The following is a 42,563-nucleotide window of genomic DNA, read 5'->3' as shown; positions in this document are numbered from 1 at the left end:
GGGCACCCTCACCCTCTATGCGGGCGACACGGGCATCGAGCGGGTGGTGATCGGCACCGGCACGGCCGCGGCGGCCGTGACCATCGCCACCACGGCGCTGAGCGTGAATGCGGCGGCGGTGGGCAACGGCCTGACCCTGATCGGCAACGCCGGGCAGAACACCCTCACCGGCACCGCATTCGACGATATCCTCGACGGGCTCGCCGGTGCCGACACCCTGGTCGGCGGCACCGGCAACGACATCTACGTCATCGACAACGCGCTCGACGTCGTGACCGAAGCCTTCGGCGGCGGCACCGACCTCGTCCGCGTCGCCATCGCCACCGCCGGCGGCACCTATACCCTCGCCGCCAACGTCGAGAACGCCACCCTCGTCTCCACCGTCGCCTTCAACCTCACCGGCAACGATCTGGACAACGTCCTCACCGGCAACGCCGCCGCCAACACCCTCAACGGCGGCATCGGCAACGACACCCTTATCGGCGGCGCCGGCAACGACACCCTCGTCGGTGGTGCCGGCAACGACATCTACGTCATCGATTCCCTCGCCGACATCGTCACCGAGGCTCCCGGCGCCGGCACCGACCTGGTCCAGGTCAATGTCGCCACCGCCGGCGGCACCTACGTCCTCGCCACCAACGTCGAGAACGCCACCCTCGTCTCCACCGTCGCCTTCAACCTCACCGGCAACACCGGCGACAACACCCTCACCGGCAACGCCGCCGCCAACGTCCTCAACGGCGGTGCCGGCAACGACGTCCTGATCGGCGGCGGAGGCTCCGACACGCTCACCGGCGGCCTCGGAAACGACATCTTCGTCGTCAATCAGGTCGCGACGCTCGTCGCAAGAATTTCCGACTTCATGACGGGCCAGGATCGTGTCGCGTTGGGACAGGCGACGTTTGGCGGACTTTTCGACGGGAGCGGATCACTGCAGGCCGGCGTCTTCGACATCGACGAAACCGACAGCTTCTCGAGCGACAGCCAGCGGCTGCTCTACAACGTGTTGACCGGCACGCTCAAGTACGATCCCGACGGTCGGCTAGGCTCGTCCGCCGCCGTGCCGATCGCATCCTTCGGCAGCGTCGGTATGAGGCCGAGCCTGAGCGACGCCGACTTCATGATGCTTGCCTCGTAGGCACGGACGCGGCGTCACGGCAGGGCGACTCAAACCGATTTGAGCCGCCCCGCCGGAATGCGCGGGATTACTTCACTCCCACTCGATGGTGCCCGGCGGCTTGCCGGTAATGTCGTAGGTGACGCGGTTGATGCCGCGCACTTCGTTGACGATGCGGTTGGCGACGCGCCCCAGCAGTTCGTAGGGCAGTTGCGCCCAGCGCGCGGTCATGAAGTCCTGGGTCTCGACGGCACGCAGCGCGACGACGTAGTCGTAGGTGCGACCGTCGCCCATCACGCCGACGGATTTCACCGGCAGGAACACCGCGAACGCCTGGCTGGTCTTCTCGTACCAGTCGGCGGCGCGCAGTTCGTCGATGAAAATCGCGTCGGCGCGGCGCAGCAGATCGGCGTATTCCTGCTTGACCTCGCCGAGGATGCGCACGCCGAGGCCCGGGCCGGGGAAGGGGTGGCGATAGACCATCTCGTGCGGCAGGCCCAGTGCGATGCCGAGCTCGCGCACCTCGTCCTTGAACAGCTCGCGCAACGGCTCGCACAGCTTGAGGTTGAGCGTCTCGGGAAGGCCGCCGACGTTGTGGTGGCTCTTGATGGTGTGGGCCTTCTTGGTCTTGGCGCCGGCCGACTCGATCACGTCGGGGTAGATGGTGCCCTGCGCCAGCCAGCGCGCCTTGGGCAACTTCTGCGCCTCCGCCTGGAACACCTCGACGAACTCGCGACCGATGATGCGGCGCTTCTGCTCGGGATCGGTGACGCCGGCCAGGTGGCCCATGAACTGCGCCGAGGCATCGACGTGGATGACCTTGACGCCGAGGTTGCGGGCGAAGGTCTGCATCACCTGCTCGGCCTCGTTGAGGCGCAGCAGGCCGTTGTCGACGAAGACGCAGGTGAGCTGGTCGCCGATGGCCTTGTGCAGCAGCGCCGCGACAACAGAAGAGTCGACGCCGCCCGAGAGGCCGAGGATCACCTCGTCCTTGCCAACCTGGGCGCGCACCTTCTCGATCGCCTCGGTCACGTAATCGGGCATGTTCCAGTCGCCGCGGCAGCCGCAGATGTCGCGCACGAAACGCACGAACAGGTCGCGGCCCCTGACGGTGTGCGTCACCTCGGGGTGGAACTGCACGCCGTAGAAGCGACGCGCGTCGTCACCCATGCCGGCGATCGGCGTGGCATCGTTGGCGGCGATGACCTTGAAGCCGGTCGGCAGCTCGGTGACCTTGTCGCCATGCGACATCCAGACGTCGAGCAGGCCGTGGCCCTCGGCGTTGACGCTGTCCTGGATGCCGTCGAGCAGCTTCGAGTGGCCGCGGGCGCGCACCTCGGCGTAGCCGAACTCGCGCTTGTGGGCGTTCTCGACCTTGCCGCCGAGCTGTGCGGCCATGGTCTGCATGCCGTAGCAGATGCCGAGCACCGGCACGCCGAGGTCGAACACCACTTGCGGTGCGCGCGGCGTCTCTTCCTCATACACCGAGTTCGGTCCGCCCGAAAGGATGATGCCCTGCGGATTGAATTCGCGGATGAAGTCCGCGGAGACGTCGTTTGGGTGCAATTCGCAATAGACCTGCTGCTCGCGCACGCGGCGGGCAATCAGCTGGGTGTACTGGGAACCGAAATCGAGGATGAGGATTTTCTGGTGGGACATGGCAAACCCCTGAAACAAGAAAGGCGGCCGCAGCCGCCTTTCGGGTTGAAACGCAAATTAGTCGGCGTGGTAGTTCGGCGCTTCCTTGGTGATCTGCACATCGTGGACATGCGACTCGCGGATGCCGGCCGAGGTGATCTCGACGAACTCGGCCTTCGCGCGCATCTCGTCGATGGTCTTGCAGCCGACGTAGCCCATCGAGGAACGCAAGCCGCCCATCAACTGGTGGATCACCGCGGTGACCGGGCCCTTGTATGGAACGCGGCCCTCGATGCCTTCGGGCACCAGTTTCTCGACGTTGGCGTCGGAATCCTGGAAGTAGCGATCGGCCGCGCCGTCCTTCATCGCACCGAGCGAGCCCATGCCACGGTAGGACTTGTAGGAGCGGCCCTGATAGAGCACCGTCTCGCCCGGCGCCTCCTCGGTGCCGGCGAAGAGGCCGCCGAGCATCACGCAATTCGCGCCGGCGGCGATGGCCTTGGAGATATCGCCCGAATAGCGGATGCCGCCGTCGGCGATCAGCGGGACGTTCAGGGACGCCAGCGCGTTGGCGACATTGTCGACCGCGGTGATCTGCGGCACGCCGACGCCGGCGACGATGCGGGTGGTACAGATCGAGCCGGGGCCGATGCCGACCTTGACGGCGTCGGCGCCGTGATCGACCAGCGCCTTGGCGGCGGAGCCGGTGGCGATGTTGCCGCCGATGACCTCGACCTGCGGGAAGTTCTTCTTGACCCACTGCACGCGCTTGAGCACACCTTCGGAGTGGCCGTGGGCAGTGTCGACGACGACGACATCGACGCCGGCCTCGGCCAGCGCCTCGACGCGCTCCTCGGTGCCCTCGCCGGTACCGACGGCGGCGCCGACCAGCAGGCGGCCGAAGCTGTCCTTGGCGGCGAACGGGTACTCGGAGGACTTGAGAATGTCCTTCACGGTCATGAGGCCGCGCAGTTCGAAGGCATCGTTGATCACCAGCACGCGCTCGAGGCGGTGCTTGTGCATCAGCGCCTTGGCCTGTTCCGTGGTGGCGCCTTCCTTGACGGTGATGAGGCGCTCGCGCGGCGTCATGATGTTGCCGACGGTTTCGTCGAGACGGGACTCGAAACGCAAGTCGCGGTTGGTGACGATGCCGACCACCTTGCCGGCGTCGACCACGGGCAGGCCGGAAATCCGGTGAGTGCGGGTCAGGGCCAGCACTTCGCGCACCGTCATGGTCGGCGGAATGATGATCGGGTCCTTGAGCACGCCGGACTCGTAGCGCTTGACCTTGGCGACTTCGGCCGCCTGGGCCTTGGGATTGAGGTTCTTGTGGACGATGCCGATGCCGCCTTCCTGTGCCAGGGCGATCGCGAGGCGAGCCTCCGTCACCGTGTCCATGGCCGCGGAGACGAGGGGCAGGTTCAGGTTGATTTTGCGCGTGAGGCGGGTCGCCAGGGAAACGTCGCGCGGCAGGATCGCCGAGTGGGCGGGAACCAGGAGGACGTCGTCAAACGTCAGCGCCTTCTGGATTAGTCTCATGCTTTTATCCTCGGTGCCAAAAACGTATTATACGGGCGTCGCCCAAGCTCAGGCAAACCGAGGACACCCGCATGCGCACGCCGACCCTGATTTCCCTGGCAACACTGCTCGTCCTGCCGCTGGCCGCCAGCGCGCAGATCTACAGCTGGAAGGACGCCAGCGGCAAGACCATCTATTCCGACAAGCCGCCGCTGGAAAAAAAGGTGCAAACGCGCGAAGTGGCGGTTGGATCCAAGGGCGGCAGCGAGCCCGCGGCACCGGCCACCGCGCCGGCCAAGCCCGCCGAGGGACCCGCCAATGGGGCTCCGCCGGCCAAGAGCGAGGCGCAGCTGAAAGCGGAAAACGAAGCCCGCCAGAAATTGTGCGACAACGCCCGCATGCGACTGATTCAGCTCGAGTCGACGGACAAGACGCTCGTCACCAAGGACGAAAAGGGTCAGCCCGTGCCCCTCGTCGGCGAGGCCAGAAAAACTCAGACCGACAATGCCCGCAAGGACGTCGAGCAATGGTGCAAGTAGGCGCTACTCCTCGCCAGTCCCGCCGCCCTTTTTCATGACCTTGCCCTCGGCGGCGCGCTGCTTTCGCACCTCCTTGGGATCGGCGATCAGCGGACGGTAGATCTCGACGCGGTCGCGGTCGCGCAGGACGGTGTCGGGCTTGGCCAGCTTGCTGTAGATGCCGAACCTGCCCTTGGCCGGATCGATCTCCGGGTGTTTCTGCGGCAGGCCGGAAACCTCGATCGCCTGCTGCAGGGTCGCCCCCTGCGGCAGCTTCAAATGAATGAGCTCCTGCCGCGCCGGCAGGGCATAGACAACCTCGACGTTGATCGATGCGGGTGCTGAATCAGCCATAGATCTGGTTTGCCCGTTTGACGAAGGATTCGACGAAGGTCTCGGTGATGCGGTGGAACACCGGTCCCAGCGCCTTTTCCAGCAGTTTGCTCGAAAACTCGTAGTGCAACCTGAACTCCACCTTGCAGGCCGTATCCCCCAGCGGGGTGAATTTCCAGCCGCCGTCCATGTGCTTGAACGGCCCCTCGGTCAGGCGGATATTCATCCAGCGCGGCATTTCCTTGTCGTTGCTGGTGGCAAAGTGGGCCTTGATGCCATGGTAGTTGATGTGGATGCGCGCCGCCGTCCGCTGCGCCGTGCGCTCGAGCAGTTCGCTGCCGCCGCACCAGGGCAGGAACTTCGGATAGTCCTCGACGCCGTCGACCAGCTCGAACATCTGCTGGGCGGTGCGCTCGATCAGCACGGATTTCTCGACAACGGCCATGGCAGGTGGCTACGATAGAATTTGCCGATTCTACCGCGCGCGCCGCCCCCCAGCCTCTTCCCCATGAGCATCATCGACAACAAGAAGGCCTTCCACGATTACTTCATCGAGGAACGCTTCGAGGCCGGCCTCGCCCTCGAGGGCTGGGAGGTCAAGTCCATCCGCGCCGGCCGCGTCCAGCTCAAGGAAGCCTACGTCGTGCTGAAAAGCGGCGAGGTCTGGCTGATCGGCTGCCATATCAGCCCCATGACCACCGCATCGACCCACGTCCGGGCCGACCCGACGCGGACCCGCAAGCTGCTGCTCCACGCCGAGGAGATCAAGAAGCTCATCGGCAAGGTCGAGCGCGCCGGCTACGCCCTGGTGCCGCTGGACATGCACTACACCAAGGGCCGCATCAAGCTGGCCATCGGCCTCGCCAAGGGCAAGAAGGATTACGACAAGCGCGAGACCGAGAAGAAGCGGGACTGGGAGAAGGAGAAGGCCCAGCTGATGCGCAACAAGCGCGGCTGAGCACCCGCTCGTGTCGCCGACGACCCTGCTCCTGCTGATCACCGGCTGCCTTATGCTGCAGCCGCTGTCGACCGACCTCTACCTCGCCTCGCTGCCGCACCTGACCGGCTATTTCGACGCCACGCCGGCGGCGGTGCAGCAGACGCTGTCGCTGTTCGTCGTCGGCTTCGGCGTCGCGCAGCTCGCCAGCGGCCCCCTCTCCGACCGCTACGGCCGGCGCCCGGTCCTGCTGGCGGGACTGGGCATCTACATCGCGGCCAGCATCGCCTGCGGCCTGGCCATCTCGCTGCCGATGCTGATCCTCGCCCGCTTCGTCCAGGCCGTCGGCTGCTGCACGGCGGTGGTCGTCGCCCGCGCCACCATCCGCGACGCCTACCCGCCGGCCGAGGGCGCCCGCATGATCGCCAAGGCGCTCTCGCTGCTGTCGGCGGCGCCGCTGCTCGGCCCGATGGTCGGCGCCTACCTGCAGGTCAGCTTCGGCTGGCGCGCGGCCTTCGCCGTGCATGCGGCCTTCGCCGCCTTCGTGATGTTCGCCAGCGTGCGCTGGCTGGTCGAGACCAACGAAGCGAAAAATCCCGCCGCGACGCGGCTGCGCCCCCTGCTCGCCACTTACGGCCGCATCGCCACCCACCCGGGCTTCTGGGCCTACGCCCTGCCGGGATCGCTCTCCTACGCCCACATCTTCGTGTTCATCTCGGGCTCCTCCTTCGCGCTGATCCGCGTACTCGGCGTACCGACCGAATACTTCGGCTATTGCTTCGCCTTCGGCGTCGCGGGGTTCCTCGGCGGCACCGTGGTGTGCCGGCGGCTGCTCGCCCGCATCGGCATCGAGCGCACCCTCACGGTCGGGGCGATGGTTGCGCTGACCGGCGGCCTGGGCTTCCTCGCCGCCGTGCTTGCCGGCATCCACCACTGGGCGGTCGTCGTGCTCGCCCAGTTCCTCACCATGGGCGCGCACGGCATCAACTTTCCGGCGACCCAGGCCGGCTCGGCCGCACCCTTCCCGCGCGAGGCCGGGTCGGCCGCCGGCCTGTTCGGCTTCTTCACCCAGGTCGGCGCGCTGGTTACGGGCACCTGGGTCGGCATGAGCCACGACGGCACGCTGCTGCCGCTGGCGACGATTTCTGCCACGACCGGCCTGCTGCTGTTCGCCGGGGCAGGCATTTTGCATCGCCACCGAAATATTAGCGTTTGATTATCAGGGGTTTACATACGGCGGCAAAGCCATTATTCTCCGCGGCCATGCATTTCCCACCGACCCTTCGCGCCTTCTGCCTGAGCGCCGCCCTGCTGGTTTCCGCCACGGCCGAGGCCGACGAAGCGGTCACGCGGCCGATCGCGATCCCCGAAAGCAAGGTTTCCTTCGTCGACCGCGCGTCCGCCAACGTGGAGAACGCGGTCGAGGAGGCGCTCGACCTCATCGGCATCCGTTACAAGCGCGGCGGCAGCAATCCGCAGACCGGCTTCGACTGCTCCGGCTTCGTCAGCCACGTTTTCAAGGAAGGCCTCGGCCTCTACCTGCCGCGCAGTTCGCGCGAGATCAGCAAGACCGGCGAGGTCGTCGACAAGAACGAACTGCAGCCCGGCGACCTGGTGTTCTTCAACACCATGCGCCGCACCTTCTCCCATGTCGGCATCTACCTCGGCGACAACCTCTTCGTCCATGCACCGCGCTCCGGCGCCAAGGTCCGCATCGAGGACATGCGCGAACGCTACTGGACCAAGCGCTACAACGGCGCACGCCGCGTCGCCGGCGACTGACGGCACCGTCGCCACCACCACCCCCAGGCAGCCAGCCCTCCGCCGGAGCGCTGGCTTTTTTGTCGTCCGCAAGACTCTTGCGTTTGAGAATCATTCTCTACTAGAATACGAACCATTCTCACTTCGGAGTCTTCGATGAAACTTGCCTTTCCCCGCACTTCCCTCGCCGTCGCTGCCCTCCTCGGCCTCGCCGGTGCCGCCCAAGCGCAGGAACTGAACCTCTACTCCGCCCGCCACTACCAGACCGACGAGGCGCTCTACGCCAACTTCACCAAGCAGACCGGCATCAAGATCAACCGCATCGAGGCCAAGGAAGACGAACTGCTCGAGCGCATCAGGAACGAGGGCGCCGCCAGCCCGGCCGACATCTTCATCACCGTCGACGCCGCGCGCCTGGCCAAGGCCGACGAACTCGGCCTCTTCGCCCCGGTGAAGTCCAAGCTCCTCGAATCGCGCATCCCCTCCAACCTGCGCAGCAACGACTCCGACTGGTTCGCCTTCTCCATCCGCGCCCGCGTCATCATCCACAACAAGGACACGGTCAAGTCCGCCGACGTGCAGGACTACGAGGATCTGGCCAAACCGGCGATGAAGGGCAAGGTCTGCATGCGCTCCGGCTCCCACCCCTACAACCTCTCGCTGATGTCGGCGCTGATCGCCCACATGGGGGAGCAGAAGGCCGAGGAATGGGCCAGGGGCATCGTCGCCAACTTCGCCCGCGCGCCCAAAGGCGGCGACACCGACCAGATCAAGGCGGTGGCGGCCGGCGAATGCGGCGTCGCCGTCTCCAACACCTACTACCTCGCCCGCCTGATGCGTTCCGACAAGCCCGAGGACAAGAAGGTGATGGAGAAGATCGCCATCGTCTGGCCCGACCAGAAGAGCTTCGGCGCCCACATCAACATCTCGGGCGGCGGCATGCTCAAGACCGCGCCGCACAAGGAAGCCGCCGTGAAGTTCCTCGAATACCTCGCCTCCGACGAGGCCCAGCGCTACTTCGCCGACGGCAACAACGAGTGGCCGGCCGTCGCCACGGCCAACGCGAAGAACCCCGCGCTCGAAGCCATGGGCAAGTTCAAGGCCGACGCCCTACCGGTGGCGACGCTGGCGAAGAACGCGGCGACCGCGCAGAAGATCTACGATCGCGCCGGTTGGCGCTGATAGACACCCGCCCCCTCCCGGCCCCCTCCACCGCCGGCTGCGGCGGAAGAGGTCGCTTCCCGAGGGGTGGCCGTCCCTCGGGCCACCGCGGACCGTATCCTGCGGCCGATCAGCAGGCCGTCGTCTGCCGCCCGGCTGCGATCTGCCGCGCCAGCACGATGATCGGCACCAGGCCGACGGCGACGATGGCGAGCGCGGCGATCGATGCTTCGGCGAGGCGTTCGTCGGCGGCCAGCGTGTAGGTCTGCGTCGCCAGCGTCTCGAAGTTGAAGGGGCGCATCACCAGCGTCGCCGGCAGCTCCTTCATGACGTCGACGAACACCAGCAGCGCGGCAGTGAGCAGGCTGCCGCGCAGCATCGGCAGGTGCACGCGGCGCAGCGTCTCGCCCGCGCCGCAGCCGAGACTCCGGGCCGCGTCGTCCATGCTGGTCGTGATGCGTGTGACGCCGGCCTCGACCGTCTGCAACGCGATGGAGAGGAAGCGCGCGAGGAAGGCATAGACCAGCGCCGCGATGCCGCCGGTGAGGATCAGGCCGGGGTTCGCGCCGCCCATCTGCTGCCAGAGCGCGGCCAGCCCGTGGTCGAGGCGCGTGACCGGGATCAGCACGCCGACCGCGATCACCGAGCCGGGCACGGCATAGCCGAGGCCGACGAGCCGTGTGGCGAAGCGCGTGGCCAGCGCCCGCGGACCATTGCCCCCGCCGACTCGCGCGGACTGGCGCACGCCGTAGGCGACGAGCAATGCAAGGCCGGCAGCGAGCAGCGCAGTAACGCTCGCCAGCACCAGGCTGTTCTGCGCCAGCGCCAGGAAGCGCCCCGCGAACTCGCCCTCCCGCTCGCCCAGCGCCATATTCACCAGCAGCCCGGCGGGCAACAGGAAGCCGACCAGCAGCGGCAGCAGGCAGGCGACGAAGGCGAGCCAGCCGCGCCAACCGGCAAGTTGGCGCGGGTGCGAGGAGCGGCGGCCACGGCTGGTCTCGTGGTAACGGGCGCGACCCCGCGAAAAGCGCTCCAGAGCGAGCAGCAGCAGCACGAAGCCGAGCAGGCAGGCGGCGAGCTGCGCCGCCGCGGTGCGATCGCCGAGCGAGAACCATGCGCTGTAGATGCCGGTGGTGAAAGTCGGCACCGAGAAGTAGGCGACGGTGCCGTAATCGGCCAGCGTTTCCATCAGCGCCAGCGCGACGCCGGTGGCGATGGCGGGGCGCGCCAGCGGCAGCGAGACGCGCCAGAAGGCGCGCCACGGACTCAGGCCCAGCACCCGCGCGGCCTCGATCATGCCGCCGGCGCGCTCGAGGAAGGCGGTGCGCACCACCAGATAGACATAGGGATAGAGCACGCAAGAGAACATCACCATCGCGCCGGGCAACGTGCGCACGTCGGGAAACCAGTAGTCGTCCCTGCTCCAGCCGAAGGCCTCGCGCAGGCCGGTCTGCACCGGGCCGACGAACTGGAGGAAATCGGTGTAGGTGTAGGCCAGCACGTAGGCCGGCATCGCAAGCGGCAGCAGCAGCGCCCACTCGAAGACGCGGCGGCCGGGGAAGTCGTGCATCGCCGTGAGCCAGGCCATGGTCGTGCCCATGCTGCCCACGCCCACCGCTACGCCGAGGCAGAGCCAGAGCGAGTTGGCGACGTACTCGGGCAGCACCGTGGACGCGAGGTGGCCCCAGGTGTCGGCCGTGCCGCCCGTGAACAGGTTGGCACCGACCGAGAGCACGGGCAGCGCGACCAGCGCGGCGACGAGGAAGGCGATGAAGGAGAAGCGCTGCAAGATGGTTTCTTATTCACGTCTAACTAGATTTTGAAATTATAATTGAGAATAACTCTCAACTCCGACCCTTCCATGCCCCTGCTGCAGATCGAAAACGTCTCCCACGCCTACGGCCGCCAGTCCGTGGTGGAAGACCTCTCGATTTCCCTCGAGGAAGGCGAGATCGGCTGCCTGCTCGGCGCCTCGGGCTGCGGCAAGACGACGGTGCTGCGGCTGATCGCCGGCTTCGAGCGGCCGTCGGCCGGCACCATCCGCCTGCACGGCGAAACCGTGGCGAGCCCGGCCGCGCTGACGCCGCCGGAGAAGCGCCACATCGGCATGGTGTTCCAGGACTACGCGCTGTTTCCGCACCTCTCGGTCGGGGACAACATCGCCTTCGGCCTCAAGGAAAACTCGGCTCTGGCGGGACGGCAGCGCGTCGAGGAACTGCTCGGCATCGTCGGCCTCGCCGGCCACGGCGGCAAGTTTCCGCATGAACTCTCCGGCGGCCAGCAGCAGCGCGTCGCGCTGGCGCGCGCGCTGGCGCCGCGGCCCTGGCTGCTGCTGCTCGACGAGCCCTTCTCCAACCTCGACGTCGAGCTGCGCGAGCGCCTCTCGCTCGAGGTGCGCGACATCATCAAGCAGACCGGCACCACCGCCATCCTCGTTACCCACGACCAGCACGAGGCCTTCGCCGTCGCCGACGTCGTCGGCATCATGAACCGCGGCCGCATCGAACAGTGGGATACCCCCTACGACCTCTACCACCGACCGGCCACGCGCTACGTCGCGGACTTCGTCGGCCAGGGCGTGTTCGTACCGGGCGAGGTGGTCAGCCGCAACGCCATCCAGGTCGAGCTCGGCCGGCTCGACAGCAACGTGCCGGTGGACTGCGGCGCCGACTGCATCAGCTGCGGCCGCGGCTGCCGCCTCGACGTGCTGCTGCGGCCCGACGACGTGATCCACGACGACAATTCCGACATCGTCGCCGAGGTCGAGAAGAAGACCTTCCGCGGCGCCGAGTTCATGTACACCCTCAAGCTCGCCTCGGGTGCGCGCGTGCTGTCGCTGGTGCCCTCCCACCACAACCACGCCATCGGCGAGAAGATCGGCATCCGCCTCGACGTCGACCACGTCGTCGCCTTCACCGCCGCGTCGCAATGATTCCCTGGCTGCCGCCCGAGCCGGTCTTTCCGCCGGTCACGGCAGCGCTCATCGAGCCCAACGGCCTGCTGGCGGCCGGCGGCGACCTCTCGCCCGAACGCATCCTCGCCGCCTACCGCCAGGGCATCTTCCCCTGGTACTCGGACGGGGAACCCATTCTCTGGTGGAGCCCGGACCCGCGCATGGTGCTGATCCCGGACGAGTTCGTACCGAAGCGCTCGCTGGCCAAGGTGCTGCGCCGCGGCGACTACGAGGTGCACCTCGACACCGCCTTCGCCGCGGTCGTCGCCGCCTGCGCCACGGCGCCGCGCGACGGCCAGGCCGGCACCTGGATCACCGCCGAAATGCAGGCCGCCTACCGCCGCCTGCACGAGCTCGGCCACGCCCACAGCGTCGAGACCTGGGTCGGCGACAAGCTCGTCGGCGGCCTCTACGGCATCGCCATCGGCCGCGCCTTCTACGGCGAATCGATGTTTTCCCGCGCCGCCGACGCCTCCAAGATCGCCCTGGCGCACTTGTGTGTTCACCTCCGCCGCCGCGGTTTCGGCATAATCGACTGCCAGATGGAAACCGCCCACCTCGCCTCCCTCGGCGCCCGCACTATCCCTCGCCGCGACTTCGTCGCGCGGCTGGCCGCGCTCACGGCGGATGGCGACGCACCCGGCCGCTGGCCGGCGGACGCGGTGCGCGATGCCTGCAGGAGGGCCGCGTGACCCACCTTCGCGACCTGCCGCCGTTCCCGCTGCTGCAGTTCTACGCCACGGCGCCCTATGGCTGCTCCTACCTGCCGGGCCGCGTCGCGCGCTCGCAGGTCGCCACGCCGACGCACCTGATCGACACCCAGACCTATGGCGAGCTGGTGCGCGCCGGCTTTCGCCGCAGCGGCGTGTTCACCTACCGCCCGCACTGCGACGCCTGCCGCGAATGCGTGCCGGTGCGAGTGCCGGTAGCCAGGTTCGACCCCAATCGCAGCCAGCGTCGCTCGCTCAAGCGCCACGGAGAACTCGTCGCCCACGAACGCGCACTCGCCTTCCGCGAAGAGCACTACATGCTCTACCAGCGCTACCAGGCCGCGCGCCATTCCGGCGGCGGCATGGATCACGACAGCCGCGACCAGTACGCCCACTTCCTGCTGCAGTCGCACGTCGACAGCCGCCTCATCGAATTCCGCGAGGACGGCGTGCTGCGCATGGTCTGCATCGTCGACCTGCTGCCCGACGGCATCTCCTCCGTCTACACCTTCTACGATCCCGACACCCCGAACGCCAGCTACGGCACCTACGCCGTGCTCTGGCAGATCGCCCAGTGCCGCTTCGTCGGCCTGCCCTACCTTTACCTCGGCTACTGGATCCGCCACAGCCGCAAGATGGCCTACAAGGCCAGATTCCGCCCCCTCGAGGCCCTGCGCGCCGGCCAGTGGCTCGAACTGCAAGATTCCGAACTATCCTGATCCGGCGTCCCGCCGCCCCCTCATGCTGCCTTATTGCCTCCTCAAGCCTTTCGTCTTCGCCCTCGATCCCGAAACCGCCCACGAAATGACCATCGCCGGCATGAAGGCGCTGGGCCGCTCCGGCCTCGCCCCAGCCGCGCGACCGCTGCCCGGCCGCAGGGTCGCGGTGATGGGCCTCGATTTCCCCAATCCCGTCGGCATGGCCGCCGGCCTCGACAAGAACGGCGATGCCATCGACGTGCTCGCCGGCTGGGGCTGGGGCTTCCTCGAGATCGGCACCGTCACGCCACGGCCGCAGCCGGGCAACCCGAAACCGCGCCTGTTCCGCCTGCCCGAGGCGATGGGGGTGATCAATCGCATGGGCTTCAACAACCACGGCGTCGATGCGCTGGTGGCGAACGTCAACGCCGCAAGATTCAAGGGCATCCTCGGCATCAACATCGGCAAGAATTTCGACACGCCGATCGAGAACGCCGCCGCCGACTACCTGATCTGCCTCGACAAGGTCTATGCCCACGCCAGCTACGTCACGGTGAACATCTCCAGTCCCAACACCAAGAACCTGCGCCAGTTGCAGGGCGACGCCGAGCTCGACGCCCTGCTCGGCGCCCTCAAGGCGCGCCAGGCCGAACTCGCCCAGAACCACGGCCGCTACGTGCCGCTGGCGCTGAAGATCGCCCCCGACCTCGACGACGCGCAGATCGCCGGCATCGCCGACGCCCTGCGCCGTCATCGCATCGACGGCGTGATCGCCACCAACACGACGCTGTCGCGCGAGGGCGTCGAACATCTGCCGCACGGCAACGAAACCGGCGGGCTGTCCGGAGCGCCGGTCTTCGAGAAGTCCACGGCGGTAGTGAAGAAGCTCGCCGTCGCGCTCGCCGGCGAACTACCGATCATCGCTGCCGGCGGCATCACCGACGGCGCCCGCGCCAAGGCCAAGCTCGAGGCCGGCGCCGCGCTGGTCCAGGTCTATTCCGGCCTGATCTATCGCGGACCCCAACTCGTCAAGGAATGCGTCGTCGCCACGCGATGATTGTCGGCTGCCCCAGGGAAACCAAGGACCACGAATACCGCGTCGGCCTGACCCCGGCGGGGGTGGCGCAAATAGTCGGCGCCGGCGGCACGGCGATCGTCGAGACCGGCGCCGGCGCACGGGTCGGATTGCCCGATGCCGACTACCTCGCCGCCGGCGCCCGCATCGCGGCCACGCCCGCCGAGGTCTATGGTGCGGCCGAACTGATCGTCAAGGTCAAGGAGCTGCAGCCGCCCGAGTTTCGGCTTACTCACCCGGGGCAGATCCTGTTCTGTTATCACCACTTCGCGCCGGCGCCGGTGCTGCTGCAGGCCATGCTCGATGCGGAAGTGAGCTGCCTCGCCTACGAGACCGTCACCGATGCCGCCGGCGGGCTGCCGCTGCTGGCGCCGATGTCGTGCATCGCCGGCCGGCTTGCGCCGCAGGTCGGAGCCTGGGCATTGCAGATGGCCAACGGCGGTTCCGGCGTGCTGCTCGGCGGCGTGCCTGCCCCCACCCTGGTGCCGCCGGCCAGGGTGGTGGTGATCGGCGCCGGCAACGTCGGCGCCAACGCGACGCGGATCGCCGTGGGCATGGGTGCCGACGTCACGCTGTTCGACCGCGGCACAGAGAAGATCGCGGTGCTCGAGGCGCATTACGCCGGCCACATCGCGACGGCCGTCGCCGAGCCACAGGCTCTCGCCCGTGCCATCGCCGATGCCGACCTGGTGATCGGCGCGGTGCTCATCCCCGGAGAAAGCGCGCCACATTTGATCGACCGCGCGCTGCTGCGCCGCATGCGCCCCGGCTCGGTGCTGGTCGACGTCGCCATCGACCAGGGCGGCATCGCCGAGACCTCGCGGCCGACATCCCATACCCGGCCGCTTTTCACCGAGGAAGGCGTCGTCCATTACTGCGTGCCCAACATGCCCTCCGCGGTCGCGCGCACCGCCACGCTCGCGCTGACCCGGGCGACGCTGCCGCACGTCCTGACCCTGCTGCGTCAAGGGCTCGCGGCGACCTGCGCCGAAAACCCCCATCTCGCCGCAGGTTTGCAGACTCATCGCGGCGGCGTCTGCCATCGCGGCCTGGCCGGGGACACGAAACGGCCATTCGTCGCCGCGGCCTTCGACTGAGTTTCGCCGTCAGCCGGTCGCAAGCTTCGCCGGGCGAATACTGACGCGGCCTCCATGGTTGTCTCGCAGCGCGCAAACCGGCGATAATCCGTCCTTTCCGCTCGCGCGTCGGCACCCCGGCCACGCACCATGACCAGCTACCTGTTCATCGTCCTCGGCGCAGTTCTCGTCAACAACGTCATCTTCGTCCGCATCCTCGGGCTTTGCCCGTTCATGGGCGTGTCGAAAAAGCTGGAGACCGCCATCGGCATGGGCGCCGCCACCACCTTCGTGTTGACGCTGGCCAGCGGCACCAGCTACGTCATCGATTCCTGGCTGCTGATCCCCAACGACCTGCAGTACCTGCGCACACTGTCGTTCATCGTCACCATCGCCGCGATCGTCCAGTTGACCGAGCTGGTGATCCAGAAAACCAGCCCGATGCTGCACCAGGTGCTCGGCATCTACCTGCCGCTGATCACCACCAACTGCGCCGTGCTCGGCGTGCCGCTGCTGAACATCGGCATGAGGCACAACCTGGTCGAGTCGCTGCTGTTCGGTATGGGCAACGCTGTCGGCTTCACCTTGGCGCTGGTTCTGTTCGCCGGCATCCGCGAGCGCCTCGAGGGCGCCGACGTGCCGGTATTTTTCCGCGGCACCGCCATCGCGATGGTCACCGCCGGGCTCATGAGCCTCGCCTTCATGGGTTTCGCCGGGCTCGACAAATACAGATGATTGAGGCCGTGCTCGTCATGGCGCTGGGCGCCGTCGTCCTCGGCGCCGCGCTGGGTTATGCCGCGGTCAGGTTCAAGGTCGAGGGCGACCCGCTGGTCGAGAAGATCGACGCCATCCTGCCGCAGACGCAGTGCGGCCAATGCGGCTACCCCGGTTGCAAGCCCTACGCCCAGGCCATCGCCAAGGGCGAGGCCGAGATCAACTGCTGCCCGCCCGGCGGCGAGGAAGGCATCCGCAAGCTGGCCGACCTGCTCGGCCGCGAGTTCAAGCCGCTGTCGGCCGAGCACGGCGTCGAGAAGCCGAAGAGAGTGGCCTTCATCGACGAGCAGACCTGCATCGGCTGCACCCTGTGCATCCAGGCCTGCCCGGTCGACGCCATCGTCGGCGCCGCCAAGCAGATGCACACCATCGTCGCCGTGCAATGCACGGGCTGCGAGTTGTGCCTGCCGCCCTGCCCGGTCGATTGCATTTCCATGGTGCCGATCAGCGAGACGGTCGAAACGTGGAAATGGACCTACCCGATCTTCGAAGTGAAGCGGGCCGCATGATGCTGAAGAAGCTCTTCGCCTTCAACGGCGGCGTCAAGCCCGACTATCACAAGGGCGAGTCGAATCACCTGCCGATCGCCGCGGCACCGCTGCCGGCCGAACTGGTCATCCCGCTGCACCAGAGCATCGGCGGCGTGCCGCACCCGCTGGTGCATGCGGGTGACTGCGTCCGCAAGGGCCAGTTGATCGGCGGACCGGACGGCAATGTCTCCTCGGCCGTGCATGCGTCGACCTCGGGCACGGTCAAGGCCGTCGAGCCGCGGCTGATGCCGCACACCTCGGGGCTCTCCGCGCCGTGCGTGGTGATCGAACCCGACGGCAGGGACGAATGGATCGAGCATGCCCCGGTGCCCTGGCGCTCGATGTCGCCGGGCGAGGTGCGCGATGCGCTGCGCGACGCCGGCGTGGTCGGCCTCGGCGGCGCGGTATTCCCCTCGCACCTCAAGGTCAATCCGGGCAAGCTCGGCCACCTCGACACGCTGGTCATCAACGGCGCCGAGTGCGAGCCCTTCATCACCTGCGACGACATGCAGATGCGCGAGCGTCCCGAAGGCATCGTCAAGGGTGCCGCCATACTGCGCGACCTGACGCAGGCGAAGCAGGTGCTGGTCGGCATCGAGGACAACAAGCCCGAGGCGGTGGCTGCGATGCGGGCCGCCGTCGAGCGGCTCAAGGCGGAACGCATCGAGATCGTCGCCGTCCCGACGCGCTACCCCGCCGGCGGCGCCAAGCAGCTGATCCGCGTGCTCACCGGCATCGAGGTGCCGCACGGCAAGCGCTCGACCGACTACGGCGTGCAGTGCTTCAACACCGGCACCGCCTACGCCGTTTGGGAGGCGCTGGAACTCGGCCGGCCGCTGATCTCGCGCATCGTCACCGTCGCCGGCAATGTCGAGACGGCGCGCAACTACGAGGTGCACTTCGGCACGCCGATGCAGGACGTGATCGCGCTGGCGAAAGCCAAACCCGACAGCGACCGCGTCATCATGGGCGGGCCGATGATGGGCTACCGCATGCCGTCCGCTGCCGTCCCGGTGGTCAAGGCCACCAACTGCATCCTCGTCGGCTCTAAGGCCTTGTTCCCGCCACCGCCGCCCGAGATGCCCTGCATCCGCTGCGGCGAATGCGCCCTGGCCTGTCCGGTCGACCTGCAGCCCTTCGAGATGTACTGGTTCTCCCGCGCCAAGATCTTCGGCAAGGCGCAGGAATACCACCTCTTCGACTGCATCGAGTGCGGCTGCTGCGCCTACGTCTGTCCCTCGCGCATCCCGCTGGTCGATTACTACCGTTTCGCCAAGAGCGAGATCTGGGCGCGCGAGAACGAAAAGACCGCGGCCGACACGGCGCGCGAGCGCTACGAATTCCGCCTCGCCCGCGAGGAGCGCGAAAAGGCCGAGAAGGCCGCAAAACTCGCCGCCAAGGCCACCGAAACCAAGGCCAAGCTGGCGGCGCAAGCAGCGGCCGCGGCGGCTGCGCCCGCAGATGCGGAAGCCGCTGGTGCCGCCGTCCCGCCAGAGCCGACCTCCACGGCGACGAACGACCCGAAGGCGCTAATTGCCGCCGCCATGGCCCGCGCCCAGGCGCAGAAGGCCGTGGTCCATCCGGAAAACGTCGAGCAGATCAGCCCCGAGAAACAGGCGGAGATCGCCGAGATCGAGGCCCGCCGCGCAAAACTGCGCGAAGTCGCCAAGGCAGCGCAGCCGCAAGAAGATCAATGATCAACAATTCCCCCTACTTTCGCCAACCCGCCAGCGTCCGCGGCGTCATGCTCAAGGTGCTGGCCGCGCTGCTGCCGGGCCTCGCCGCCTACGTCTGGTTCTTCGGCGCGGCTATCCTGGTGCAGCTCGCGCTCTGCTCCGCGGCCGCACTGGCCGGCGAGTGGGCGATGCTGGCGATCCGCAAGAAGCCGGTGTGGCTGTTCCTCTCCGACGGCAGCGCGGTGGTCACGGCCTGGCTGGTCGCGCTCACTTTCCCGCCGATCGCGCCGTGGTGGCTCGGCATCATGGCGACGCTGTTCGCCATTGTCGTCGTCAAGCACCTTTACGGCGGCCTCGGCCAAAACCCGTTCAACCCGGCGATGGCGGCCTACTGCCTGATGATCGTCGCCTATCCGCAGATCATGTCGCAGTGGCCGGCGGTCGGGTTCACCGACTTCTCCACGCAGCTGACGGCGATCTTCGGCCCCGACCGCCATCTCGACGCCATCACCATGGCGACGCCGCTCGACGCACTGCGCACCCAGCTGCACACGGCCGATGCGCGCGCCACCGTCGCCGGCATCCTCGGCTCGCACGCCACCTTCGGCAACATCGGCGGCAAGGGCTGGGAATGGGTGGCGCTCGGCTACCTCATCGGCGGCGTCTGGCTGGTCAGACAGCGCATCATCACCTGGCACATCCCGACGGCCTTCCTCGCCACCCTGGCCGCTATCGCCACCATCGCCAGCCTCGCCAATCCGGCCGTCTTCGCCGGGCCGGTGTTCCAGGCCTTCACCGGCGGCGCCATGCTCTGCGCCTTCTTCATCGCCACCGACCCGGTATCGGGCGCCACCACCCCGCGCGGCAAGCTGATCTTCGCCGCCGGCATCGCGCTGCTGACCTGGATCATCCGCACCTTCGGCGCCTATCCCGACGGCATCGCATTCGCCACGCTGCTCATGAATCTCTGCGTGCCGCTGATCGACATGCACACGCAGCCGCCGGTGTTCGGCCACAAGAAGGACGAGGAAGAGGACAAGAAAGGACCATGAGCGAAACCGAGTCCCCATCCGCCGAAAAGGTCGCCTCGGCCATGATGGCGCCGCTATCCGAGTCCTCGGTCGCACGTATCTCGGTGCGCACCGCCGTGATTCTGCTGGTTTTCACCATGGCATTCACCGCCTTGATGGCCGGGGTTTACCAGTTGACGCAGCCAATACTCGAAAAATCGGCCCTCGACGCCAAGCGCCGCACGATCACCGAGGTGCTGCCACCCGACACCTACGACAACGACCTGCTCGCCGACGCCGCCACCCTGCCGCCGGTCAAGGCCCTCGGTCGGGACGCGCCGACCACGATCTACCGCGCGCGCAAGGACGGCAAGCCCGTGGCACTGGTGTTCGAGGCCGCCGCCCTTGACGGCTATTCCGGCCGCATCGACCTGATCCTCGCCGTCTCCGCCGACGGCCGCATGGTGGCCCAGCGCGTCACCCTGCACAAGGAAACGCCAGGCCTCGGCGACTACATCGACCCGAAGAAAGACAAGAACAAACAGCAGCCGTGGATCAAGCAGTTCGACAACCTCGGCTTCGATACCGTGCTCGGCGGCAAGTGGCGCGTGAAGAAGGACGGGGGCATCATCGACCAGCGCGCCGGCGCTACCATTTCGGCGCGCGCCGTCACCAACGCCTCGGGACGTGCCGTGCTGTGGATTCACGACCACAGCGCACGGCTGTTCGATCTGCCGAACGGCAGCCAATGGAAGGAGACCTCACCATGAGCCAACTTCGAAACATCGCCGCCAATGGCCTGTGGAACCAGAACGCCGTGCTGGGCCAGATGCTGGGGCTGTGCTCCCTGCTGGCGATCAGCACCAGCGTGGTCAACGCCGTCAGCCTCGGCCTCGCGACCATCTTCGTCATGGGGATGTCCAGCCTCATCGTATCGTCGCTGCGCGCCTTCATCCCCTACGAAATCCGCATCCCCATCTTCATCCTGATCATCGCCGCCCTGGTGACCGTGGTAGACATGGCCATGAACGCCTGGCTGCGCGATCTCTACTTGGTGCTGGGCATTTTCATCCCGCTGATCGTGGTGAACTGCATCGTGCTGGCGCGCGTCGAGGCCTTCGCCGCCAAGAACCCGGCCGGCTTGTCGGCATTCGACGGTGTGATGATGGGCGTCGGTTTCGTCTGGGTCATCGGTCTGCTCGGCGCGGTCCGCGAGCTGATCGGCCAGGGCACGCTGTTCTCCGGCATCGAGATGATCATCCCCTCCGCCTCGGCCATCCAGATCCTGCCAGCGGACTATCCGGGCTTCCTCGTCGCCATCCTGCCGCCCGGCGCCTTCTTCGTGCTGGGCCTGATGGTCGCCGGCCGCAACTGGCTCGACTACCGCGCCAACCAACGCATCCACGCACAGCGTGCGCAGCAGTCGGCGGCGGCCGTCGCCGGTTAAGCGGCGCAGCCGATGACGCCCGCCAAGCGCGCCGAACTGTTCGCGCGGCTCGCGCGCGCCGACCCGGAGCCGAAGACCGAACTCGAGTACGCGACGCCCTTCCAGCTGCTGGTCGCGGTGATCCTCTCGGCGCAGGCGACCGACAAGGGCGTCAATCTCGCGACGCGACAACTGTTCCGCGACGCCCCCACGGCCGCCGCCATCGCCGCGCTTGGCGAAGCCAGGCTCGCCGACTACATCAAGACCATCGGCCTCTACAAGACCAAGGCGAAGAACGTGCTGGCCACGGCGCGGATTCTCGCCGCGAACTACGCCGGCGAGGTGCCGCACGACCGCGCGGCACTCGAGGCGCTGCCCGGCGTCGGCCGCAAGACCGCCAACGTCGTGCTCAACGTCGTCTTCGACGAGCCGACCATCGCCGTCGACACCCATATCTTCCGCGTCGCCAACCGCACCGGTCTCGCGCCGGGCAAGGACGTGCGCGCCGTCGAGGACAAGCTGCTGCGCGCGGTGCCCGCGGCGTTCCGTCAGCATGCGCACCACTGGCTGATCCTGCTCGGCCGCTATGTCTGCAAGGCGAGGAAACCGGATTGCCCGGCCTGCCTCATTCGCGACCTCTGCGCGTTCAAGGAGAAGACGGCGTGACGGCTGCGACAGGTTTCGCCTCGAGCCCCGAGGCGCGTCCCGACCTGGCGGCACATGCCGTGGCAACCGCGCTGACCCGCTGCGGCGGCGAGGTGGCGAGCAGCATCATCCTGCTGCTCACGCCGCACTTCGCGCGCCAGCCCCAGGCCGCGATCGGCGCCGCCGCGCGCGCCGGAAACTGTCTGCAGGTCTTTGGCGGCACCACGCCCGGCGTGTTCACCGAGCAGGCCTGGACCCTCGACCAGCCCGCCGCAGCCGCGCTGGTGCTGTGCGGCGACCAGGCGCTGACTGCACCCGCCGCCGATGCGCCGCGGCTGTCGCTGGCGATGCCCGACGCCCTCGACGCCGGCTGGCTGCATACCGCCCAGCCGCGCTTCGGCGCGCTCGCCACCGGCGACGAACACCACGCCGTCAGCGCCGTCTGGAACCACGGCAAGTGGCAGATCGAGGGCCGCTGCGAGGCCGGGCTGCGCGGTGGGCAGTTCGAGCTGGCGGTCTCGCGCGGCATGCAGGCGATTTCAGGCGCGCTCGAGGTCGGCGACGCCGACGGCTACGAACTGCTGCTGCTCGGCGACAAGCCGCCGCTGCAGACGCTGCTCGAGCGCCTGCCACCGGAACTGCGGGACGCCGACGATCGATCGGACCTGACATCGGGCCTGTTCTTCGCGGCCGTGATCGACCCCGAGCTCGGACTCGAACGCGCCATCGCCGAGGGACGCTATTCGCTGCTGCCTATCCTCTCGATCAACGGCGGCGACGGCACGGTCACGCTCGGCGCCGAACTCGAGCCCGGTACGACGATGTTCTGGGCGCTGCGCCATCCCCTCGCCGCCGAGATGGAGCTGCGCCGCGGCATCATGCTGCTGCACGAGCAGCACGCAGGGCAGACGCCGGAGTTCGCCCTGCTCTTCTCCTGTCTCGGCCGCGGCCCCTATTTCTACGGCGGCAGCGACCACGACCTCGCCGTGCTGATCAATCGCTATCCCGGCCTGCCGGTGCTCGGCGGCTACTGCGGCGGCGAGATCGCGCCCCTGCCCGGCGGCAATACCATCCTCTCCTACAGCGCGATCGCCGCGCTCGCCTACCCCGATGTTCAATCCGAGTCGTGACCAGGCGCGACGCTTCCTCGCCGAAGCCTGGAAAAAGCGCCGCGACAAGCTGCCGGCCAGCCCGCTCGAGATGATCGCGGCCGACATCGTCGCCATGCATCCCGAATACCACGTCCTGCTCGAAGCCGGCGAGGCGGCGCTGGCGCGCGAATGGACGCCGGAGGACGGCGAGGCCAATCCCTTCCTGCATCTTTCGCTGCACCTGGCGATCGAGGAGCAGCTCTCGATCGACCAGCCGCCGGGCATCCGCGCCGCATTCGACCGGCGCGTAGCGCGCCGCGGCGATCGCCACGCCGCGCTGCACGACGCCCTCGAATGCCTCGGCGAGACGCTGTGGCGCGCCCAGCACGAACGACGGCCACTCGACGGCCTCGCCTACGTCGAGTGCATCCGGCGCCGCGGCTAGGATCGCGCGATGCCCGCCGCCGCCCAGCGCCGCCTGCGCAGCCGCTTCATCGTGGCGATCCTGTTGCTGTTCGCCGTCGCCGGGGCAGCGACGCTGGGGGTGGCCAGCAAGGCCACCGAGGCCATCGTGGACAACCTGGCGCGCCGCTTCGCCGTCAAGCAGGCGCTGCTCGACCGCGAGCGCATCCTCGCCCCGCTCAAGGCCGAGGTGGCACTGTCGCTGCAGATGGCCGCCTCGCCGCTGCTGCGCTCCTGGGCGCGTCACGAGAACGACCCGGCGCTCAGGAAGCTGGCGCTGGCGGAGCTGGACGGCTACCGCCAGTCATTCCGCGACGGCAGCTGGGTCTTCATCATCCACCGTTCCCGCCACTACTACTTCAACGACCGCAACGACAGCTACCGCGGCCGCGAGCTGACCCAGACCCTCGACCCGGCGCGCGCCACGGACCGCTGGTACTTCGGCGTGATCGGGATCGCCGGCCGCTACCAGCTCAATCCCGACCACGACGTCGCGCTGGATCTGACCAAGGTGTGGATCAACGTGCCGATCCGCGACGGCACGACCGTGCTGGGCATGGCCGGTACCGGCATCGACATCACCGAGTTCGTCAAGCTGCTGGTGCGAGAGGATCAGCCCGACATCTACGCCATGCTGGTCAACGGCGCCGGCGCCATCCAGGCCCATCCCGACCGCACGCTGATCGACCTCAACGCCGAGAACCGCGGCGCCGACGTCTCCCGCACGCTGTTCTCGCTGCTGCCCGACGATGCCGAGCGGAGCCGGCTGCGAGAAGCCATGGGCCGCCTCGCGGCCGGCGCCGACGCCGCGGCGGCGGAGACGCTCTACCTGACGCTCGACGGACGGCGGCGGCTGGTGGCGATCGCGCCGATCGCCGAGATCGGCTGGTTCAATCTGACGGTGATGGACACCGACAGTTTGATCGGCAGCCGCCTGGCGACACCGTTCATCGCCGTGTTCCTGCTGGCCGCGGCAACGCTGGCGGCGCTGGTGATCTGGCTGCTCAACCGCATGGTGCTGCGCCGCCTGGAGCTGCTCGCCGCCGGCGCCGAGGCGATCGCCGCCGGCGACTATGCGGTGCGCGTCGCCGACGACGCCTGCGACGAGATCGGCACCCTGACCGGCGCCTTCAACCGCATGGCCGCCACCGTCGCCGACAGCACCGCCCACCTCGAGGCGCGCGTCGCCGTGCGCACCGCCGAGCTGTCCGCCGCCAATGCCGATCTGGCGCACGCCCGCGACGCCGCCGAGGCGGCGACGCGGGCCAAGAGCGAGTTCCTCGCCAACATGAGCCACGAGATACGCACCCCGATGAACGGCGTGATCGGCATGAGCCAGTTGCTGGCCGACACGCCGCTCGACCCGACGCAGCGCCACTACGCGGCGGTGATCCGCAGCTCGGCCGAGTCGCTGCTGACGGTCATCAACGACGTGCTCGACTTTTCGAAGATCGAGGCGCATTGCCTCGCCATCGAAGCGATCGATTTCGAGCCGCGCCGGGTGGTGGCGGAGTGCGCGGCGCTGTTCGCCCAGACCGCCGCCGCCAAGGACCTCTCGTTCCGTCACGACGTCGCCGACGACGTCCCCGCGCGCATTGTCGGCGACCCGGCGCGCCTGCGTCAGGTGCTCATCAACCTGATCGGCAATGCGCTGAAGTTCACCGATTCCGGCGAGGTCGCGGTCGAAGTCACCCTCGACGCAGCGGCCTCCGACGAGGCGCTCGCGACGCTGCGCTTCGCAGTGCGCGACAGCGGCAGCGGCATCCCGGCCGAGATGCACGAGCGCATCTTCACCGCCTTCACCCAGGTCGACGGAACCAGCCGGCGCCGCCACGGCGGCACCGGTCTCGGCCTGGCGATCTCGCGGCAGCTGGTCGGGTTGATGGGCGGCGCCATCGCGGTCGACAGCGCGCCGGGGGCCGGCGCCTGCTTCACCGTCGCCCTGCCCTTCGCTCGCGTGGCGCCGGCGGTTCGGCCGCCGGCGGCCGGCGCAACTGCCGGTCCGCCGACCGCAGCACCGGCAGCGCGCACGGAGCGCCTGTTGATCGCCGACGACAACCGCATCAACCAGCAGGTCACGCTGGGCATGCTGCGGAAGCTGGGCTTCACCGCCATCGACATCGCCGCGAACGGCCGCCAGGCGGTGGCTGCCGCCACGGCGCAACCCTACGACCTCGTGCTGATGGACTGCCAGATGCCCGAAATGGACGGCCTCGAGGCGACCCGGGCGCTGCGCGCCGCAGGCCTGCGCATGCCGGTGATCGCGATCACGGCCAACGCGATGCGGGGCGACCGCGAAGCCTGCCTCGCCACCGGCATGAACGACTACCTGGCCAAGCCGGTCTCGCTCGACGCGCTGGCCGCCACGCTGGCACGCTGGCTCGGAAAGGCGCATGATGACGCCGCCATCGCCCCGGAAGCAGGAGGCACAGCATGAACACGACCCGCCACACCGCCGTCCCGCCGGCGCCGACTTTCGGCCGGCGCCACCTGTTGTGCGCGCTCGCCGCGGCCGGACTGCTCACGGGGGCCGAGCGTCTCGGCCTGATCCGCGCCGCGCTGGCCAACGGCGCCAACCCGGTGCCGCCGGGGCTGCACAGGCTTAAGGGCGCGGTCACGGTCAATGGCCAGCCGGCGCGCGAGGGCCTGCTGCTCAAGCCGGGCGACACCGTCGCCACCGGCGCGGGCGCCGAGGCGCTCTACGTCATCGGCCAGGATGCCTTCCTCCAGCGCGAATCGACCACCGTGCGCTTCGGCGCCGACCTGGCGGACTTCATGCGCGTCGTCAGCGGCAAGATCCTCTCGGTCTTCGGCAAGGGTCAGCGCAACATCTCGGTCGCTACCGCCACCATCGGCATCCGCGGCACCGCCTGCTACATCGAGGAAGGCGTGCCGCAAAAAGTTATGCGAAACGGTATCCCCGGGGACGGTTCCGGCGGCACGGCGTCCGCCGCGCATCCCACCTACTTCTGCCTCTGCTACGGCGAGGCCAAGGTGATTCCGACGGCGGCGCCGCAGCAGTGGGAAACGGTGATCACCACCCACCACGACCATCCGCTCTATCTCCATGACGACCCGAAGATGCCGAGCATGATGGTCACGGCGCCGGTGATCAACCACACGGATGCCGAGCTGATCATGCTGGAGAACCTGGTCGGCCGCTGGCCGCCCTTCTACGGCCTGTACGACACCGGGTATCCGCGCTGAGGGGCCGCCGCCGTTCTCGCGCCTGGCGCCGCTCAGCTCGACTGCGGCGGCGCGACCTTGAGAATTTCCTCGATCGTCGTCAGCCCGGCGGCGACCTTGCGCGCGCCGGCGATGCGCAACGGCTGCATGCCCTCGCGCAACGCCTGCTCGCGCAGCTTGCCGACATCGGTGTCCCCGGTCAGCAGCTTCTTGCACTCGGGCGTCATCAGCAGCAGCTCGTAGAGGCCGAGGCGGCCGGAAAAGCCGGTCATGCGGCAGTCGAGACAGCCGACGGGGCGGTAGAGCGTCGCGGGCCGACCCGACTTATACGGCGCCACCAGCGCCTGCCATTGCGCCTCGTCCTCGGCGCGCGTCCCTGCCGCCGCCTTGCACTTGGGACAGAGCGTGCGCACCAGCCGCTGCGCCATCACGCCGATCAGCGTCGCCTGCAGCAGATAGGCCGGAACGCCGAGGTCGAGCAGGCGGGTGACCGCCGCCGCCGCGTCGTTGGTGTGCAGGGTCGACAGCACCAGGTGGCCGGTCAGCGCGGCCTGGATCGCCATGTCGGCCGTCTCGAGGTCGCGGATCTCGCCGACCATGATGATGTCCGGATCCTGCCGCATCAGCGCGCGGATGCCCTCGGCGAAGCCCATGCCGATGTCGCTCTGCACCTGCACCTGGTTGAAGGCCGGCTCGATCATCTCGATCGGGTCCTCGAGGGTGCAGACGTTGACCTCCGGCGTGGCCAGTGCCTTCAGCGTCGAGTAGAGCGTCGTCGTCTTGCCCGAGCCGGTGGGGCCGGTGACGAGGATGATGCCGTTGGGCCGCTGCGTCATCTCGCGCCAGCGCCCGGCATCCTCGTCGCCGAAGCCGAGTTCGGAGAAATCGCGCACCAGCACCTCGGGGTCGAAGATGCGCATCACCAGCTTCTCGCCGAAGGCGGTCGGCAGCGTCGACAACCGCAACTCGACTTCCTGGCCGTCGGGGGTGCGCGTCTTGATGCGACCATCCTGCGGCCGCCGCTTCTCCACCACGTCCATGCGGCCGAGGATCTTGATGCGGCTGGTCATGGCGGTGAACACCGCCATCGGCATCTGGTGCACCTGGTGCAGCACGCCATCGACGCGGAAGCGCACGATGCCGAGGTCGCGCCGCGGCTCGACGTGGATGTCCGAGGCGCGCTGCTGGAAGGCGTACTGCCACAGCCAGTCGACGATGCGCACGATGTGCTGGTCATTGGCGTCGAACTGCTTGTTGGTCTTGCCCAGCTCGACCAGCTGCTCGAAGTTGGAGACGCCGACCGAGCCATCGCCGCGGGCCATTGCGCCCTTGACGAACTTCGCCAGGTTGTAGAACTCGACCTGGTAGCGTGCGATGGCTTCCGGGTTGCTGATGACCAGGCGGATGTCCTTGCGCAGGATGGGCGCCAGTTCCGCCTCCCAGCTGCGCCGGTAGGGCTCGGCCGTGGCGATCACCACCTCGTTCGCCCTGACCTCGACGGGCAGGATGCGGAAGCGCGCGGCATAGGAATTGCTCATCACCTCGGTCACCGCCGCGAAATTGATCTTGAGCGGGTCGATGTGCTGATATTCGAGCCCGCACCACTTGGCCAGCCATTGCGTCAGGGTCTCGAGATCGAGCAGCCGGTTCGGCGTACCGGACGATGCGGGCGACTTCCAGCGCTGCTCGGCGATGACGACGAGGGGATGGGTGTCGCCCTTGTAGTAGCGGCGATCGGCCTTGAACTTCTCCGCCTCCTCGCGCGGCACCATGCCGTCAACGATCAGGCCATCCAGCACCTCGGCGAGCGTGAGGCGGCGATCGCTCGCGGCAGGCGCATCGGCGGACTTCGTCATGGCAGGCATCCGGAAGGAAGGAACCCACAGTTTATTGCATAGCCCGGCACCGGCGGGAAGTTGGTCTATGATGAATGGTGATTCGCCAGCCAAGGAGAGAGATCATGAAACTGACGCGCAGCTTCATCGTCGGCGGCCTGGCCGCCATCTCGCTGTCCCTCCCGGCCCTGGCCCAGCCCGGCCCTGGGATGGGCGGTATGGGTATGGGAGGTCCTGGGCCGCAGGCCGCCCCGACCGATTGCAGCAAGGCCGCCAATCCGCAGCACTGCCTGGATCGACAGAAGGCGCAGGAAGCCTGCAAGGACCTGCGCGGTGCGGCGCGCCAGGACTGCGTGACCGACCACATGCCGCCGCCCGATTGCGGCAAGTCCGCCAATCCCGAGCGTTGCGCCGCGATGCAGACCCAGCGGCTCAACTGCAAGGGCAAGTACGGTCCCGAACGGCAGACCTGCCTGAAGGCAAACCCGGTACCGCCACCGGCGCAGGGCACGCGCGGCGGCGGCATGGGTCCCGGCCCGGGCATGAGCGGCGCCGGTGGCATGGGTGGCATGGGTGGCATGGGTGGCATGGGTCCCTGCGGCAGCGCCGGCGCGCCGCCCTGCCCGCGCGCCACCCCGCCGGCCACGCCCCCCGCCAAACCCTGAGCGCTTTTCTCGCTCTACGCACAAGGCAGGCTTCGGCCTGCCTTTTTCATTTGCGCAATGCGTCGCGCCAGGCGGCGAGCTTGCGCTCGTAGCTCCAGCTGGCGTTGGCCGGGCTGGTCGAAGGCAGGATCAGCGTTTCGAAGCCCAGCGCAGCCAGCGTCCGGGCGAAGCGTCCCGCCGTGCCGCCGTTGAAGCAGACACGCCGTAGCGCCGACGCCGACTTGTTGAGCCGGGCGAAATCGTTGGGCGCACCATCGCGGATCGCCGTGTCGAGGCTGCCCTCGCGCTCGCACGAGGCATAGACGTCCCAGATCGCGATGCCGGCGGCCTTGACCGCCGCCTGCCTCCCCGCGTAGTCCATCGCCTGGAGCGGCTGGCCGATCACCTCGCCGAGAATGCGCCAGAACTGGTTCTGCCGATGCGCGTAGTACTGGCCCGCCGCAAGCGAGGCCGCCGACGGAAACGAGCCGAGGATCAGTACTTCGGCCCGCTCGTCGACGATGGGCGGGAGCCCATGCAGCAGATCAGCTGCCCCCGAGCGACATCGCCAGCATCAGGTCGTTGATGCGCTTGACGAAGCTGGCCGGATCGTCGAGCTGGCCGCCCTCGGCCAGCATGGCCTGGTCGAACAGCACCGCGGCCCAGTCGTCGAACTTCTTCTCCTCGTAGCGGAGTCGCAGCACGACCGGATGCTTGGGATTGATCTCCAGCACCGGTTTGGCGTCGGGCGCCTTCTGCCCGGCGGCCTTGAGGATGCGCGCGAGATTGCCGCTCATGCCGTGCTCGTCGGCGACCAGGCAGGCGGGGCTGTCGGTCAGGCGGTGCGTCACGCGCACTTCCCTGACCTTGTCGCCCAGCGCCTTGGCGATTTTGTCGGTGAGTTCCTTGAACTCGCCGGCGTCCTTTTCCTGTTCCTGCTTCTCGGCCTCGTCCTCGAGCTTGCCCAGGTCGAGGTCGCCCTTGGCCACGGAAACGAGTTGCTTGCCCTCGAACTCCGTCAGGTGCGAAACGACCCATTCGTCGACGCGGTCGGTCAGCAGCAGCACCTCGATGCCCTTCTTGCGGAAGATTTCGAGGTGCGGGCTGTTCTTCGCGGCGTTGAAGGTCTCGGCGGTGATGTAATAGATCTTGTCCTGCTCGGGCTTCATGCGGCCGAGGTAGTCGGCCAGCGCCACGGTTTCATCCGTCGTGTCAGCCTGCGTCGAGGCGAAGCGCAGGAGTTTCGCGATCTTGTCCCTGTTGGCGAAATCCTCGCCGACGCCTTCCTTCAGCGCGCGGCCGAACTCGCCCCAGAACCTGGCGTACTTCTCCTTCTCGTTCTCGGCAAGATCCTCAAGCATCGACAGCACGCGGCGCGAGCAGCCGTTGCGGATGGCCTCGATGTCCTTCGATTCCTGCAGGATCTCGCGCGAGACGTTGAGCGGCAGGTCGGCGGAATCCACCACGCCGCGGACGAAGCGCAGGTAGATGGGCATCAGCTGCTCGGCGTCGTCCATGATGAAGACGCGGCGCACGTAGAGCTTGACGCCGTGGCGGGCGTTGCGGTCCCACATGTCGAAGGGCGCGCGCGCCGGGATGTAGAGCAGCTGGGTGTATTCCTGCTTGCCCTCGACGCGGGCGTGGGTCCAGGTCAGCGGTTCCTCGAAGTCGTGGGCGACGTGCTTGTAGAACTCCTTGTACTCGTCTTCCGTGATGTCGCTCTTCGCGCGCGCCCACAGCGCCGAGGCCTTGTTGACCGTCTCGTCCTCGTCGGTCACCGCCTCCTGGCCGTCCTTGAACTCCTCCTTCTTCATCACGATGGGCTGGACGATGTGGTCGGAGTACTTGCGGATGATGGAACGCAGCTTCCAGCCCGAGAGCAGGTCGTCCTGGCCCTCGCGCAGGTGCAGGGTGATCTCGGTGCCGCGTCCAGCCTTCTCGATCATCTCGACGGTGAACTCGCCCGAGCCGTCGGACTCCCAGCGCACCGCCTGGTCGGCGGCGACGCCGGCGCGACGGGTGGTGACCACCACGCGCTCGGCGACGATGAAGCTCGAGTAGAAGCCGACGCCGAACTGGCCGATCAGGTTGGTGTCCTTCTGCTGGTCGCCGGTCAGGTGGGCGAAGAACTCGCGCGTGCCCGACTTGGCGATGGTGCCGAGGTTGGTGATGACCTCCTCGCGGCTCATGCCGACGCCGTTGTCGGAAATCGTCAGGGTCTTGGCGTTGTTGTCGAAGCCGATGCGGATGCGGAAATCGCCCTCCCCGTCGAGCAGCGACGGGTTGTGCAGCGACTCGAAGCGCAGCTTGTCGCAGGCATCCGAGGCGTTGGAGATCAGCTCGCGCAGGAAGATCTCGCGGTTGCTGTAGAGGGAATGGATCATCAGGTGAAGCAGCTGCTTCACCTCGGCCTGGAAGCCCATGGTCTCGCGGGCCTGGGCGGGAGCGGTGTTGGCTTGGGTCATGCGGGTTCCTCCGGTCAAACGAATCGGAGAAGTGGGGACGGAAAAAGGGATTTCAAGAGAAGGGTCTTACCCCCCCCCCCCCCGCTTCAGTCGCGATGCGCCGCGATCTCCCGTTGCAGGCGGTCGTTGGCCTCGGCTAGGTCGCGGTTCTGCTCGGCCAGCACGTGGTAGAGCGTCTGCAGCGCGTGCAACAGGGCCGCCGTGCTGTTGTCCTGCGGCTGGGATTCGAGTTCGTAGGCGATCGCCGCCGAATCGCCGGACTCGACCAGGGCGAGCTGGCGCGCCATCGACTGATCCTCGCCGAGGATGTGGAAGGCCAGCCAGGCGGAAAGGAAGCCGAAAAGCGTTTCGGCGGGGTTCTTCATGGCGGCGCGTGCCCGCCACATCGACGCCAACTGCTCGACGAACTGGTGATGGTGCCGCGTATGGGCCTCGATATGGCGAGGATCCATTCCGGCATCGCGCATCAGCTGTTCTTCGTCGGCGAAGTGCTCACGGGCGTAGCCCGACAGTTCCAGGAAAAGGATCTGCAGCCGCCCCTCGGACATCGGATCGCCGGCGAGCAGGGCATCGCCGAGCCGGTTGATGATGTCGACCAGCCGCCTGTGCTGGGCATCGACGATCTCGATGCCGGTGACGAAACGTTGATCCCAGGCGAAGGCTTCCATAGTGCTCTCACTTATAGCTGATTTCGACCACCTCGAGTGCGCGCACGCCGACCGGGCTCTGGAAGCGCACGGTGTCGCCCTCGCGCGCCTTGAGCAGCGCCCTGGCCAGCGGCGAGATCCAGCTGATCCGCCCCTCGCCGGCATTCGCCTCGTCGACGCCGACGATCTGGTAGGTCGCCTCCGCCTCGCCGTCGTCGACCGCGACCGTCGCCCCGAAGAAGACCTGATCGAGCCCCTGCTGCGTCGCCGGATCGACGACCTCGGCGTTCTCCAGCCGCTTGGTCAGGTAGCGGATGCGGCGGTCGATCTCGCGCAGCCGCTTCTTGCCGTAGATGTAGTCGCCGTTTTCGGAACGGTCGCCGTTGCTGGCCGCCCAGGCCACGACCTGCACCAGGTTCGGCCGCTCGACTTTCACGAGCTGCTCGAACTCGGCGCGCATCGCGGCATGACCCCGCTTGGTCATGTAGTTCCTGGTGCCGGCGGGCAATGGCGGCGCACCGGGGAGGTCGTCTTCCTCCTCGGCATCCGATTCCTTGACGAAAGCCTTGTTCATCGCATGGGTGAAGCGCAGAGACGCCAATTGTATGATGCCGCGACGATGAGCCCAAATACCCTTTCCCGTTGGCGCACCCCGACCCTGATCCTGGTCTGCGGCGGCCTGATCATGACCATCGCCATGGGCGCGCGCCACGGCTTCGGCCTTTTCCTGCAGCCGATGAGCATGGCGCAGGGCTGGGGCCGCGAAACCTTCGCCTTCGCCCTGGCGCTGCAGAACCTGGTGTGGGGCGCGGCGCAGCCGTTCTCCGGCCTCATCGCAGACCGCTACGGTGCCGGCCGCGTGCTGTTCGCCGGCTCGGTCCTCTACGTCCTCGGCCTCGCCCTGATGGCCCATTCGAACACGGGGACGGAACTGGCGCTCTCGGCCGGCCTGCTCATCGGTCTGGGCCTCTCGGGAACCACCTTCTCCATCGTCTATGGCGTGCTCGGCCGCACCTACCCGCCGGAAAAGCGCAGCCAGGTGCTGGGCATCGCCGGCGCCGCCGGCTCCTTCGGCCAGTTCGCGATGCTGCCCGGCACCCAGGCGCTGATCACCGGCATCGGCTGGATGGCGGCACTGCTGGTGCTCGCCGCCGTGGCCACGCTGATGGCGCCGCTATCGGCGGTGCTGGCCGAGCCGGGCCGCGACACCAGCCAGCGGCCGACGCAGTCGGCAGCCGCGGCCATCCGCGAGGCCGCCGGCCACCGCGGCTTCTGGCTGCTCACCTTCGGCTATTTCGTCTGCGGCTTCCAGGTCATATTCATCGCCGTGCACCTGCCGGCCTATCTCGCCGACAACGGCCTGCCCGGCAACGTCGGCGTGGCCTGTCTCGCGCTCATCGGCTTCTTCAACATCATCGGCACCTGGGGCGCCGGCATGCTCGGCGCGCGCTGGACCAAGAAGTACCTGCTGGCCTTCATCTACGTCGCGCGCAGCGTCATCATCGTCGCCTTCGTCGCCGTGCCGCCAACGCCGACTTCCGCCTACCTCTTCGCCGCGGCGATGGGCCTGCTGTGGCTCGCCACGGTCCCGCTGACCAACGGCATCGTCGCCCAGGTCTTCGGTGTCGCGTATCTCTCGATGCTCGGCGGTTTCGTCTTCTTCAGCCACCAGATCGGCAGCTTCCTCGGCGCCTGGCTCGGTGGCGTGCTGTTCGACCGTACCGGCAGCTACGACGTGGTGTGGTGGATCGCGGTCGCTCTCGGCCTGGTGGCGATGGCCGTCAATCTCCCGATCAACGAGCGGCCGCTGGCGCGGCTCGCCGACCCCAAGCCGGCAGCCGCCTGATCGGAGCGAACGCCCGGGAACGACCGGACGGCGGCACCGGAGCCGGGAATCCCCCCTCCGGTGCCGCAAGCGCCGCAGCTTCGCGGCCGCGCCTTATTGGATCTGCTGGATGCCGGCCAGCAGCCAGCCGCCGGCGCCCTCGCGCGGCTTGACCAGGTGCCATATCTCGTCGACCGCTTCGAGCGGGCCGTTCCGCTCCTCGCGAACCTGGCCGCTGAAGCGCACACTGACGACGTAGCGATTGGCTTCCTCCGCGACCTCGATCACGTCGGCATCGATGGCGACCACATCGGTTTCCTGGCTGGCGCCGCCGCGCTCGGCGATGTTCATCTTCAGTTCGGCGAACATCTCGGGCGTGGTGAACTCGCGGATGTCGTCGAGGTTGCCGGCATCGTTGGCGGCCTGCAGACGGATGAAATGCACCTTGGCGTTGCGCACGAAGCCGGGGACATCGAAGTCGGCCGGGATGTTGCGGGCCGTGGCGCTGGCGCCGGAGCCCGGCATCGCCGGCTCGTACGACCTTGCCACCGGCGCGGTGTGCTCGACGCCGGAGGCTGCATATTGCAGGCCACCCGCTCCCGCCATGGCCGGTTGCCGGGAGGCTGCACGCCGACGCATGATGAGGCCGATCACGACCATGACCGCCATCACCAGCAGTCCGATCATCAGCATCGAGGCCAGTTCCGCGCCGAAGCCGAAGTGGGACGCCAGCGCCGCCAGGCCGAGGCCGGCGGCAAGGCCGGCGAGCGGGCCCATCCAGGAACGCCCGGGTTGCGCCTGCGGCGCCGCGGCCGCCGCGGGCGATTTGGCGGAGGCGGCTGCGGCGGTCGGCGCCTGGGCCGGGGCCGCCGCGGGCGCCTTGTCGGGCGTGGTCACCTGGCGCTGCATGCCGGCGGACTTGCCGCCGCCAAGGCGCCTGGCGGCTTCGGCGTCGGAGGCGGCGAGCGTGAAGCCAAGGGTCAGCATGACGGCCAGAAGGGAAAGAATCTTCATCGAGGTCTCCTTTTGAAATGAAGTGCGAGGCAAAGAATAGCGGCGCACCAATCAAAATAAAAACAGAATTATCTGTCGTAATGAATCGACTTAAACTGATTATTGAGCAGCGACCGCCTCAACTCGATTCGCGGACGTAGGGCTCGCGCAATTCGACCGGCTTGACCCGCTTGCGCATGCGGATGTTGAGCATCTCGACGCTGACCGAGAAGGCCATGGCGAAGTAGATGTAACCCTTGGGCACATGGTGGCCGAAGCCGTCGGCGATCAGCACGACACCGACGACGACGAGGAAGGACAGTGCCAGCATCTTGATCGTCGGGTGGTCGGAGACGAAGCGGCCGATGGCGCCGGCGAACAGCATCATCAGGCCGACCGAGGCGACCACCGCGGCGATCATCACCGCCACCTCGCTGACCATGCCGACGGCGGTGATGATGGAATCGAGCGAGAAGACGAGGTCGATCACCATGATCTGGGCGATCACCCCGGCGAAGCTGGCGGCGACCCTTCGCGACTCCCCGCCTTCCTCGCCCTCGAGCAGCTGGTGCACCTCGCCGGTGCTCTTCCAGATCAGGAACAGGCCGCCGGAAATCAGGATGAGGTCGCGTCCCGTGATCTCGAAGCTCGTCACCGTCAGGACCGGCTCGGTCAGGCCGACGATCCAGGACAGCAGCAGCAGCAGCGCGATGCGCATGAACATCGCGAGGAACAGGCCGATGCGACGGGCGAGCTCCTGCTTCGCCTTCGGCAGCTTGTCGACGAGAATCGAGATGAAGATGATGTTGTCGATGCCGAGAACGAGTTCCAGCGCGGTCAACGTGAAGAAGGCGATCCAGACTTCGGGGCTGAGCAGGAGTTCGGTCATGGCGGGCGATCAGCGGCGGACGTGAAGCCGGCCCCATGGACGGGCCAGGGGGCCGGAGGCGGCGACGATGATGGCCATCGTGCCGTCAGGCGTGTCAGCGGGTGCGGCTGGCGAGGGCGGCGATGCGCTCTTCCAGCGGCGGGTGGCTGGAGAACAGCGCCATCCAGCCGGGGCGGCCATTGATGCCGGCGGTGGCGACGTTCTGCGGCAGCTCGCCCGCTTCCATGCCGCCGAGGCGACGCAGCGCGTTCATCATCGGCTGCGGCGTGCCCATCAGCTGGGCGGCGCCCGCGTCGGCACGAAATTCGCGCTGGCGCGAGAACCACATAACGACGATGCTGGCGAGGATGCCGAAGACGATGTCGCAGACCACCACGGTGACCATGTAGCCGATGCCGGGGCCGGACGATTCCGAGTCGCCGCGGCGCAGGAAGGAATCCACCAGGTAGCCGACGACGCGGGCGAGGAAGAAAACGAAGGTGTTGACCACACCCTGGATCAGGGTCAGCGTCACCATGTCGCCGTTGGCGATGTGGGCGACCTCGTGGGCGATCACTGCCTCGGCCTCCTCGCGCGTCATGGTCTGCAGCAGGCCGGTGGACACGGCAACCAGCGAACTGCTGCGACTGGCGCCGGTGGCGAAGGCATTCGGCTCGCCTTCGTAGATCGCCACCTCGGGCATCGGCAGGCCGGATTTTTCGGCGAAGCGGCGCACCGTCTCGACCAGCCAGAACTCGGTCGAATTCTGCGGCGCCTCGATGACGCGGGCGCCCGTGCTCCACTTGGCGATGGTCTTCGACATCCACAGCGACATGAAGGCGCCGCCGAAGCCCATGATGGCGGCGAACAACAGCAGCTTGCCGAGATCGAGGCCGCCGGTGGTGAAGAACCGGTTGGCGCCGGTGAGGGTCGTCACGATGCCCAGCACGAGCATGATGGCGAGGTTGGTGGCGATCAGCAGAATGACGCGTTTCACGGGGTATGCTCCTTGCAGAACTGAAAACGCCGCCAGTCTAATGGCCCCCAAGACATCGCACAAATCGAATATTATTTAGCGATCCATCGACTGACTCGATGTTTTTTGCGACATGGCCAGCCTCAACTACAAGCACTTGCGTTACTTCTGGATGGTCGCCAAGGCCGGCAGCATCGCGCGCGCCAGCGAGCAGCTCCATCTGACGCCCCAGTCGATCAGCGGCCAGCTGAGCGAATTCGAGGCGGCCCTCGGCATCGAACTGTTCCGCCGTGTCGGGCGCGGCCTCGAACTGACCGAAAGCGGCCAGCGCATGCTCGGCTACGCCGAACAGATCTTCGCCTTGGGCGACGAGATGCTCGAGTCCGTCACCGACGAATCGGCCCAAGGCACCCCGTTTCGCGTCGGCATCGCCGACTCCGTGCCGAAAATGGTGGCCTACCGCCTGGTCGAGCCTTCCCTCAGGCTGGAGGAACCGGTGCGGCTGATCTGTCGCGAAGGGCGGCTGGCGACCCTGCTCGCCGACCTGGCGGTGCATCGCCTCGACATGCTCATCGCCGACCGCCCCATGCCCGAGAACCTCAACGTCCGCGGCTACGACCACTTCCTCGGCGAAAGCGGCGTGACGGTGTTCGGCGCCAGGAGCCTCCTCGGCCGGGCCACCCGGCCCTTCCCGCAGATCATCGACGGCGCGCCCTTCCTCCTGCCCGGCGCCGACGTCGCGCTCCATGCGCGACTGATGCGCTGGTTCGAAGCGCAGCGCCTGCGGCCGCGCATCGTCGGCGAATTCGACGACAGCGCCCTGCTCATGGCCTTCGCCCAGGTCGGCGCCGGCCTCTGCGTGGCGCCGACGGCGATCGAGCAGCACATCGTCGAACAGCACCATGTCCAGGTCGTCGGTAGAATCGATGCGGTGCGCGAACAGATCTTCGCCATCACCACCGAGCGACGCCTGACCCACCCGATCACCGCCGCCATCTGCCAACTCGCCCAGGACGATATTTTCGGCAACGGCGTGCCGCGCCGGAAGAAGAAATGAAGCGCCGACACCACGCCTTCCTGCGAACCGCGGCCGCAGCCGCCATGCTGCTCGCCGGCGGCTGCGCGCTGGCCCAGGAAGCCGAACCCCGCGCTTATACCAATGCCCCGATCGGCATCAACTTCCTGATCGCGGGCTACGCCCGATCGGAAGGCGGCGTCGCCTTCGACCCCTCGGTGCCCCTGACCAACGCCAAGCTCACGACCGATGCCGCGATCCTCGCCTATGGCCGCGTATTGGAAATCGGCGGGCAGTCGGCGAAATTCAACGTCGTCTTGCCCTACGCCTCGCTCAAGGGCACGGCAGAGTTCGCCGGCAAGCCCGCGGCGCGCGAGGTTTCCGGCTACGGCGATCCCAAGCTCAGCCTGGCCGTGAATTTCCTCGGCGCACCGGCACTCTCGCCCCGGGAATTCGCTGGCTACCGCCAGTATCTCGTCGTCGGCGGCAGCGTCCAGGTGTCGCTGCCGACGGGGCAGTACGATCACGACAAGCTGGTGAACATCGGCACCAACCGCTGGTCGGTCACTCCCGGACTCGGCCTATCCAAAGCGCTGGGGCCATGGGCACTGGAACTGGCGGCGAACGCGACCTTCTATGGCGACAACACCGACTTCTTCGGCGGCAAGCGCCGCGAGCAGGAACCCATCTACTCGATGCAGGGGCACCTGATCTACAACTTCGCCGCGGGCATCTGGGCGGCGCTGACGGCCACCCATTACGGCGGCGGACGCACCACGCTCGACGGCGTCCGCGGCAACGACCTGCAGCAGAATTCCCGCATCGGCGCCACGCTCGCGCTGCCCGTCGATCGCCACAACTCGATCAAGATCCTTGCGAGCTCCGGCGTGTATACGCGCACCGGCAGCGACTTCGATACCGTCGCAATCGCCTGGCAGCACCGCTGGGGCGCCGGCTTCTAGCCGGGCCGGCGCGTCAGTCGCCGAAGTTGGTGCCGACGCGACGCGCCGACAGGATCAGCGGATGATCCTGCGGCACCGTCTTCACCTTGCCGGCGACCTCTTCCAGCTTCACCGGCCGCGTCGCCTCGCCCTTCGCCGCCACCATCACGCCGAAAGTGCCCTTGGCGATCAGGTCGGCGCAGGCCGTGCCCAGACGCGTGGCGAGGATGCGGTCGGCCGCCGACGGCGCGCCGCCGCGCTGCAGGTGGCCGAGGATGGTCGGGCGCGCCTCGAGCCCGGTCAGCTGCTCCAGCTTGCGTGCCAGGCGCAGCGTGCGGTCGGCATAGAGGATGGCCGCGGCATCGGCCTCGGTATCGTCTGCCTTGCGGTTCACCTTGCCCTTGGCCGGCTTCTTCGTGCGCTCGGCCAACGCGGCCAGCTCCTGCTTCGAGACGGCGCCCTCGGCCACGGCGACGATGGAGAACGGCTTGCCGCCGCGGGCCCGCTCGCGGATGGCCTCGGCGACGATTTCGACGTCGTAGGGAATCTCCGGCAGCAGGATCACGTCGGCGCCGCCGGCGATGCCCGCGCCCAGCGCCAGCCAGCCGGCGCGGTGGCCCATGATCTCGACGACGATGATGCGGTGGTGGCTGTGCGCCGTGCTGTGCAGGCGGTCGATGGCCTCGGTGGCGATGCCCAGCGCGGTGTCGAAACCGAAGGTGATGTCGGTGCCGGCGACGTCGTTGTCGATGGTCTTGGGCAGGGTGATGACGTTGAGGCCCTTCTGCTTCAGGCGCAGCGCGTTCTTCGCCGTGCCGCCGCCGCCGAGGCAGACCAGGCAGTCGAGGTGGTTGTCGTAATAGTTGCCGACAATGGCGTCGGTCATGTCGAGGATCTTGCCGCCGACCGGCATCTTGTGCGGCTTGTCGCGGCTGGTGCCGAGGATGGTGCCGCCCGAAGTGAGGATGCCCGAGAGCTGGCCGCCGTCGAGCGGCGCCGTGCGGTTCTCCATGAGGCCGCGAAAACCGTCGCGGAAGCCGATGATGTGCATGCCGTGGTGGCCCAGCGCCGCCTTGCCGACGCCGCGGATCGCCGCGTTGAGGCCGGGGCTGTCGCCGCCGGAAGTGAGTATTCCGATGTATTTGGTCATGATGATTTTTCCAAGAGTCCCTGCGAATCAGTCCCAAGACTAAACCCAAGCTCCGACATTGCCAAGCACATCGGAATCAGGTGGAATCCGGCGGGTGAAATCGGGGACAGACTGAGCTAGCCCGGCGCAGATTGCGAGACTCGCGTGGAGGCTGAGGCCGGACTTACTTCGCATTTCTCTCGCGGACTATCGGCACCACGAACTTGACGGAAAACTTCCAGCCTTCTGCCGTGTCCTTGAGGATCAAGGCTTTCGAATTGGCGCCCTCCTCGAAAGCCGGCGCCGAGCCCACCAGTTCTATCGCGCCGATGCCCTTGATGACGCATGCGCCGGGAATCGTGACGAAGGCCGCTTCCGCCGCCACCAGGACGAACTGGCCCTCCTTGGACTCGGAACACGACAGACCCTTCGGCAGGGTGGAGGGATCGCGCTTCCAGGCTTGGCGCAGATCGTCGAGGGCCTTGAGCAATTCCTCGGTGGTCCTGACGGCCAGCCCGACTTCACAAGATTTCGTATGGCCCATGCGTTTGCCCCCGCGTTGAATTGCCCGCCCCATTCTAGCCGTCGCCGGCGCGGCGGAAACAGCCGCGGCGTTTGCCAAATCCCGCCGCGGCGGCATACCATAGCCCCATGCAAGCCACCGATCCTCCCGAACTGCTGCATGCCCGACTGGCCGAGCTGCGCGTCGAGCATCGCGACCTCGACGCGGTGATCGCGCGGCTCCTGGAAAATCCGCCTCGCGACGAGTTGATGCTGCGACGGTTGAAGAAGCGCAAGCTGCATATCAAGGATCGCATCGCCCTCCTCGAGCGCATGCTCGAACCCGACGTTCCCGCCTGAGCTGAAATGGCCATCGTTTCCCGCCGCCTGTGGCGGCCCCTCCTGATCGCCTGCGTCGTGATCGCCGCAATGGTCGCCGGCTTCCTCTACCTCACGCGGCAGAAACCCGTCGCCGTGCTGGTCGCCGGTGCCGAAGCCGGCCGTGTCGAGATGACCGTGGCCAACACCCGCGCCGGCTCCGTCGCCGCCTGCCGCCGCGCCAAGATCGCGCCGCCGGCGGCCGGCCGCATCGAAAAGCTGCCGGTGAAGAAGGGCCAGCGCGTCGCCGCCGGCGAGCTGCTGCTGGAATTGTGGAACGACGACTTTTCCGCGCGCGAACGCGTCTCGCGCGAGCAGCTCGCCACCGCCCGTGCCCGGGTCACCGAGGCCTGCCAGCTGGCCGAGGCGGCGAAGAGCGAGGCGCGCCGCGCACGCCAGCTGCGCGATCAGAATTTCGTTTCGGAGCAGGCGGTGATCCGCGCCGAGGCCGATGCGCAATCGCGCGCCGCCACCTGCGAGGCCACGCGCACCAGCGTCGGCGAGGCGCAGGCGCGCATCGCCGCCTCGCACGCCGATACCGAGCGCACGGTGCTGCGCGCGCCCTTCGCCGGCATCGTCGCCGAGATCAACGGCGAAATCGGCGAATACCTGACACCCTCGCCGCCCGGCATCCCGACGCTGCCGGCGATCGACCTCATCGACGACAGCTGCATCTACGTCACCGCCCCGATCGACGAGGTGGACGCCGCCCAGCTCAAGGTCGGCATGAAGGGCCGCATCACGCTCGACGCCTACCGCGGCCGCCAATTCACCGGCCACGTTCGACGTATCGCTCCCTACGTGCTGGCGCTGGAGAAGCAGGCGCGCACCGTCGAGGTCGAGGTCGAGTTCGACGACCCGGGCGAGGCCAGGCACCTGCTGATCGGCTACAGCGCCGACATCGAGGTGGTGGTGCAGGGCCGCGACAAGGTGCTGCGCATTCCGACCTCGGCGCTGATGCCCAACAACCGCGTGCTGCAACTGACCGCCGCCGGCGTGTTGGAGGAGAAGAAGCTCGGGATCGGTCTCACCAACTGGGAATTCACCGAGGTCACGAGCGGTCTGGCGCAGGGCGACAAGGTCGTCACCTCGCTCGACCGCGAAGGCGTCAAGGCCGGCGCCAGGGCCGTGGCCGAAGCCAAGGGCAACAGCGGCGCGGCGACCGGCGGAAAATGAGACCGCTTCCAGCCAGCCTCGCCGCCGGGCCGCCCCAAGGCGAGGCACTGACTGGAGCGCGTGGAACGCGCGACCCCAGCGGGAACCGCAACAACGTCCCCCGTTACAACCGAGCGCAGCGAGCATGTTGCCTCCCCCGCCGACGGGCGGGGGTTGGGGGGTGGGGACCTCAATGATCCGGCTCACCGGCATCGAGCGCGTCTTCCCCGTCGGCGACGAGGAAGTGCATGCGCTGCGCGGCGTCGACCTCGCCATCGCCGCCGGAGAATACCTTTCCATCATGGGGCCGTCGGGCTCGGGCAAGTCCTCGCTGCTGAACATCATCGGCCTGCTCGACCGGCCGAACGCCGGTTCCTACTTCCTCGACGAGCGCGACGTGACGGCGCTGTCCGACGACGAGCTGGCGCGCGTGCGGCGCGAAAAGATCGGCTTCGTCTTCCAGTTCTTCCACCTGGTGCCCCGCCTCACCGCCGCGCAGAACATCGAGCTGCCGATGGTGCTCGCCGGCATCGATCCCGCCGAACGCAGCCGCCGCCTCGATGCCCTGCTCGGCGAATACGGCCTCGCCGAACGCGCCGGCCACCGCCCCGACCAGCTCTCCGGCGGCCAGTGCCAGCGCGTCGCCATCGCCCGCGCCATGTCGATGCGGCCGGGGGTGATCCTCGCCGACGAGCCGACCGGCAACCTCGACCGCCACACCGGCCAGGAGGTCATCGGCGTGCTCGAGCAGCTCCACGCCGCGGGCGGCACCCTGGTCATCGTCACCCACGACGGCGAGATCGGCGGCCGCGCCAGGCGGCGCATCCGCATCGTCGACGGCGAGATCGTCGCCGACGAGAGCTGAGCCCTACTCGTCGCGCTTGTGCTTGCGCCGC

The 42,563-nt window shown here is 67.8% G+C and carries 45 protein-coding genes (1 of these 45 only partly in view); 29 read left to right on the top strand and 16 right to left on the bottom strand.

Annotated elements, in window-relative coordinates; translation table 11 throughout:
- Window positions 1–1,138: calcium-binding protein (locus tag EJE94_RS08750; protein WP_133372255.1), on the top strand; the 1,138-nt coding region annotated here is incomplete at its 5' end.
- A gap of 72 nt (window positions 1,139–1,210) precedes the next feature.
- Here EJE94_RS08750 and guaA read toward each other — a convergent pair.
- Window positions 1,211–2,776, bottom strand: coding sequence for a glutamine-hydrolyzing GMP synthase (gene guaA, locus EJE94_RS08745; RefSeq protein ID WP_121243388.1), 1,566 nt, complete (start codon window positions 2,774–2,776; stop codon window positions 1,211–1,213).
- A gap of 57 nt (window positions 2,777–2,833) precedes the next feature.
- Complete coding sequence (gene guaB, locus EJE94_RS08740) at window positions 2,834–4,294, bottom strand: IMP dehydrogenase (protein WP_121243387.1); 1,461 nt, start codon at window positions 4,292–4,294, stop codon at window positions 2,834–2,836.
- Between the two features lie 71 nt (window positions 4,295–4,365).
- Between guaB and EJE94_RS08735 the strand changes: the two genes are divergently transcribed.
- Window positions 4,366–4,812 (top strand): DUF4124 domain-containing protein, encoded by a 447-nt coding sequence (locus tag EJE94_RS08735; protein WP_121243386.1) that lies wholly within the window; start codon window positions 4,366–4,368, stop codon window positions 4,810–4,812.
- Window positions 4,813–4,815: 3 nt separating this feature from the next.
- On the opposite strand, the gene EJE94_RS08730 is transcribed toward EJE94_RS08735, so the two are convergent.
- Complete coding sequence (locus EJE94_RS08730; RefSeq protein WP_121243385.1) at window positions 4,816–5,145, bottom strand: RnfH family protein; 330 nt, start codon at window positions 5,143–5,145, stop codon at window positions 4,816–4,818.
- Window positions 5,138–5,569 (bottom strand): type II toxin-antitoxin system RatA family toxin, encoded by a 432-nt coding sequence (locus EJE94_RS08725; protein ID WP_121243384.1) that lies wholly within the window; start codon window positions 5,567–5,569, stop codon window positions 5,138–5,140. Before EJE94_RS08725 ends, EJE94_RS08730 begins: the two co-directional genes overlap by 8 nt.
- A 63-nt stretch (window positions 5,570–5,632) precedes the next feature.
- Here EJE94_RS08725 and smpB point away from each other — a divergent pair, with 63 nt between their 5' ends.
- The 4 genes from smpB (at window position 5,633) to EJE94_RS08705 (ending at window position 9,004) form a co-directional block, all read left to right on the top strand.
- On the top strand, window positions 5,633–6,082 hold the full coding sequence (smpB, locus tag EJE94_RS08720) for an SsrA-binding protein SmpB (RefSeq protein WP_121243383.1): 450 nt from the start codon (window positions 5,633–5,635) through the stop codon (window positions 6,080–6,082).
- Window positions 6,083–6,092: 10 nt separating this feature from the next.
- Window positions 6,093–7,277, top strand: a complete 1,185-nt coding sequence (locus tag EJE94_RS08715) for a multidrug effflux MFS transporter (protein ID WP_121243382.1) — start codon at window positions 6,093–6,095, stop codon at window positions 7,275–7,277.
- Window positions 7,278–7,324: 47 nt separating this feature from the next.
- A complete protein-coding gene (locus EJE94_RS08710) occupies window positions 7,325–7,843 on the top strand; it encodes a C40 family peptidase (RefSeq protein ID WP_121243381.1) in 519 nt (172 codons plus the stop codon).
- Between the two features lie 135 nt (window positions 7,844–7,978).
- Window positions 7,979–9,004 carry a Fe(3+) ABC transporter substrate-binding protein gene (locus EJE94_RS08705; RefSeq protein ID WP_121243380.1) on the top strand — a complete coding sequence of 342 codons (1,026 nt, stop codon included), beginning with the start codon at window positions 7,979–7,981 and terminating at the stop codon, window positions 9,002–9,004.
- Window positions 9,005–9,113: 109 nt separating this feature from the next.
- On the opposite strand, the gene EJE94_RS08700 is transcribed toward EJE94_RS08705, so the two are convergent.
- Complete coding sequence (locus EJE94_RS08700; protein ID WP_207855850.1) at window positions 9,114–10,772, bottom strand: ABC transporter permease; 1,659 nt, start codon at window positions 10,770–10,772, stop codon at window positions 9,114–9,116.
- 72 nt (window positions 10,773–10,844) lie between these two features.
- Between EJE94_RS08700 and EJE94_RS08695 the strand changes: the two genes are divergently transcribed.
- The 16 genes from EJE94_RS08695 (at window position 10,845) to EJE94_RS08620 (ending at window position 26,316) form a co-directional block, all read left to right on the top strand.
- On the top strand, window positions 10,845–11,915 hold the full coding sequence (locus EJE94_RS08695) for an ABC transporter ATP-binding protein (protein WP_121243378.1): 1,071 nt from the start codon (window positions 10,845–10,847) through the stop codon (window positions 11,913–11,915).
- Window positions 11,912–12,628 (top strand): leucyl/phenylalanyl-tRNA--protein transferase, encoded by a 717-nt coding sequence (gene aat / locus EJE94_RS08690; RefSeq protein WP_121243377.1) that lies wholly within the window; start codon window positions 11,912–11,914, stop codon window positions 12,626–12,628. Before EJE94_RS08695 ends, aat begins: the two co-directional genes overlap by 4 nt.
- The gene (locus tag EJE94_RS08685; protein ID WP_121243376.1) at window positions 12,625–13,365 is read left to right on the top strand and encodes an arginyltransferase; all 741 of its coding nucleotides are present in this window, start codon (window positions 12,625–12,627) and stop codon (window positions 13,363–13,365) included. The genes aat and EJE94_RS08685 overlap by 4 nt, the downstream gene beginning before the upstream one ends.
- 22 nt (window positions 13,366–13,387) lie before the next feature.
- Window positions 13,388–14,401 (top strand): quinone-dependent dihydroorotate dehydrogenase, encoded by a 1,014-nt coding sequence (locus tag EJE94_RS08680; RefSeq protein ID WP_207855849.1) that lies wholly within the window; start codon window positions 13,388–13,390, stop codon window positions 14,399–14,401.
- The gene (gene ald / locus EJE94_RS08675; protein ID WP_243642571.1) at window positions 14,380–15,516 is read left to right on the top strand and encodes an alanine dehydrogenase; all 1,137 of its coding nucleotides are present in this window, start codon (window positions 14,380–14,382) and stop codon (window positions 15,514–15,516) included. The genes EJE94_RS08680 and ald overlap by 22 nt, the downstream gene beginning before the upstream one ends.
- A 129-nt stretch (window positions 15,517–15,645) precedes the next feature.
- Window positions 15,646–16,230 carry an electron transport complex subunit RsxA gene (rsxA, locus tag EJE94_RS08670; RefSeq protein ID WP_121243374.1) on the top strand — a complete coding sequence of 195 codons (585 nt, stop codon included), beginning with the start codon at window positions 15,646–15,648 and terminating at the stop codon, window positions 16,228–16,230.
- Window positions 16,227–16,778, top strand: coding sequence for an electron transport complex subunit RsxB (gene rsxB / locus EJE94_RS08665; RefSeq protein ID WP_121243373.1), 552 nt, complete (start codon window positions 16,227–16,229; stop codon window positions 16,776–16,778). Before rsxA ends, rsxB begins: the two co-directional genes overlap by 4 nt.
- Window positions 16,778–18,496, top strand: coding sequence for an electron transport complex subunit RsxC (gene rsxC, locus EJE94_RS08660; protein WP_121243391.1), 1,719 nt, complete (start codon window positions 16,778–16,780; stop codon window positions 18,494–18,496). Before rsxB ends, rsxC begins: the two co-directional genes overlap by 1 nt.
- Complete coding sequence (locus EJE94_RS08655) at window positions 18,496–19,527, top strand: RnfABCDGE type electron transport complex subunit D (RefSeq protein WP_121243390.1); 1,032 nt, start codon at window positions 18,496–18,498, stop codon at window positions 19,525–19,527. The genes rsxC and EJE94_RS08655 overlap by 1 nt, the downstream gene beginning before the upstream one ends.
- The gene (locus EJE94_RS08650) at window positions 19,524–20,255 is read left to right on the top strand and encodes an RnfABCDGE type electron transport complex subunit G (protein ID WP_207855847.1); all 732 of its coding nucleotides are present in this window, start codon (window positions 19,524–19,526) and stop codon (window positions 20,253–20,255) included. Before EJE94_RS08655 ends, EJE94_RS08650 begins: the two co-directional genes overlap by 4 nt.
- Complete coding sequence (gene rsxE, locus EJE94_RS08645; RefSeq protein ID WP_243642570.1) at window positions 20,252–20,932, top strand: electron transport complex subunit RsxE; 681 nt, start codon at window positions 20,252–20,254, stop codon at window positions 20,930–20,932. Before EJE94_RS08650 ends, rsxE begins: the two co-directional genes overlap by 4 nt.
- Window positions 20,933–20,944: 12 nt before the next feature.
- Window positions 20,945–21,577, top strand: a complete 633-nt coding sequence (nth, locus tag EJE94_RS08640; protein ID WP_121243371.1) for an endonuclease III — start codon at window positions 20,945–20,947, stop codon at window positions 21,575–21,577.
- The gene (locus EJE94_RS08635; RefSeq protein ID WP_121243370.1) at window positions 21,574–22,686 is read left to right on the top strand and encodes an FIST C-terminal domain-containing protein; all 1,113 of its coding nucleotides are present in this window, start codon (window positions 21,574–21,576) and stop codon (window positions 22,684–22,686) included. Before nth ends, EJE94_RS08635 begins: the two co-directional genes overlap by 4 nt.
- Window positions 22,667–23,092, top strand: a complete 426-nt coding sequence (locus EJE94_RS08630) for a DUF1841 family protein (RefSeq protein ID WP_121243369.1) — start codon at window positions 22,667–22,669, stop codon at window positions 23,090–23,092. Before EJE94_RS08635 ends, EJE94_RS08630 begins: the two co-directional genes overlap by 20 nt.
- Window positions 23,093–23,101: 9 nt before the next feature.
- Window positions 23,102–25,546, top strand: coding sequence for a hybrid sensor histidine kinase/response regulator (locus EJE94_RS08625; protein ID WP_121243368.1), 2,445 nt, complete (start codon window positions 23,102–23,104; stop codon window positions 25,544–25,546).
- Window positions 25,543–26,316 carry a FecR family protein gene (locus tag EJE94_RS08620; protein ID WP_121243367.1) on the top strand — a complete coding sequence of 258 codons (774 nt, stop codon included), beginning with the start codon at window positions 25,543–25,545 and terminating at the stop codon, window positions 26,314–26,316. Before EJE94_RS08625 ends, EJE94_RS08620 begins: the two co-directional genes overlap by 4 nt.
- Before the next feature lie 32 nt (window positions 26,317–26,348).
- Here EJE94_RS08620 and tfpB read toward each other — a convergent pair whose 3' ends face one another.
- Entirely contained in the window at window positions 26,349–28,151 is a 1,803-nt protein-coding gene (gene tfpB, locus EJE94_RS08615; protein ID WP_165904793.1) for a type IV pilus assembly ATPase TfpB, read from the bottom strand.
- A 104-nt stretch (window positions 28,152–28,255) separates the two neighbouring features.
- On the opposite strand from tfpB, the gene EJE94_RS08610 reads away from it, so the two are divergent.
- Entirely contained in the window at window positions 28,256–28,795 is a 540-nt protein-coding gene (locus tag EJE94_RS08610) for a hypothetical protein (protein WP_207855845.1), read from the top strand.
- 46 nt (window positions 28,796–28,841) lie between these two features.
- Here the strand turns inward: EJE94_RS08610 and EJE94_RS08600 are convergent, their stop codons facing one another.
- From EJE94_RS08600 to greB, 4 genes are all read right to left on the bottom strand, one after another.
- Complete coding sequence (locus tag EJE94_RS08600) at window positions 28,842–29,297, bottom strand: DNA-deoxyinosine glycosylase (RefSeq protein ID WP_207855856.1); 456 nt, start codon at window positions 29,295–29,297, stop codon at window positions 28,842–28,844.
- 22 nt (window positions 29,298–29,319) lie between these two features.
- The gene (gene htpG / locus EJE94_RS08595; protein WP_121243364.1) at window positions 29,320–31,239 is read right to left on the bottom strand and encodes a molecular chaperone HtpG; all 1,920 of its coding nucleotides are present in this window, start codon (window positions 31,237–31,239) and stop codon (window positions 29,320–29,322) included.
- An 86-nt stretch (window positions 31,240–31,325) separates the two neighbouring features.
- Complete coding sequence (locus EJE94_RS08590; protein ID WP_121243312.1) at window positions 31,326–31,907, bottom strand: bacteriohemerythrin; 582 nt, start codon at window positions 31,905–31,907, stop codon at window positions 31,326–31,328.
- 7 nt (window positions 31,908–31,914) lie between these two features.
- Window positions 31,915–32,460 carry a transcription elongation factor GreB gene (gene greB / locus EJE94_RS08585; protein WP_121243313.1) on the bottom strand — a complete coding sequence of 182 codons (546 nt, stop codon included), beginning with the start codon at window positions 32,458–32,460 and terminating at the stop codon, window positions 31,915–31,917.
- A gap of 45 nt (window positions 32,461–32,505) precedes the next feature.
- Between greB and EJE94_RS08580 the strand changes: the two genes are divergently transcribed.
- A complete protein-coding gene (locus EJE94_RS08580) occupies window positions 32,506–33,732 on the top strand; it encodes an MFS transporter (protein ID WP_121243314.1) in 1,227 nt (408 codons plus the stop codon).
- Window positions 33,733–33,825: 93 nt separating this feature from the next.
- Here EJE94_RS08580 and EJE94_RS08575 read toward each other — a convergent pair whose 3' ends face one another.
- The 3 genes from EJE94_RS08575 to htpX all read right to left on the bottom strand — a co-directional run bounded on the left by EJE94_RS08575 (window position 33,826) and on the right by htpX (window position 36,569).
- Window positions 33,826–34,725, bottom strand: coding sequence for a Tim44 domain-containing protein (locus EJE94_RS08575; protein ID WP_121243315.1), 900 nt, complete (start codon window positions 34,723–34,725; stop codon window positions 33,826–33,828).
- A 118-nt stretch (window positions 34,726–34,843) separates the two neighbouring features.
- Window positions 34,844–35,593: a TerC family protein gene (locus tag EJE94_RS08570; protein WP_121243316.1), complete on the bottom strand. Its 750-nt coding sequence runs from the start codon at window positions 35,591–35,593 to the stop codon at window positions 34,844–34,846.
- A 94-nt stretch (window positions 35,594–35,687) separates the two neighbouring features.
- Window positions 35,688–36,569: a protease HtpX gene (gene htpX / locus EJE94_RS08565; RefSeq protein WP_121243317.1), complete on the bottom strand. Its 882-nt coding sequence runs from the start codon at window positions 36,567–36,569 to the stop codon at window positions 35,688–35,690.
- 112 nt (window positions 36,570–36,681) lie between these two features.
- On the opposite strand from htpX, the gene nhaR reads away from it, so the two are divergent.
- Both nhaR and EJE94_RS08555 read left to right on the top strand, forming a co-directional pair.
- Window positions 36,682–37,605 (top strand): transcriptional activator NhaR, encoded by a 924-nt coding sequence (gene nhaR / locus EJE94_RS08560; RefSeq protein ID WP_121243318.1) that lies wholly within the window; start codon window positions 36,682–36,684, stop codon window positions 37,603–37,605.
- On the top strand, window positions 37,602–38,525 hold the full coding sequence (locus tag EJE94_RS08555; protein ID WP_121243319.1) for a transporter: 924 nt from the start codon (window positions 37,602–37,604) through the stop codon (window positions 38,523–38,525). The genes nhaR and EJE94_RS08555 overlap by 4 nt, the downstream gene beginning before the upstream one ends.
- A 13-nt stretch (window positions 38,526–38,538) precedes the next feature.
- On the opposite strand, the gene EJE94_RS08550 is transcribed toward EJE94_RS08555, so the two are convergent.
- Together EJE94_RS08550 and EJE94_RS08545 are read right to left on the bottom strand one after the other, a co-directional pair.
- Window positions 38,539–39,654: a 6-phosphofructokinase gene (locus tag EJE94_RS08550; RefSeq protein WP_121243320.1), complete on the bottom strand. Its 1,116-nt coding sequence runs from the start codon at window positions 39,652–39,654 to the stop codon at window positions 38,539–38,541.
- 163 nt (window positions 39,655–39,817) lie between these two features.
- Complete coding sequence (locus tag EJE94_RS08545) at window positions 39,818–40,177, bottom strand: hypothetical protein (RefSeq protein WP_121243321.1); 360 nt, start codon at window positions 40,175–40,177, stop codon at window positions 39,818–39,820.
- A gap of 107 nt (window positions 40,178–40,284) precedes the next feature.
- Here EJE94_RS08545 and EJE94_RS08540 point away from each other — a divergent pair, with 107 nt between their 5' ends.
- From EJE94_RS08540 to EJE94_RS08530, 3 genes are all read left to right on the top strand, one after another.
- Window positions 40,285–40,494, top strand: coding sequence for a YdcH family protein (locus EJE94_RS08540; protein ID WP_121243322.1), 210 nt, complete (start codon window positions 40,285–40,287; stop codon window positions 40,492–40,494).
- Between the two features lie 6 nt (window positions 40,495–40,500).
- Window positions 40,501–41,688 (top strand): efflux RND transporter periplasmic adaptor subunit, encoded by a 1,188-nt coding sequence (locus EJE94_RS08535; protein ID WP_121243323.1) that lies wholly within the window; start codon window positions 40,501–40,503, stop codon window positions 41,686–41,688.
- 172 nt (window positions 41,689–41,860) lie between these two features.
- Window positions 41,861–42,532: an ABC transporter ATP-binding protein gene (locus EJE94_RS08530; protein WP_121243324.1), complete on the top strand. Its 672-nt coding sequence runs from the start codon at window positions 41,861–41,863 to the stop codon at window positions 42,530–42,532.
- Window positions 42,533–42,535: 3 nt separating this feature from the next.
- Here the strand turns inward: EJE94_RS08530 and EJE94_RS08525 are convergent, their stop codons facing one another.
- A protein-coding gene (locus EJE94_RS08525; RefSeq protein ID WP_243642569.1) for a Lon protease family protein crosses the window boundary here: on the bottom strand, window positions 42,536–42,563 show its 3' end. It continues 2,390 nt past the right edge of the window; only the last 28 of its 2,418 coding nucleotides appear in the window; its start codon lies off the right edge, out of view — the gene reads right to left on this strand; it ends in the stop codon at window positions 42,536–42,538.

This window comes from Sulfurisoma sediminicola (genome assembly GCF_003865015.1).
Lineage (GTDB): Bacteria > Pseudomonadota > Gammaproteobacteria > Burkholderiales > Rhodocyclaceae > Sulfurisoma > Sulfurisoma sediminicola.
This window is presented reverse-complemented; position numbering and strand designations above follow the sequence as displayed.

What these genes read in the sequence shown, in the direction of transcription:
- aat (WP_121243377.1), top strand. Translation starts at nt 11,912, where the DNA reads ATGATTCCCTGGCTGCCGCCCGAGCCGGTCTTTCCGCCGGTCACGGCA.
- EJE94_RS08730 (WP_121243385.1), bottom strand. Translation starts at nt 5,145, where the DNA reads ATGGCTGATTCAGCACCCGCATCGATCAACGTCGAGGTTGTCTATGCC.
- EJE94_RS08545 (WP_121243321.1), bottom strand. Translation starts at nt 40,177, where the DNA reads ATGGGCCATACGAAATCTTGTGAAGTCGGGCTGGCCGTCAGGACCACC.
- nhaR (WP_121243318.1), top strand. Translation starts at nt 36,682, where the DNA reads ATGGCCAGCCTCAACTACAAGCACTTGCGTTACTTCTGGATGGTCGCC.
- EJE94_RS08735 (WP_121243386.1), top strand. Translation starts at nt 4,366, where the DNA reads ATGCGCACGCCGACCCTGATTTCCCTGGCAACACTGCTCGTCCTGCCG.
- EJE94_RS08620 (WP_121243367.1), top strand. Translation starts at nt 25,543, where the DNA reads ATGAACACGACCCGCCACACCGCCGTCCCGCCGGCGCCGACTTTCGGC.
- htpG (WP_121243364.1), bottom strand. Translation starts at nt 31,239, where the DNA reads ATGACCCAAGCCAACACCGCTCCCGCCCAGGCCCGCGAGACCATGGGC.
- rsxA (WP_121243374.1), top strand. Translation starts at nt 15,646, where the DNA reads ATGACCAGCTACCTGTTCATCGTCCTCGGCGCAGTTCTCGTCAACAAC.
- EJE94_RS08550 (WP_121243320.1), bottom strand. Translation starts at nt 39,654, where the DNA reads ATGACCAAATACATCGGAATACTCACTTCCGGCGGCGACAGCCCCGGC.
- EJE94_RS08590 (WP_121243312.1), bottom strand. Translation starts at nt 31,907, where the DNA reads ATGGAAGCCTTCGCCTGGGATCAACGTTTCGTCACCGGCATCGAGATC.
- rsxB (WP_121243373.1), top strand. Translation starts at nt 16,227, where the DNA reads ATGATTGAGGCCGTGCTCGTCATGGCGCTGGGCGCCGTCGTCCTCGGC.
- EJE94_RS08530 (WP_121243324.1), top strand. Translation starts at nt 41,861, where the DNA reads ATGATCCGGCTCACCGGCATCGAGCGCGTCTTCCCCGTCGGCGACGAG.
- EJE94_RS08705 (WP_121243380.1), top strand. Translation starts at nt 7,979, where the DNA reads ATGAAACTTGCCTTTCCCCGCACTTCCCTCGCCGTCGCTGCCCTCCTC.
- smpB (WP_121243383.1), top strand. Translation starts at nt 5,633, where the DNA reads ATGAGCATCATCGACAACAAGAAGGCCTTCCACGATTACTTCATCGAG.
- rsxE (WP_243642570.1), top strand. Translation starts at nt 20,252, where the DNA reads ATGAGCCAACTTCGAAACATCGCCGCCAATGGCCTGTGGAACCAGAAC.
- EJE94_RS08650 (WP_207855847.1), top strand. Translation starts at nt 19,524, where the DNA reads ATGAGCGAAACCGAGTCCCCATCCGCCGAAAAGGTCGCCTCGGCCATG.
- EJE94_RS08610 (WP_207855845.1), top strand. Translation starts at nt 28,256, where the DNA reads ATGAAACTGACGCGCAGCTTCATCGTCGGCGGCCTGGCCGCCATCTCG.
- EJE94_RS08575 (WP_121243315.1), bottom strand. Translation starts at nt 34,725, where the DNA reads ATGAAGATTCTTTCCCTTCTGGCCGTCATGCTGACCCTTGGCTTCACG.
- EJE94_RS08540 (WP_121243322.1), top strand. Translation starts at nt 40,285, where the DNA reads ATGCAAGCCACCGATCCTCCCGAACTGCTGCATGCCCGACTGGCCGAG.
- tfpB (WP_165904793.1), bottom strand. Translation starts at nt 28,151, where the DNA reads ATGACGAAGTCCGCCGATGCGCCTGCCGCGAGCGATCGCCGCCTCACG.
- EJE94_RS08695 (WP_121243378.1), top strand. Translation starts at nt 10,845, where the DNA reads ATGCCCCTGCTGCAGATCGAAAACGTCTCCCACGCCTACGGCCGCCAG.
- EJE94_RS08680 (WP_207855849.1), top strand. Translation starts at nt 13,388, where the DNA reads ATGCTGCCTTATTGCCTCCTCAAGCCTTTCGTCTTCGCCCTCGATCCC.
- EJE94_RS08630 (WP_121243369.1), top strand. Translation starts at nt 22,667, where the DNA reads ATGTTCAATCCGAGTCGTGACCAGGCGCGACGCTTCCTCGCCGAAGCC.
- EJE94_RS08570 (WP_121243316.1), bottom strand. Translation starts at nt 35,593, where the DNA reads ATGACCGAACTCCTGCTCAGCCCCGAAGTCTGGATCGCCTTCTTCACG.
- EJE94_RS08580 (WP_121243314.1), top strand. Translation starts at nt 32,506, where the DNA reads ATGAGCCCAAATACCCTTTCCCGTTGGCGCACCCCGACCCTGATCCTG.
- ald (WP_243642571.1), top strand. Translation starts at nt 14,380, where the DNA reads ATGCGTCGTCGCCACGCGATGATTGTCGGCTGCCCCAGGGAAACCAAG.
- EJE94_RS08555 (WP_121243319.1), top strand. Translation starts at nt 37,602, where the DNA reads ATGAAGCGCCGACACCACGCCTTCCTGCGAACCGCGGCCGCAGCCGCC.
- EJE94_RS08625 (WP_121243368.1), top strand. Translation starts at nt 23,102, where the DNA reads ATGCCCGCCGCCGCCCAGCGCCGCCTGCGCAGCCGCTTCATCGTGGCG.
- EJE94_RS08535 (WP_121243323.1), top strand. Translation starts at nt 40,501, where the DNA reads ATGGCCATCGTTTCCCGCCGCCTGTGGCGGCCCCTCCTGATCGCCTGC.
- EJE94_RS08725 (WP_121243384.1), bottom strand. Translation starts at nt 5,569, where the DNA reads ATGGCCGTTGTCGAGAAATCCGTGCTGATCGAGCGCACCGCCCAGCAG.
- guaB (WP_121243387.1), bottom strand. Translation starts at nt 4,294, where the DNA reads ATGAGACTAATCCAGAAGGCGCTGACGTTTGACGACGTCCTCCTGGTT.
- nth (WP_121243371.1), top strand. Translation starts at nt 20,945, where the DNA reads ATGACGCCCGCCAAGCGCGCCGAACTGTTCGCGCGGCTCGCGCGCGCC.
- rsxC (WP_121243391.1), top strand. Translation starts at nt 16,778, where the DNA reads ATGCTGAAGAAGCTCTTCGCCTTCAACGGCGGCGTCAAGCCCGACTAT.
- greB (WP_121243313.1), bottom strand. Translation starts at nt 32,460, where the DNA reads ATGAACAAGGCTTTCGTCAAGGAATCGGATGCCGAGGAGGAAGACGAC.
- guaA (WP_121243388.1), bottom strand. Translation starts at nt 2,776, where the DNA reads ATGTCCCACCAGAAAATCCTCATCCTCGATTTCGGTTCCCAGTACACC.
- EJE94_RS08710 (WP_121243381.1), top strand. Translation starts at nt 7,325, where the DNA reads ATGCATTTCCCACCGACCCTTCGCGCCTTCTGCCTGAGCGCCGCCCTG.